The sequence below is a fragment of the Algoriphagus jejuensis genome (assembly GCF_039523455.1).
Classification (GTDB): Bacteria; Bacteroidota; Bacteroidia; order Cytophagales; family Cyclobacteriaceae; genus Algoriphagus; species Algoriphagus jejuensis.
On sequence record NZ_BAAAFI010000045.1, the window covers coordinates 1 to 57,671 of the forward strand.

Genomic DNA, 57,671 nt, shown 5'->3' on the forward strand with positions numbered 1-57,671 from the left:
CACAGCAAAACAAATAAGTTTAACCCCATTGTAATAGTTGTGAATTGCTTTCAAATCAGTACTTTCCTAGGGAAATCACAGCATCGCAGACGTGATCAGCATGGGGGCAGGCGTTGTGAATTGCTTTCAAATCAGTACTTTCCTAGGGAAATCACAGCAAGACGGCAAGTGAGATGCAACAGGCTAGAGTTGTGAATTGCTTTCAAATCAGTACTTTCCTAGGGAAATCACAGCTTTCGGTGAAACGTATAAATACCTTTGGTAGTTGTGAATTGCTTTCAAATCAGTACTTTCCTAGGGAAATCACAGCCAACAAGAAGAAGGGGTATTTTGCGAATTCGTTGTGAATTGCTTTCAAATCAGTACTTTCCTAGGGAAATCACAGCTAAATTTCCGAAATGCACAACGGTGGCGAAGTTGTGAATTGCTTTCAAATCAGTACTTTCCTAGGGAAATCACAGCCAGAATACACATCCTCCTCGTCGATCTCCGTTGTGAATTGCTTTCAAATCAGTACTTTCCTAGGGAAATCACAGCAGAAACACTTTTTGAACCCCAATTGTCTCTGTTGTGAATTGCTTTCAAATCAGTACTTTCCTAGGGAAATCACAGCAGGAATTTCGAACTTAATTACTTTCGATGGGTTGTGAATTGCTTTCAAATCAGTACTTTCCTAGGGAAATCACAGCTATGTGTTATTGTATGACGTGAATATAGGTGTTGTGAATTGCTTTCAAATCAGTACTTTCCTAGGGAAATCACAGCAGAAATTACCGTAGTGACGTTGTATGCATTGTTGTGAATTGCTTTCAAATCAGTACTTTCCTAGGGAAATCACAGCTTTTGCCTCAAAATATGACCTCAACTCATTGTTGTGAATTGCTTTCAAATCAGTACTTTCCTAGGGAAATCACAGCTCAGGAATTTTTGGCGATGGCCGGAACCGGGTTGTGAATTGCTTTCAAATCAGTACTTTCCTAGGGAAATCACAGCGACAGGTCAGGGAACGAGGAAGCTTTTAGGGTTGTGAATTGCTTTCAAATCAGTACTTTCCTAGGGAAATCACAGCATAGCATGAAGCGACCGAAGCGAGTACGTCGTTGTGAATTGCTTTCAAATCAGTACTTTCCTAGGGAAATCACAGCAAACAAAAACCGATTGACATCGACAATCCAGTTGTGAATTGCTTTCAAATCAGTACTTTCCTAGGGAAATCACAGCTTGTAAAGTTTCGGAGCATGGAATCTATAGTTGTGAATTGCTTTCAAATCAGTACTTTCCTAGGGAAATCACAGCGGATCATTCCCAGCAAATTATTGGACGCATGTTGTGAATTGCTTTCAAATCAGTACTTTCCTAGGGAAATCACAGCCATAAGACACAATCAGACAACGCAAAAATGGTTGTGAATTGCTTTCAAATCAGTACTTTCCTAGGGAAATCACAGCGTGGGGTGACAAAAAGAAAATAGCATATAGGTTGTGAATTGCTTTCAAATCAGTACTTTCCTAGGGAAATCACAGCCCACTAGTTTTCTAGACATATCTACATCTTGTTGTGAATTGCTTTCAAATCAGTACTTTCCTAGGGAAATCACAGCTCCACGGGGGCGGGGTAGCCCCCACTTAACGTTGTGAATTGCTTTCAAATCAGTACTTTCCTAGGGAAATCACAGCCCTCCAGCAGCAGCTCCAGAGTGCCAATAAGTTGTGAATTGCTTTCAAATCAGTACTTTCCTAGGGAAATCACAGCAATAGTCATACCAACAGCTTTGCACAGCCAGTTGTGAATTGCTTTCAAATCAGTACTTTCCTAGGGAAATCACAGCAAAAAAGGCAGGCCCTCGTACCGCCTGCCTGTTGTGAATTGCTTTCAAATCAGTACTTTCCTAGGGAAATCACAGCATACCAAGCCGTAACCGACTGGTATGTTGTTTTTTATGGCAAAAAACAGAATCAAAAAAGGCTGGTAGTTTGGCAAGGAAAAGAAAAGACCTGTCAGGTTTTCGAAACCTGACAGGTCTTTTTTCTACCTCAAAACAACTCCAATTGCTGGGAGGGCTGTTCCGGCTCCATGGGTTTGGTACCGTAGAAAATCTCCATCATCCCAAATTGCTTGTCGGTAATCGACATCATCCCCACCTTGCCCTTTGGAGGAAGGTTTTTCCTGACCCGTCTCAGGTGTACGTCCGCATTTTCCCGACTGGCGCAGAAGCGCATGTAGATCGAAAACTGGAACATGGCAAAGCCATCGTCCAAAAGCTTCTTTCGGAAAGAGGAGGCCATCTTCCGATCTTTTTTGGTCTCTGTGGGAAGGTCGAAAAAAACTAAGACCCACAATGTCCGGTATTGGTTAAGTCTTGAGAAATATCCATTATCCATACTCGGGATAGGAAATTTTCCTGCTGATGCCCGCAAAGCAATCAAAGAGCGAGCTCGTGGTCCGGCTGGCGGCTACCATCAAGGGACTTTTCTGCCCATCGATCACCACATCCAAGGCTGGGATACTCAAGAGTTCTTTCTTAAGGGAGGTAGTCAATTCGCTAAAATCATCCTCAGTCTCCACGATATGCGAGACGACCAAGTCCACGTAGGGACGATAGGGCTCCATGATGTCATCGGCCAGGCAGTAGGCATTGTACTTATTTCGATGCCAAATGCCCACATTGGGCAGCATTCCGGAGGACACCAGTGCCCTGGCGATTACCGCTCGAAGGATCGCATATCCGTAGTTGAGCAGATTGTTGGGCGGAAGGCCAGCCTGCTCTCTCGTAAAACCCGAAATCACGAACAGGTGTTGCCAATAGTAAGCGGCGGCTTGGCCTTCGTGGTTTTCTTTGTCCCCCGAACTTACACTCTTCGCCAAATGGCGAAGTTTTTGGGCCGGAATACCTTTCTCCTCCAAAAGGCCCGCCTGGTTGGCGATCTTGGCGGATACGGTCTGCTGCCAGAGATTTTTCTTCAGCGGTACACTGGCATCCAGTTGATGGCGGATGCGCTCGGTTTGTTCGCTATGCCCATGCATCGGAAGCAGCAACCCATCGGGCAGACGCTGGGCATTGCAGGAGACGATGGCGGTCTTTTGGGTGGTGAGCTTTGCAATCAATCCGTTGGTGATAGTGATCTGTTGGTTTTCTAGCACAATCATCCCAATGTCCTCAATCGGTACCGTTCGATCCGGCTGCCCGTCGGGAAAGCTGATGTGTAATTGCTCATTTTTGGTACTGAGGTAGGCTGGATTGCCGAAGAAAAGGGTTCTTTTGATCATGGAATGTTGGAAAACAAACCCTGACAGGTTTCAAAAACCTGTCAGGATTGACTTATTCGAAATCTTTATTCAAAATCAGCTCTCTCTTTACCGAGATCATATCCCGAACATGGGACATTCCATCGAAGAAATTTATGTAATAAGACCTATCTACCAGTGAAGCTTGCTCTGGGCGATTGTATGCCTTCCAGCTAGACCATTTCCAGTCTTCTATTGTATCTGTAAATCCGTGTTTGATGGGATTGAGGTGGATATAAAGAAAGGTTTCTTGCCACTGCTCTTCGCTTAGAATTGGCTTTCTTGAAAATGCCCTTTGAAACAGACTTCCTTTTCTTTCAAACCGCTTGTTGAAAGCTTTGGTGTAGGAATTAAAAAGGTCTGAGAATCCCTTGATCGCTGAATTTTTTGAGGGATGCCCGATCAGACCTGTCAGGTTTTGAAAACCTGACAGGTCTGTCGCCTTCACTCCCACCAGAAAATGGAAGTGATTTGGCATCAGGCAATAGGCGTAAGTATCCAACACATCACCCAAGTACTTCGCATACTGGCCAAGGAAATACCGATAGTTTTCCTCTTCCGGGAAGATGTTTTCCGAGCCGTTGGCGTGATTGTAGATATGGTAGGATTGGGAGGGTTCCACGATTAACTAGCCTATAATTGCCCCCAATCTGTCAATACTGAGTTTAACACAAAACTCTTTAATCATAACACCATCTATCGCTCGTTCCATCTTATTTAGAGGTGAGTACTCCAACTTATTCACAATAGGTACAGACACGTCATTCCTTACAAAAAAACATTGTGTTCCCGAGGAGCTCACCATCTTGTATAATCTGGAAGTCGACTCACCTCCAACTGGATCAACTCTAGAAACTGGAAATTCACCATCACCATCAACCACATACACAAGATCATTTGGCGAAAGGAAAAACAGCAAACCATCCCCTTTTTCATTTGTTCCGGGCACCGGACTTAAACCCTGCTTCTGCCTCTCTATCACAACATTCAAGGGAACTGTCTCATAAGACCTCTTCTTATTTTCATCCTGGTAAATTGCGAAATAAAGGTTAGTTCCTTTAGCCGCTTCGACAAATTTGCTCCCTTTATTACCTTTTTGGCCCACTACAAATTTATTGCCTTTCGGCTCGTATGTACGGACTTTCAAGATTGGTTGATGATGCTTCCCTCCGTTCAAGGCCTGTATATTCTTGTTCATTTCTTCAATTCCTTCCGGTGAAAATGCCAATAACTCCCCTGGAATCTCCTTTCCTTTTTCATCCACTCTGCCACTATAATTCTCCAAATGCCTCAGTAATATCTTCTGAATACCGGTATCAGTTATTGATTCAATTCTTTTTTCATCGAAGGCATCGTTTAGCGAGACTCTGGAAGCCACATTGTCTTCTTTCCAATAGTAAATTTCCACTTTGGAAATATCCTGGCCGTTAAACTTGTTATCAATCTCCTTGAAATGTCTTGAAATCTTCTTTCGATCTATTCCAATTGAAGTCAATCTCTGTAACTCCCTTCTCAACCCCTTATCAACTATATCTGGAATAAAATCCAATGCCTGATTTAATGAAACACTTTTCCTTCCTCTCAATTGAACAAGACCTGAAACCGTATCCTTGTGCATCGGTTTTCGAATAGCCCAGTTCACACCTGTTTGCACATGCAATTCCTTAACCGTCACCCCTTCTTTCTCTGTCCATTTCTCATACTTGTTACTCGCTTTATTTATCACCCTGAGGTTCTGTTTGAAGCTTACAATTATATTTTTCAATGCATCTTTTGCATCGGAAGTGAAGCTATTCCAAGGCTTAACAAAATCCCGCGGAACCTCTCGCTCAATTCTTTCACCCGTCTTTGGATCGATATAGGCCACTTTTTCATATTTTCTAAGCTTCCTATTCAGGTCATGTCGTTTGGCCGATTTAGCATGAAGGTTGTTCAAAAGGTTAACATGGTCTCTCGTAGCACAGGCAATGACCAGCGCATCCATTGCATGATGGCGATGGTCTATTCTCTTCTTCGAAAACCCTTTGGAAAACTCCAGAGGTACGGTAGGCAAAAACTTCTGGTGATTCTCATTCCAAGCGGTGAAATGAGTGGACTTAGTGAGTAGATTCATCCGCTCAAACCTAGGTAGTATAAGTTCGTTCCAAACATCATTCAACCCCCAGTCTTGCTTGAGCTCCGTCGTGATTTTCCCATTACCTGGGACAATATTCTTAGAGTTAACACCATCATCATTGGCATCCTCTCGGACGATATTTGACAACACCGACGTTATAAACTTGCTTATGTATCGGGTATCATTCATCTGTCGCTCAATCATCTTTTCCGGAATTTCCTCCAATAAGAGCTTATTTCGCTTTGAGCGGTTTTTGGCATAATTCTGCTTAACAAATTCTTCATAGGCAGCCACTTCAAAAACCTTCACTGACTTACCCATACCCAATTCGACTATCTGACCGTGGTGGCTCTTGATAAATTCAAGTCCGATTTGGTTACCCTTAAGCTTATTGACTGCAGTCTCACAAATGACCTTATTGCTAAAACTATCATCAAAATACCTGCTCTGCGGAATAATGTGCTCTATTTCGTATTCAGGACTGAATAGTCTATTAAGCGGAATAATCTTCCCTGTATAGGGAGAACAATATTTCTGCTCCAGCCAAAGCTTATATCTGCGGAGATCAGCACTTGACGGCTGTGGCGTTTTACTTATTTTCAATATATCATCCTCAATATCAATACCTGAGTTAAGCACCCCTTCCTCATAAACTTTCAGAATCTCCTGCTGCATTGGCGAATAAGGCCGTATGTTTTCGACATTAACGTCCTGTGCCATTTCTGCCAAAAGTGCCTTGATTCGCAGATTGGTATTTTCATTCTCAGTCATTCGATTAGTGATCTGCTTCCGCTCATCAGCGTTATTCTTCATCTCCCTACCAAGTTCGATGTGAATTTCACTGAAGAAGTCTCTAGCTCCCCCTCCATACTTTGACCAGATATCCTTGACCACTCTCAACGTCTCCGTGATCACCTGCTCTACTATAGGATTGCGAAGAGAGTGTTGCCTAAATTCTCGAAGATATTCTTCCATGTCATCCACAGAATTCCATTTGCCTATCTCAGCAGCCTCCGAGTGCCGTCCATACACAAGGTAGGATGAAATATGAAGCCTTAGCTTTTGGAATAGCTCGACGTCTCCGTCCAAAAACAGGCTGAGCTCTTGGTAAAGCTTCCTATTGATATCCTTATTCCATATCTCTCGATCCGAATTCGATATCTTTCTGTTTTGTTCTTCCAACTTCTGAAGTAGCTGCTCGATATTCTTTAAATAAGAAGGAGATGCCCGGACGACATCATTTTCATCCCAAAACTTACCTACCCTCATTAAGGGCAAAAGCTTCTTAATAGCCTTTTCTGAGAAAGCTCCATATTCGCTTTTGAATGGTGGAAATTTTCTAAACGCATCAACAAAAGAGCTTTCGTCCAGTTGTTTTTTAAAAGCAAAAGACTTCAAAGCCTTCTCATAATCTACTTTATCTGTCACGGAATAGATGATATGCCATAGCTGCTGCTCTACCGATCTGGTCAAAAAATCCTCCCGAATCCGCTCCACTTTATCCAGCCTCGTCCTGATCAAAGATCTAGTCTCATTACAGGGATATTTCTTGTCCTCCACATACTTCCAGCGATACTTCTCCACTTCGGCACTCAGCAATTTCCCTTTCCATCCTTTTTGCTTGAGTAGATATTCAAGCAAAACTTTCTGTTCTATCTCCCTTTTGTCGTTGAGGAATTCAAATAGTCCTTCCCAATCTTCCGAACTGTTCAGGAAATCACTGGTAATATTGACATCCTCATCCTTTCGGTAAATCGATAAATTGTAAATCCATTGCCAGATCCGAAATTCCTGATAGTAGGGATTCGACTTGGGAGTAGCTTTCAAAGGCTTAAACACCTGATTCCCATCGCTATCTTTTAGCGGATTCCCCTTCTCATCCTTCATCGGCCTTTTCTCCAACGAACAATTGCCAATGGATGACTTTTGGCTTTTCAAGGGCCGCTGATAAAAAATGATATCCTCCACGATCAGATGGACAAAATCCTTTCGTCCTAAAAGCATCTGATGCGCCTCGTTGTTACGATAGAGCTCCCGGACACAGTCCTCATAAAACTCCTGGCTCTGCAATTCCGAATGAAACTCCACTTGCTTTGCCAAAATCCGTCTGAGTTCATCTTTATAGAATTTCCGTTCTATCGTGCGAACCAGTTTTCCTTTAATTTTCTGCATGGGGTTTTGGAGCAACGAATCGTAGATATATGCACCGACGGTCTTATGCGACTGATCGATTTCTTGCTCAGTCCTCTTCTTTACCAATGTCCAATCATTCTCCCCAGGTGCTCTGAAGCTTCTTTTTACATTTCCTTCCTTGTCGGTTTTAAAGCTACCATCCTTTTCGAGACTGGTAGTAACGATGAAATCCCTAACCTTATCTTTCCAATCATACAAGGGAGTCTTGCTAGACCTTCTATACATCCATCCGTTTTCCAATATCAAGGAATACCAGACTTCTGGCTTTCCTTTTTGAGCCTCGTCTGCTAGTACATCCACTATCTTGAACGAGTGAAATTCTACCAGGTTATTCGGATTTTCATCCTCCTCTTCTCCACGCAACTGGTAATACCCCCTTTTTTGGTTGAAATTGAGAATGATCCAGGCCAATTCCTCTTTGGTGACTTTCTGGGTCAACGCCTTCTTCCTGAGAAAATAGATTGTCCAGTCATAGGGAATTAAGGCAGCATCACCTTTCTTGTTTATCAGCAGTTGGGGCTGAAATAGACGAAACTCCTCCAACATCTCCTGAAAGGATTCCTTGAACAGAAAACCATATTCATTTTTGCTTTTAGCAGCATTCCATACTGGCTGGTAGGCAAGCTTTGGCTCGGCATCGCCAACAAACTTCCCCAGACGCTTTTCGAAATCAATCCGCGAAGCATAGTGAGATGGCAGAAACCCCAACACATTCAACACCCTATGCAATCGCTCCCGTCTTAAGAGATGCCTTTCCTTGAGACGCCTGATGCTTCTCAATCGGGTCCGTTCAGCGGTTTGAGACACGGAGTTCCCCCTACCGAACTCTCCCAAGATATCCTGGGACATCGGTATAATCCGGCTCCCCATCCCGAGGATCTTGCCTTCTTTCTTTCCAAAATCCTGCTCAATCAGCGCCCACCCAATCGAGTTGGTTCCCAAGTCAAGTCCTAAAATCTTTTTCATATTATTTTGAAAGTTTTCCGTTTATCTCTACTTTGAGCCACTGATTTAAAAGCAATTCACAATAAGGATTATTCCGTTGTGTAAACATTCAAGGCGGCGCAAGTCGCCTTTTCTTTTTTCACCCTGCTAACCGATCCCCACTTCATAGAAAAAATGCTTCGTGGCGAACCATAGAAAGAGCCTTGCCATTGAGCAGATTAACTCTGTCGTTGTTTTCAGGAGCTGTTAAGTATCCGAAAAAACGTTCACTCTGCTCCTTTCCGCCAAGGCCGCTCCCCTTTTTGTTCGCCATATCCCTTCCTATTTCCAGCGCATTTTTTTTTGCATTTTCTTCGATCATTACCTAAGTCATGACCCAAAATATCCTTTTGCAATATATCATTCGGAAAACACTACGAAATACCCAGTACTGGGTATTTTTAGTCAAAGTCCGACAGGCATTGACAATCGTGTTTATGGCGTACTTAACAATTTGGCCTTAGCAATAAAAAAGCCCATCTGATGAAGGAAAGGCTCTGTTTTCATGTTGGTTTGGGGCCGAACTTATAAGAGTTTACATCCCAAACAGGCTCTCCTCCTTCTTTTTCCCCCGCAGGTTAAATGATACATGCGTCATCAGACGATTGCCGGCCCAAGCTCGGTCATTGGCGAGACTTTGGCTGATGGGCATTTGGTAATTGGAGCCAAAAGAAAACTGGCCCACATTCACCTCCACGCCCACCACATTGCTCAAAAGTTGGCCACCCGACTGGTAGACCTCGTACTTGCCATAGAGCAAGTCCTGCTGCTGGGTCTCGTAGAGAAGTCCCACGTTTGGATCGATGCGCACTTTCTGCTTGATGTTAAACTTATAGTAGGCCAACAGATTGCCGGTAAACTTATTCCCGTAACGGTAGTCATATTGATTCTCGGTATTGAGCTTGTAGCTCGCATTCACATTCACCCCAAAGTCCATCAGCCGGATATCATAAGCAGCATTGACCAGGAAGTCCGTGCTGCCCGAGCCCAGCTGGAAGTTGTTGGGTGAATCGGGCATCAGCTGCTCTCCATCTTCATATCTTCCCGTGGGAGCTTTCACCCCGGCGCCCAGCCAGAGGGAGTGGGCCAGCAGTTTTGAGCTACCTGTGGTGATGCGCGATTCAAACAGTTTGTAATTGAGGATCGCGACCACATCCCCTATCCCGTCTTTCTCGCCGCTCAGGCTTCCGTTTTCAAGCTCCCGACTGTTGAAATTATGGGGCAAAATCGCCATCACCCTCCATCGGGAGCCAAAGTTCCAAGCCCCCCAGGCTTCGATACTCTGGTAGCTTTCGTCCGAACTCAGGGGCGTACGTTCACCGGAAGGGCCCAAGTGGGTAGTCAGCAGCTTGGACTGGTACCGCAACCCGACAAACTTGTCGCTAAACTCCGGCAATATCCCCAAGTAATAGCTCCCCACACCACAGCCGCAGATATCACAGGCTAGGGAAGAAAATGGCAGCGCTGCAACCATCATCAGGATTATCAGTTTGTTTTTCATTTTTTAAATGGGCTGTTGATGGCCGGCTCCGCCAAAAGCGGATTGACAACGAAGTCGCGGTCATTCAGGGTTTGCAGAAATTCGATCAGTTGGCCTTTTTCCTCCTCGGTCATTTGGATGCCGATGGAGCCGTCTTCATTTCTGAAGGCTGAATCCAGGGTTTCCGAATTCACCATGCCAGTTCGGTAGTGCTCGATCACCCGGTTCAGGGTCAGAAATCTCCCATCGTGCATGTAGGGCGCGGTATATTCCCAGTTTCTTAGGCTTGGCACCTTGAATTTATACTTGTCTGCCGCATTGAGCGTGACATCGATGCGGCCTTGGTCATCGACGGGATTGGGAGCCAGACCATTGTTGCGAAAGCTCTGATCGGTGAGCAGGGGCTCAGCATGGCAGCTGGCGCAATGTTTCTCAAAAACCCGATAGCCCGCCAGCTGCCCGGGGGTGAAAACAGCCTCTTTTCTCCGCACTTTGTCATAGTCCGAATTGTCGCTCACCGCCAAGAGCATGTATTGGGAAAGGGCTTTGAAAAAGCGCGCATCCGTAATTTCCACCGTACCAAAGGCCTTTTTGAAAAGCCCCGGATACTCCGGATGCTCCCGCAGCTTCTTCAGCACATTGGGAATATTTTCATCCATCTCCACCGGGCTGGTGATCGCATTGATTGCCACCAGATCCAGGTCAAATACACCTCCATCCCAAAAGAAGCCCCCAGCCCAAGCCAGATTCATGATGGGCTGAGGATTGCGGATGCCCAACTGGTCGTCGATTCCGTGGCTCACGTCATGTCCATGATGGGTAAAAGCTGCCGTCTGGATATGGCAACTCCCACAGGCGATGGTGTTGTCTCGGGACAGGCGTGGCTCAAAAAAGAGACGCTTGCCCAGCTCAAAGCCATCTTTCGTCACTTCGTTTCTTGAGAAATTGTAAACCGGCTCCGGAAACCCTTCTGGCTGGACAAATCCCTGAAACTGCTCGGGATTTCTGTCTGCCGAATCGCAGCCCACGATCAGGACGCCAAGGACCCCAATCGAAAAAAGCAGCGCAAGACGGGTCATTCCCGCCCTGCCTGCTCGGAGCTTATAGTCCATCGGTTCCCTTGCTGAAATTTTCCGTATGGTCATGGCTAAACATTCCCGGGAAATTATTGGCGACATTGACGCTGAATCCGCTAAACATCACCGTTGGGTATTCGGGGATGCTGATGCTGTTCTCTCCGTCGAAGACCTTCATCACATCCACAAAGAGATGGACATTGCTCCTCAGGCCTTCACGCACTTGGGAGATTCCTCCCTGCTTCAGATCCATCGTGACTTCCTTGATATTGTTCAAGGTCGGCGCGCTGTAGCCGCCAAAACCGCCAATGTGATACCTAAACTGCTTATTCCCGGTCGGATCGCCCTGCTGGTCGTCGGAGATCAACGGACAAGTGCCCTCCATCTTGAAGAAGATATAGCCGCTATTCCAGCCCCAGTACATTCCACCTCCTGCATGTCCGTGCGAGGGGTCAAATGACAGCACGCCCGTCCTTTCCTCCACCGGCATGGTATTTCTCAGGCTATCTACGCCGAGGATAAATGAAACCTTGGTATAGTCTCCCTCCGGTACGGTCACCTTGGCAAAACGGCTGTCACGAGCACTTCCCTGGATCAGGAAGTAGCTGTCCTCCTGGGGCACAATGTACTCCGCACCTGTCTCGGTGTAGAGCTTGATGTTGCTGATAAAGTATTGCAAAGTGGTGATGGAAAACTCCTCGCCTTTCGCATTGACGTACTTGCGGGGAGCGAGCCCAAAAGTCTCCTCACCGACGATATTGTCAAACTCGAGGGAGAATTCGCCTGACTTGCTACTATCAGGACCGGAATCGTCCTGGATACATGCGGTAGTTGCCAGGGCAATGCCTGCAAAAAGAAGGAATTGGAAAAAAGCGCTTTGTATGGTTTGTGATAGATTTTTCATCGATTGTTTATTGTAAAATAAGACATGCTTCGCCCTGCTTCTGTTAGAAGACGGCAGGAACCTTAAACCCAAAAAGAAGGCGGCCTCTCGTGGGAAATCTGTTTTTTTTGTTTTTGGAAATAGGGTAATCCGCGTCTATGCCAGCAACAGGATTGGTCTATCCAAATCAAAGGGGATTCTGGCCTTGCCGAAACATCGGTCTTCCGCCCCCTATGAAGAAGCATATTCGATCACTGGCAAAATTGCTTATATACCTACTTGGAAATATCCTTTCCACCAGTAGCCTACATGCCTAAGGCATTATGCAGAGGCAAGACATGCCCTGGCCAAAAGGCGGGGCGAAAGACTGGGAAGAATGGGGAAAGGCTAGGTAAAAATCAGGCCGAGGGCGGCTTGTTGATTTCTTGAAAAAAGAAAGAGGTGAAAGGCTCAACATAAGCGGACTCCGCCTCGTGGAGCTGAGTCGCAGTAGCCAAAAATCCCTGCTCTAAACTGGGAGCGGCAATATATATCCCGAAATCGGTGCTGAACTTGTGCGTCGAGTTGGCGTCACGTTTCTCCTTGGCCTCCTTCATCTGCTCGGCCAGATAGCATTTGCCATCGCAATTCATCATCGGCTTGTCCTTGTTGACGCAAAAATTCTCGATGATGTAAGCCTTGTTCAACTCATAGCTCCCCCGAATCACCGAATACACCATGCTGTTGAGCATGAGTACGGAGCAGAGAAAGATATGGAACAGGGCTTTTAGCACGGCGCAAAGGTAGGCGAGGAAAAAGCTTCCGCAAAAGGATTTTCTGATTTAGCTAAGACCGAAAACGAAAGTCCTTCAAAGCTATAAAAGCAAATAGATTTGAAAAAAAAAGAGCATAATCAAACGTTATGCTCCTTCTATAACCCTGCCGAAATGCTACTAGGCTTCCCTTCTACACCCTCTTAAACACCACGGTAGAATTATGACCGCCAAATCCAAAGGCATTGCTCATCGCTGTGTTCACGGTTTTTCCCAGGGGCTGATTGACCACAATCTGGACTCCGGCCGGGATCGCAGGGTCGAGATTTTCGATATTGATCGAGGCAGGAATGACATTGTCTGTAATCGACTTGACCGCCAAGATCGCTTCCACTGCTCCGGCAGCACCGAGCAGGTGACCTGTCATGGATTTGGTAGAGCTCACCCAAAGATTCGGAGAACCTTGAAACACTTTGGCTACAGCATTCAACTCTGCGATATCGCCAACAGGAGTGGAGGTAGCGTGTAGATTCAGGTAGTCAAGATCGGCTGCATTGATTTGCGCTTCGGCCAAAGCGAGATGCATGGACTTGGCAGCACCGATCCCCTCCGGATGCGGTGTGGTCATGTGATACGCATCGGCGGTCATGGCGGCTCCGACGACTTCCGCATAGATCTTGGCGCCGCGCTTCTTGGCGTGCTCGTATTCCTCCAAAATCAGTGCTCCGGCGCCTTCTGCCATCACAAATCCATCACGATCTACGTCAAAGGGTCGACTGGCCGTCTTTGGATCGTCGTTGCGACCTGACATTGCTTTCATTGCCGCAAAGCCACCAAAAGACGCTGGCGTGATCGGCGCTTCCGAGCCGCCGGTGACGAAGACTTTGGCTTTGCCCAAACGGATATAATTGAACGCATCCATCAGCGCCGTATTGGAAGTCGCGCAAGCTGAAACCGGCGCATAGTTGATGCCCTGCAGTCCAAACTTCATGGAGATCAGGCCCGAGGCCATATTCAGAAGCAACTTGGGTATGAAAAACGGACTGAACCTCGGGTTGTAGTCGCCTTTCACGTAGTTCTCCACTTCACTTTCGAAGGTCTCCATCCCACCCTGACCGACTCCCCAGATCACACCAATATCAAAGGGATCAATGGTATTGAGTTCCAAACCGGAATCGGCGATCGCTTGCGATGCACTGTATAAGGCATACTGGGTAAAGAGATCGGTTCTCTTGATTTCGTTGCGATCCAAGAATTTCTCAGGCGCAAAACTCGCGACCTCGCTGGCAACCTGCGAGCGGAATCTGGAAGCGTCAAATTTGGTGACAATACCGGTGTTATTGACACCTTTCATGGCATTTTCCCAAAACAATTCCACGGAATCACCTAATGGATTGATGGTTCCCATACCGGTTACGACTACTCTTTTCATTCGATTTTTTGTTTCTGTTTCTATAGTACCAGATCTCTCCGGTGAAGTATCAACCACTAGATCACTGCCCAAAGTTCGCATTCAACTTGACATATCTTCCGATCATCTGGCAAAGATGGCGTATAGACCGATGCTTTAAAACACCTCCAGGTTGAAGAAAAAGGATCGGCAAGATTACCATTTTGTCCAAAATCCAATTTTCAAAACCATTGAAATGCATCACCGCTCTGGGATCGTCGCGCTTACCGATTCGCCATTCAAACAGCCTAATACCCCTTTAAACTCGACCCCAAATCCATATAAAACTACCATTACCGCGGCTTGAATTTGCTGTTACTAATTGCAAAAATAACTAACAGAGAGATAATCGGCCGACCTGCAATCATGCCGTCAAAGGAAAGCACCTTTGCCGCACGAAAGACCGCATGACTTCCAGAACAATACACCCGACCAACCTACTACATATCAATTAGTTAGGAAGCAATCATTTCAAACAATTAAAAACCAAGGCTTTATTCTCACTGCCCAAGGCTAGAGCCCTGAAGGACACTTTTCCTCTTTTCCCACACCAAAAAACCAATTAAACCACACAATTCTTATGGTAAAAATTATCCACAAATATTTTGTATCCATCTCGAGGATAGCCACACTGGCTCTCACCGTCCAGTGCTTCGGTCTGAGCGATGCCCAGGCTGGAACACTGAGGCTGCCTCCAGCAACCTCAGTGCCCGATCACTGGGCAGATGGGAACATCACAGGCACCGTGACCAATGCCGCAGGTGAGGCCATGCCCGGCGTGACCGTTTTGGTCGCTGGATCTACGACCGGTACAGTCACGGACCTTGACGGAAAGTATTCTCTGAACGTACCGGAGGGAGCAACTTTGGTATTTTCATTTATCGGCTATGATGCGCAAAACATCGCCCTCGGAGGCAGAAGTGTGATTGACGTAATCTTGACCGAAGGGATGTCTGCCTTGGACGAAGTCGTCGTAGTAGGATATGGCGTTCAGCGAAAGGCAAACCTGACCGGAGCAGTGGACCAAGTCGACTCGGAAGTCTTCGAAAACAGGCCTATTTCCAACGTCGCACAGGGATTGGTCGGGGCTGTCCCCAACTTGAACATCAAAATGTTGGACGGAAAGCCCACCCAGTCTCCAAGCTTCAACGTGCGGGGAACTACCTCCATCGGCCAGCAGGGTAGCGCCCTGGTACTGATCGACGGTGTGGAGGGCGATCCCCGGATGCTCAACCCCAATGACATCGCCAGCGTCACAGTCCTGAAGGATGCCGCTTCTGCATCGATCTATGGTGCCCGCGCAGCTTTTGGGGTAGTCTTGATCACCACCAAATCTGCCACTGAAGGCAAGACTTCCATTACCTATTCGGCGAATTTCTCCTCGAAATCCCCCACCTCCGTACCGGACAACATCACCGAATCTTACCCTTGGGCCAAAGGTTTCAACGATGCGTGGTCAGCTTGGAACGACAACGGAAACACACCCACTGCGATCAACAAAACCTTGCCTTTTTCCCAAGCTTATCTCGCTGAGATTAAAAGGCGCTGGGAAGACCCCTCTTTGCCACGAGTGGAGGTCAACCCCTCCACCGGTGAATACCAATACTACTACAGCACCGACTGGTATCAGGAATTGTACAAAGAGAGCTTTTTCGCCCAAGACCATAACCTGACCCTAACGGGTGGCGACAAGAAAACCTCCTACTATGTCAGTGGCCGCTACAACGGACAAGACGGACTGTTTCGGTACAACTCCGATACCTATGCCATGTATAACCTGCGGGCAAAAGGCTCGATCCAGCTTACTCCCTGGCTGCAGGTGGAAAACAACACCGACTACTCCCGAATGGCCTATCACCAGCCGCTTAACGTCGGCGAGGGTAGCGGGATCTGGAGAAACATGGCGGATGAAGGGCACCCCCTTGCACCTTTGCTAAACCCTGACGGCAGCCTGTCTTTCCCAGCGGCTTACACCGTGGGCGATTACTACATTGGCAAAAACGCGACCGACCAAGTGCAGCGATTCCTGAAAAACCGATTTGCTGCCAAGGCAGAGCTTTTCGAAAAGAAACTGACAATCAACGGAAACTTCACCTTCCAGACTACGGACAACAGCTACTTCCAAAAGCGTGTCCAAGTACCTTACAGCAGGTATGAGGGCGTGACCGGCTACACCGGAACCAACACCAACGACCTGCAGGATCGGAGAAACACGACCAATTACTATGCTACCAACCTGTACGCCAACTACCTGAAAACCTTTAACAACTCCCACAACCTGGGACTCTTGGGCGGATTCAACTATGAATCTTCTGTTTACGAAAACCTGACCACAAGACGCAACGGCATCGTGTTTCCTGATGCGGATGACCTCAACCTGGCTTTGGGCCAAAGTATCGTGACTAACGGAGGCTATCAAAAATGGGCTATTGCCGGAGGGTTTTTCAGAGTAAACTATGACTACCAAGGACGCTACCTGCTTGAAATCAACGGTCGCTACGACGGCTCTTCCAAATTCCCTACAGACCAGCAGTATGCCTTCTTCCCGTCGGCGTCTGTAGGATGGGCCGTTTCCGAAGAGTCTTTTTGGAAAGTCAGCCAGGGACTTTTGACCAGCCTAAAATTCCGTGCTTCCTACGGATCACTGGGAAATGGCAACATCAGCCCTTACTCTTTTACCGAAAACTTCTCGATCTCGCAGATGGGCCGCATCATCAACGGCCAGAGACCCCAAGCCACCAGCATGCCTGGTGTAGTGCCCGCGGGCCTGACCTGGGAGACCTCCACCACGGGCGACATAGGGCTGGATTTCGCCAGCTTGAACAACAGACTCCAGTTTACGGGTGACGTCTACCGCCGTTGGACTTCCGATATGTTTACCGTGGGACCTACGCTTCCTGCGATCTATGGCACGACCGTACCAAAAGGCAACTATGCCGACTTGGAAACCACGGGTTGGGAAGTATCCATCGCTTGGGCAGACGATTTTGCGCTTGCGACCAAGCCCTTCAACTACAACGTCCGGGTGATCATGTCCGACTACAAGGCCTTCGTCACCAAGTACAACAACGCGGACAAAAGGCTGACCGACTACTATGTAGGCCAACAAATCGGTGAAATCTGGGGCTATCAGGTGGAAGGTCTTTTCCGATCCGAGGAAGAGATCCTCAACTCACCTTCCCAAGCCAATATCCCCAACACCAATACCCGCAAGAATTACGTGGGAGACCTGAAGTTCAGAAACCTGGATGGTGACGACGTAATCTACCATGGCCTGAACCAAGTAGGAAACTCCGGCGACAAATCCATCATCGGCAACTCAGAGCCGCGCTATGCCTACGGGATCAACCTGAACGCAGACTGGAACGGCTTCTTCATCGGGGCATTCTTCCAGGGCGTCCTGAAGCAGGATTGGTATCCGTCCGCGGAGTCCCGATTCTGGGGACAGTACAACCGTCCTTACAACCAGTATCCAAGCTGGCACGAAGACAATATGTTTAGGGAAGAACTGGGCAACTTTGACGCTTACCTCCCTCGATTGGTTGGCTACATCTCCCAAGGAACCGGACGTGCCCTAAACATGCCTAACGACCGCTACCTGCAAAATGCCGCCTATATCCGACTGCGAAACATCCAGGTGGGCTACACCCTGCCTCAGCACCTGACCTCAAAAATCCACGCCAGCGACGTGAAAGTATATCTGTCTGCTGAAAATCTATGGACTTGGTCACCTCTATACAAATGGACTCGCGATACCGATGTCACCAGCATTTATGGTTCCGATCGAGATCTGAGCGGCGGCACCAGCGGGGACGGCTACAACTACCCGATGCTCAAGGCCATTTCCGCAGGGTTAACAGTTAATTTCTAATTCGAACACTCATGAAGATATTTCATTCTATCGCATCACTTCTGCTTCTTGCCGCAGTCACCTCCTGCAACCTGGACGAATTGCCGGTGGACACGGCCAGCAACGAGGCAATATTCGGCTCAGCCAGCGGGCTCGAGCTCTACAGCAATTCTTTCTATGACATCTTGCCCGGTACAGATGTGGGCATTTTCCAGGGCGATGACGTTTCTGACTTGGTAGCACGCAACGGGGTGGACAATTACCTGGCAGTGAATGCACTGAGTCCAATCACCAGCTCAGGATGGTCTTGGACCCAGCTGCGAAACATCAACTACTTTATTGAAAACGCAGAGCAAAGCACCGTGGCACAAAAAAACCACTACATCGGTATGGCCAGGTTCTTCAGAGCCTTGTTTTACTTCGAAAAGGTCAAGCGCTTTGGAGATGTGCCATGGGTTGACCAGACCATTGAGATCACAGACAGCCTCGCACTTTATGGACCAAGAGACGATCGTTTTGAAGTAATGGATAAGGTATTGGAGGACCTCAACTTTGCGATCGAGAATATCACGCTTACCTCTGACGCTTCCTCTACCCGAATCACAAAAAACGTAGCGCGAGCCTATAAGACCAGAATTGCGCTCTATGAGGCTTCTTTCAGAAAGTACCACACCGACCACGGAATGCAAGGCTCCGCCAACGCTTGGTACGAAGAAGTAGTGAAGACAGCCGATGAGATTACAGGTTTTAACCTTCACCGAAACGCCAATGCAGAGCGGTCCTATCGCGAGCTGTTTATCACGAAGACACCCTTCGCCGATGAAACCATTCTTGCCGTCGCCTTGGATGCAAGCCTTCAGGTATTCAGCTCCGCCAACAGAAGGTTCATCAGCCCGACCTATGGCAACCGACCAAGCTTGACCCGTAATTTTGTCAACACGTACCTCAAACTGGACGGCACGCCGTTTACTGATGATCCGGCGTACAAGACCACACCTTTTGTGGAGGAAGTGAAAAACAGGGATCTCCGATTGAAGCAGACAGTTCGTCTCGGTGACTACAACCGTACGGAAAACGGCGTTGCGGTCGTGGCTCCGCCAAATTTCAATCAGACTTTCACCGGATACCAGCCGATCAAATGGTGCTACGACGAGCGCTTCCCGTACGATGACGAGAGCAGAAACGACAATGCCCACATCATCATGAGATATGCCGAGGTACTGCTAAACAAAGCAGAAGCTCTGGCTGAGCTGGGAACCATGAACGCGAACCAGTGGGCCCTCACCATCGGGGTGCTTCGCCAGCGTGCGGGCATCACCGGCCCTACTTTGACCAACTTGCCGACCGTGGCCGATCCCTATTTGGTCGCCTATTACAAAGGCAAATTCACCAACCCGGTTTTGCTCGAAGTATTGCGTGAGCGTGCGGTGGAGATGGTCTTCGAAGGACTTCGTCCGGACGACCTGAGAAGATGGCATATCGGCGAACTGTTCGCGCAGGCTCCGATGAACGGGATGTACGTGCCGGGATTGGGAGAATACGATCTCAACGGAGACGGAGTGATGGACGTGTATTTCTACCAAGGCAGCAAGCCCAGCGCTTCCAATCCGGCGATCGCATTTGTCGACGTCAGTACCTCTACAGCGGCCGGTAGACTCCAGCTATCCAACGGGACATCCGGAGAAGTCATCTTCAATCCGGGAGTACGCGAATGGCTGGAAAAAAAGTACCTCTATCCAATCCCAGAAACCGACCGGATCATCAATCCAAACCTGGGACAAAACCCAGGCTGGTAACAAAAAACGCTTGATAAATTGAGATACCTTTCGGAAGTTTTCCAGCTGGAAAGCTTCCGAATTGTTTAAAATCAAAACAAAAATGAAAAACTACCTGATCGCAATTTTTGCCTGGACACTCTCGATGTCTGCCTTTGCACAGCAAAACCCAGAGATCAAAGTATCCAGCTACAATCTCCGGATGGACACACCCAAAGACAGTCTTAATGCTTGGCCGCTTCGCAAGGACAAGGTGAAAGCGCTGATCCAGTATCATGACTTTGACATCATCGGCACCCAGGAGGGTTTTATCCATCAAATCCAAGGCTTATTGGAAATGCCGGGCTTTGCCTACGTAGGCGCCGGCCGTGACGATGGCAAAACCGCCGGGGAACACTCCGCCATCGTGTACAAGACGGACTTGTTTAAGCTGCTCGACTCGGGCAACTTTTGGCTGAGAGAGAATCCCGACGAGCCGGGTTTGGGGTGGGATGCCACTTGCTGCAACCGAATCGCCTCTTGGGCGCTTTTTGAGGACAAAAGAACCGGAAAGGAATTCTATTTTTTCAACGCCCATTTTGACCATCAAGGCGTGGTGGCCAGAAGAGAATCAGGAAAACTGATGGTGAAAAAGATCCAGGAAATCGCAAAGGACAAACCCGTGATCTGCACCGGCGACTTCAACTCTACTCCCGACACCGAGCAGATTGTGAGTCTGTCAGCCTTGTTGGGTGATGCCTACACCGTCACCAAAATGCCTCCCTACGGTCCCGTGGGCACCAGTAACGGATTCAAGTTTGACGCGCCGATGAAAAACCGCATCGATTACATCTTCGTCAGCAAAGACTTCAACGTATCGAAGTATGCGGTCTTAACCGACGCATTGGATCAGCGCTATCCCTCCGATCACCTCCCAGTGGTGGCTACTGTACATTTTGTAAAGTAAGCTGTAGCCAAAAAAATACGAAACAAGGCTGTCTCGGAGTGGGACAGCCTTTTTTTATATGCAATTGAACAAAAAAACTTACTCGTACCAGACCTGAAAATGGGTTCCCAGCTACTACGCCAAGCTTCCAAATACAAAAAGCCAGCTCGATTGAACTGGCTTTTGTAGAGAGGAAGGGATTCGAACCCTCGATACCCTTTTGGAGTATACACACTTTCCAGGCGTGCTCCTTCAACCACTCGGACACCTCTCTAGGTTGATTTCCTGACCCACTTTCTGAATCGGAGTGCAAAGAAAATTATTATTCCCCCCGATTCCAAACCCTCCCGCGTATTTTCCCGAAAAATCAAGCAGTAATCTCTCCCATCAGGGATTGGGTCAGCTTGAGGCAGATTTCATCTCGGGTGTAGTTCTGTCCCAATAAGAACATCAGCTTGGTCACTGCCGCTTCGGTCGTCATATCCGCTCCACTCACCACGCCTACAGCCAGCAATTCCTTGCTGGTCTCGTACCTCCCCTGAATCACCCGGCCCCCGTTGCATTGAGACACGTTCAAGATAATCAGCCCTTTTTTGATGGCGCGTTCCAGGGATTTCATAAACCACCCCTCGGAGGGACTGTTACCAGAGCCATACGTCTCCAGCACCACTCCCCGCAGCCCTTCAATGGCGAAGCACGCGTCCATAATCTTATCCGTGATACCGGGAAACAGCTTTAAAATCATCACCCGGTTGTCCAGTTGATTCATCTTGACGAGTTTTTTGCTTGGTTCGTAAGGTCGGATCGCATTCATATTGTAGTCGATCACGATCCCCGCCTCCGCCAGATTCGGATAATTTTCCGATTCGAAGGCATCAAAGTGAATGCTTTGAACCTTCTTGGAACGGTTGCCACGCAGCAGCATGTGGTTGAAAAAGATACACACTTCAGGTACTATCGGCCGGCCGTCCATCTTTGCGGTAGCGATCTCCAGCGCTGTCATCAGGTTTTCCCGAGCGTCCGAGCGCATCGCCGAAATAGGCAACTGGGCCCCCGTAAAGATCACTGGTTTGTTCAAACCATGAAGCATATAGCTCAGCATGGAGGCGGAATACGCCATGGTATCCGTCCCATGCAGTACGACGAAGCCATCGTAGCTATCGTAGTTTTCATGGATGATATAGGACATGTCGATCCAGTGGCGCATAGTGACATTGGAGGAGTCAATCGGCTCCGGAAAAGAGATCACTGTAATGGCTACGTCCATATTGGATAAGATCGGGATCTTTTCCAGAATCTGACCAAAGTTGAAAGGAACCAACGCTCCGGATTCGTCATAGGCCATCCCCAGTGTTCCTCCGGTGTAGATGATTAAAACTGACGCTGTTTTTGCGGTTTTCCGCCCCGTATTTAGTCGGACTATTTTATAATTCATACCGTGATTTCCTTGAATAGATTCAGTGCGTTGGCCTTCGTGGCCCGCGCAACCTCTTCTGCCGATAGCTGGAGCAAGTCCCCTACCCGCTGAGCAATATAAGGCAAGTAGGCTGGAGTATTTCTTTTGCCTCGATGAGGTACCGGCGCTAAATAAGGCGCATCAGTCTCCAACACCAAATGCTCCAAACCAATCGAGGGCAGAACACTGTCTAACCCTCCATTTTTGAAAGTAACTACTCCGCCTATACCGAGGAGAAAACCCAACTGGATGATTTTCTGCGCTTGTTCGAGCGTACCGGTGAAGCAGTGAAAAATTCCGAAAAGCGATCCTTCTTGCGCTGAATCGATAATTTTGATGGTCTCATCGATGGATTCCCGGCAGTGCAGCACTACAGGAAGACTGTACTTCTTGGCCCAGTCGAGCTGGATATTCAGCGCCTCTTTTTGATTTTCAAAGGAGGTTTTGTCCCAATACAAATCCGTCCCGATCTCCCCGACCGCGGCGAAAGACCGCTTGCTCAACCATTCCTCCATCACATAGAGTTGCTGATGGAAATCCGCCTTGACGTCGCAGGGATGCAGTCCCATCATCGGGACGCACAGGTCTCCGTAGCGAGATTCGCAGTCCAGCATCCGGTCGATGGTTTCCACATCGACATTTGGCATATAGATCCGCTCGATGCCCGCTGTTCGAATCTCCTCGATCACCTGATCTCGGTCTGCATCAAACTTGGTGGAATAGATATGCGCGTGGGTATCGATCAGGTTCATGGGTAGCTGCGGGACTTCCATTGTACTTTGGAGGGCCAAAAATAATAAAGAATCGTCAGGCTGAACCCTACTATCTGGTAAAAATCAAAGAATAGCAGGGAAAACAGTCCAATTTTTTGCCTTGCCTTTCCTGCGAAAATCCGGAGAAAACCGCTTTGAAATAAAACTTTCAACCCCCAAACCAACAGACCAAGCTGCCAGTGGAATATCGTCAAGGCGATCACAAATGGAAAAAACAAAAACTGCAAACCCAGCAATATCTTCCAGGGAATCGAAAGCGTCACCGCACCTGTCACCCAGCGTTTACGTTGATCGAGCAAAGATTTTAAATCTTTCTCTGCCTTGGTTTTAACCAAAAATCCTTCCGTCACCTGATGGCAAAGTCGATAGCCTGCGCTCCTTACTGATCGGGATATTTCGAGATCTTCAGTCACCGACTGCCTGAGCGACTCAAATCCACCACATGCCAAATAAGCTACGCTACTAATGACCATATTATTTCCCAGCCCCGTCGTCGGGAGATTTAGATCGGTCACCACCTTCACTATCCCCAGCGTGTTCCACCATTCCAACTCCTGCATTTTTGCAAAAAAACCAACACCTTTCACCTGGGTTATCCCGATCACCATTCCAATCTCGCCTTCGAAACTGCCCACCCCGTCTTTGATCCAACTCGTCGGCACCTCGCAATCCGCATCTGTAAAAAAGAAAAACTCGCCTGACGCCTCTTTGGCAATGATCGCCAGGGCATTGGCTTTGCCGTTGGTCTGATAGCGCCCCACCTGATGCGAGCCAATGGAGATCAAGCGTCGATTGGGAAAATCACTTGCCCAGTCAGCGACCAGACTTGCCGTTTGATCGCTGCTCTGATCGTCGGCAATCAGGATCTCCAGCAGGTCAGCCGGATAGTCCAGTTGGCCGATACTCTTTAACAAACGCGGCAGTGATTCCTCTTCATTTCGTGCGGCGACCAAGATGGATACTTTGGGGAGAAAAGTTGGAGAATTGGAAACCTGCTTCCAGTTGACTTTCATCAAAGTCAGTAAAAGGAGGTACTGAACGATCAGCAAGCCAGCTAAAACGACCAACCAAACCACCGTCATAGCAGCCTGGTTTCAAAGCCGTTTTGCCTCAAAAATTCAAGATAGCTCGGGAGCACCTTGGGTACCACTTCCCGCGTTTTTTGCTGATCATGGAAAAGGACGATGCTGCCCGACCGTGTATTTTCCTGCGTTTTGTGCAAAATCCGGGATGCTTTCAGCGAAGGATCATAGTCGCCGGAAAGCACATCCCACATGACAATCTTTTTGCTTTCCAAGAGCACTTTCGCTTGCGAACCTTTCAGCAAACCGTATGGGGGACGAAACAGCTCAGTTTTGAGCCCAAGTCCCTCTTCCAACACCCGATCAAACTCACGGACATTTTCGAGGTAATCCGTATCGGCTGTTTTCCAGCCATTGCGGTGATTGAAAGTATGATTGCCAATGGCGTTCCCTGCGTCTAGGACTTCCTTGGCAAGCGACCTGTGTTTTCGGACGTTGTCTCCCACCATGAAAAACGTGGCTTTCTGCCCTCTTTTTGCCAACTCATTCATGACATAGTCCGTCACTCCGGGTACCGGCCCATCGTCGAAGGTGAGGTAAACGCACTTTCCCGAAGGGTCTCCTTTCCAAATTCTCTTAGGAAAAAGCAACTGAACGGCCCGAGGTACAGTGTGCCAAATCATCGTCTAGCTAAATCTAAGGCTGAGTAGAGTCAGGTCATCTCGTAAAGGAACATCCTGCGTGAACGCCTGCATCTGCGTAAAAAAATCCTGATGAAAATCCTCCGGATGCACGCGTAGGTGCGACTCCACAAACCTGTCAAAACGATCCTCCCCAAACTCTTCCTCCTCCGGATTCATTGCCTCGGTCAATCCATCTGTGTAGAGATGAATGGTGAATTTTTCGAGACTTCGCCGCTCTCCAATTTCCAAAAACGGCAGCTCATCGAAAGCTCCCAGGATGGTGGTACCGGCTTCTAGCAGCTCGGTTTTTCCCGACTTTTCCAAACAAAGCACGGGCGGGTTATGACCTGCATTAACAAAGCGAAGACGTTTGGTCTTGAAATTATATTCTCCGAGGAAGAAGGTGATGAATCGCTCCCCCTTGGTGTTTTCGATCAGGGTGTAGTTAAGCTGATGGATAATCACGCTGAAGCCGGCATCGCTTCGCAGCAAAGTCCGGAGTGCGGCCTGGAAGTTGGACATCAGTAGCGCAGCAGAAATCCCCTTGCCCGACACGTCGGCGATACAGAAATAAACAACATCATCCGACTTTCGAATCAGGTCGTAATAGTCACCACCCACCATGCTGTGAGGATAGTACGTCACCTTGGCCTTGAGCTCCTCGGTGTCAGGCAGCGACGCCGGAAACAACATTTGTTGCACCTGTGACGCGATAGCAACCTCCCGATTAAGTACTTCTTGCTGGAGTTGTTTCCGGGCAAAGCGTTTGTTTTCCAATGCTACGACCAAGATATTGGTTAGTGCCTGGGTGAAATCCAAGTCCAGTTCGGTCGCAGCTGACTTCCTTTTCAAAAATAGGATCGCCAGCATCTTGTCCTTGTGATAGACCGGCAGATAGGTCTCCAACTCGTCAAAGCTATATTCATCGCCCAACTGAATCTGAAGCTGACCAAACTCCTTTTGATCGACCACCTGATCGGTGTTCAGCGTCACCGGCACTTTTCCCTTCACTCCGTGCGAGATCTTTCTTTCAAACACCTCATCTTTCGACACATAGAGAATCAAGGATTTGATGTCCAGATGCACCAAGCAGGTGAACTTAAAAATATTGACCAGGACCGTCTCAGACTGATTTTCATTGATCGCCTGAGTAATCTCCAGGAGAGCTTTAAGCTCGAGTCCTTTTCGTTCGTATTTGTAGGTTTCGTCAATCAAGGATTACAGGGCGTTGTGGGCCATCAGCCCTTTTTTGGTAGCGAGAAAATAAAGGTCTTTTCCCTCCTCTAGCACATTCACCGGATCAAATCGCTCCTCATCGGCGGCGTCAAGGCATTTGACCAAACCGGCCAAATAAAGCGAATTCAGCGTCTCCAGAAGCAATTGATCCTCCCAGCCCAGCGTCTCACTGAGGTAGGAATAGGGTTGGACAAAGTACAGCTCGTCGAGGAGGTCAAATTCTGCGTCACTCATCATATTACATTCAAAGCCTAAAATAAGCATTCTTCAATTGCTGCGTCCCTTCCATAGGAAATTTCCACGCAGCGCCCCGACAGCTACCGTCAAGACATATAAGGTGTGTGCCAGGCTGGTCAGGACAAAATCGAAACCAGACCGGTGAAACCCTAAGGCACGCAAAACGCGGCCGAGGGCAATTCCTTCGGCGGATATTTTCCCCAACCAAACCGCAAGAAACATCAACACGCCAAGCTGCCCAAGTCCCATAAGCATCACGCTTCCGCCCCAAATCACCTGAGCCAAAACAGGTAACACAGCGGACCACGCGTGCATCCGGTCTCGGTGGACTCGCCACTTCCCGGCCCATCTCACCCGCTGGTTGATCATCTCGGAAACCTTCGCCTGGGGCTTCGTGAGCACCAGACTTTCGGCAAAAGGCAAATAAACGCAGCTTTCTGCACCGAACTTCCGAAGGATTTTTTTTAGCAAAAACTCGTCGTCACCGGATAGATAGTGAAAATTTTGATCGTAGCCATTGACTTTCTGAAAGGCAGATTTGCGATAGGCGAGATTGGCTCCACTGCACATCAACGGCTTTTTGACAGCGAAGAAATACTGCGTCATCAACAGGATGCTCGCCCACTCTATCTGCTGAAAGCGCTGAAAAAAAGTACTTTGTTCTGCAGAAATCACCGGCCCACAGACCAGCTGTACCCGAGGGTCTGCAAAAGGAGCAAGCATTTTTTTGAGCCAATGTTCCGAAAAGCCGCAATCTGCATCCGAGCAAAGGATCAGTTCAGTGCGGGCTTGCTCCACGCCCAATTGCAGTGCTGTTTTTTTTCCCGAACCCAGACTTTTCAGGACTTTCATTCGTGAATCCAGTCGGGCTTTTTCTTCCAAAAGTCCAAACGTCCGATCCTCACTTTGATCATCGATCAGGAGAATATCGAGTGCAGGATAGTCCAGCTTTCGAATTTCAATAAAAAGCGCTTCAATATTTTCCGCCTCATTTCTGAGCGGGATCAGCAAGGTAACCGGAAAAAGGTTTTGTTCGGAATCGGTCTTTTGATGCAGCCTTGGCCATTTTCTCCCAATCCAGCTCAGCAACACGAAGTAACACCCTGTCCAAAGGAGGTAAAAACTGATCATCTTTTCGGCTAACTTGCGAGGGTGAGTAAAGAAGAGAAAAAAGAGCCAAAGGAAAAAATCATCCTCGGAATCGACCCTGGCACCACGGTAATGGGCTACGGACTGATCCTGACCGAAGGAAAAAAATACAAAATCCTCCAGTATGGAGTGATTCACCTGAAGAAGTACGAAACTCACGAGCTGAAGCTGAAGAAAATATTTGAGCGGATTTCTGGAATATTAGATGAGTTTGCTCCGGATTCGGTCGCCCTGGAAGCGCCTTTCTACGGAGTCAACGTCCAATCGATGCTCAAGCTCGGGCGTGCGCAAGGGGTGGCCATGGCGGCGGCACTTTCCAAAGAGATACCGATTACCGAATACTCTCCCAAAAAAGTCAAGCAATCCGTCACCGGCAATGGAAATGCCTCCAAGGAGCAGGTAGCGGCCATGTTGCAGACGCTGTTGGGCATTGCCGAATTGCCGAAATTACTCGATGCGACGGATGCGCTTGCAGTAGCGCTGTGTCATCACTTCCACGAAGGAAGGGTGCAGACTCGCGGGCGCACCGAGGGATGGAAGTCTTTTCTTGAAGAAAACCCCGATCGCATCAAAAAATAAACCCCGGACATTGCTGCCGGGGCCTATTGTTCCAAGGTACCGGCCACCACGAGCCGTCAAACTTCTTTCAATTCCCTCCAAAGGTATACCCCACAGATAACTTGAAAACCTGATTTTTCACGTCGGTGTTGTAATAATTCAGTGACGTAAACCCGACATCATAGCTTGCTTGTGCGTTAAATCCCAGCGGCAGCTTTACTTGCGCGCCAAACACCCCCGCCACTTCATATCCCTTGGTAGCGTCTGTGCTGCTGCTGCTTTGACCACCGTTTTCATACTTACTCGAAGCGAGTAGAGATGCCTGCGGGCCAGCAAAAACATTCAACACAGGGAGCAAATTCAACCGAACGAGAACAGGGATATCAATGTACCCTAAACTTTCCTTCACCTCGTTACCGGTCACAACTTCGGTACTGTTATAGCCTTTTTGTGCATACTGAATTCCCGGTTCGACTGAAATAAAGCCTTCTCCCAACGTGTAATAGGCTCCAAGATGAAGTCCGGATTTTGCCTCAAAATTGGTATTGGAGAAGTTGGAGGAACTAAATCCGGCCCTAATTCCAAATTGTGCCTGTGCAGTAGCGACAAATCCTACCAGAAAGAATACCAACAAAACTTTTCTCATGATTCAAATAGTTATAATTTCCAGTAAAACTAACGCAGGAATGTCTAATTCTTATTTCTATCCTACTTTTTAAAAAGCCCAAAATGGAAAAAATTTTTGGAATGTTTGACCAATTCCCTGATCTAATGACAGAAGACAAGATCGCCTTTACCGATAAACTTGAGCTGATCACATTGGAAAAAGGGAAGCTATTTGAACAAGAGGGAAAGGTCTGCAGCTACCTATATTTTGTCAGAAGTGGATCTGCCAGGAGTTTTTACGTCAAAGACAACAAAGATATCACCGTTTCTTTCACCTTAGAAGGAGAATTCACCACCGCGATGCACTCGTTTATTTCCCGTAAACCCTCCTATGAAAACATCGAGGTTATGGAAAAGTCGGTGATTGCCAGGATCAGCCACGAATCTCTCCTCAACTTGTTCGAAAACCATCATGGCTTGGAGCGCACTTATAGATTGATTTTGGAGCAATACTACATCATGCTCGAAGAGCAACTGATCTTTGTCAAATTCAAATCCGCAATGGATCGATACTTAGATCTGATGGAAAATCGCCCGAAAATCATACATAAGGCTTCGGTCGGACAGATTGCCTCCTACTTAGACATGAGCATCGAGACGCTTAGCAGAATCCGCAGCAAGATCTGATTATTTGATCTTTCTCAACAGACAATTCTTTCGGCAAGCGCTACTTTTGGGAACAAATGTTCATCCAAAACCCAGCACTCCATGCATAGACTAATGCGTTTACTTGCGATTCCAATCCTGATGGCTGGAATTTTCTCCTGTGGCACAACCAGCAACGAGCAATCTTTTGATTCATCCAAGCTCGCCCGGATGAGCCAGGAAGAGGTAGAAAAAGTAATCGAAGCATTCATTATGGCTGAGGATTCCAGCACGATCCTAATCCCCGAGGGATTCTACGACCTGAGCACCCAGCTGATCCTCGACAACAAAAAGGCAGTCACCATCAAAGGAGCCGGAATGGACAAGACGGTGCTTTCCTTCAGAAATCTAAAGTCCGGTGGTGAAGGCGTGAAAATCGTCGGAAACAACATCAGAATCGAAGACCTGAGCATCGAAGATGCACCGGGCGATGGACTCAAAGCCCAGCATTCTGACGGGATCGTATTCCGTAGAATCAATGTCACCTGGACCAATGGCGACAAATCCAAAAATGGCACCTACGCAATCTACCCGGTACAGTGCAAAAATGTGATGATCGACGAATGCATCGCCTCTCACTCGAAAGATGCAGGGATCTATGTCGGCCAATCTGAGAATATCATCGTGAAGAATTCCTTGGCTTTCGGAAATGTAGCGGGTATCGAGATCGAAAACTCGGACAATGCGGAGGTTTTCGGCAACACGGCCAGAGACAATTCGGGGGGAATCTTGGTATTCAATCTACCTGGCCTTCCAAGATCCGACGGTAAAGGCACCAAGATTTACGACAACGAAGTCATTAACAACAATCACGAAAATTTTGCAACCGGAAATGGAGACGGCCCCAACGGAAACACGATCACGATGATTCCTCCGGGCTCAGGCATCGTGCTCTTGGCCGCAAAAGAGGTGGAGATTTTTGACAACCGCATCCACAACAACAAGACTTCCGGTGTCGCCATCGCCAGCTACCAGATCACAGGATTTCCGACAGACGCTCCGAACTGGTCGCCCTACACCACGGACATCTACGTACACGACAATTCCTATGAAAGAAAAACCCTGTCCATGCCTGACCTGACCCGGGAGCTCGGCCAACTTATCAGCGTACACAATGCCTACGGCCCAGCCAAAACGCAGGACATCATCTATGACGGAATCTGGGATACCGACCTAAGCAAAACAATCGATTCAAACCCGATGCGAATTTGCATTCAGGAAAAAGGCATCGAAGACCTGCATTTCACCCGATTCTACCTCATGGATGGCCAAGATCACATTGAGGCCTTCAAGGATTACCAGATTTTCCAAAACTGCAAAGTGGACGTCGCTACCGATATCTCGGGAGTTGCGGCTTTGTGAGCAAATTCTTAGCGAAAAATTGATAGAGAAGATGGAAAAAATCACTTGGAAGATAGGGATCAGTTCAGTCCTGCTAGCTGCAGCAGTGTTGGTTTCCTGCGGGAAAAATGAAGAAACGGCAAGCTCACCAACTGGAGTTTTGGTCGACGAAACTGCAACTGGAGTTTTCCCTTACAAAAGACTGTCTACCTATGGGTTTTTCGAAGGAGAGTTGAAGGCTCTGAATCCGCGCGGATCAGTCGTCTTGTACAAACCGGCCTCCTCGCTGTTTACCGACTACGCCCTGAAAAGTCGATTTATATTCATTCCGACTGGTCAAAAAGCACATCTCAACGGAACCAAGATCGACTTTCCCATCGGGAGCATCCTGATCAAAAACTTCTACTATCCCACAGATTTCAGAAAACCGGAGGGAGAAAGAAGAATCATCGAAACCCGTCTGCTAATCCATGAAGAGAAGGGTTGGCAGGCCTACCCCTACCTTTGGGACGCCGCGCAGACTGAGGCGGTGCTGAAGGTCGTCGGCGCTGAAACCGAGGTCAAATTCATCGATTACTCTGGCAAAGACCAAGTCATCAATTATATCGTTCCCAACAAAAACCAGTGCAAAACCTGCCACAATCAGTCGGAAACCTTAGCGCCCATCGGTGTCAAAACCCAGCATCTCAACAGTGAGCTGAACTACGGATCGGTAATCGAAAACCAACTCGAACACTGGACTAATCTTTCGATCTTAGACGGCTTCGAAGGCGCTGAGCGCCATCCTAGCATGATCGACTACGAGGATCAGTCCCAGTCGATCACAGATCGGGCGATGGCCTACTTGGATATCAACTGCGCACATTGCCACAGTGCCGAGGGGCCAGCGAGTACGTCGGGGCTTTTCCTCACCTACGATCAGACTGACCCACTTAAGATGGGTATAAACAAAACTCCAGTCGCTGCAGGCAAGGGAGCCGGCTCACACACCTTTGATATCGCTCCGGGCAAACCGGATGAATCTATCGTAACCTATCGAATGAACTCAACTGAAGTCGGTGTTGCGATGCCAGAATTAGGCCGAACAACCGTTCACAAAGAGGGTGTAGAATTGATCCGGCAGTGGATCCAGGGTATGAAATAAAAGAAAGGGCTGCTCCCACAGCCCTTTCACCCAACACTCGATTAAAAAGTATAGCCTAATGAAATCTTGAAGCCGCGGTTGTAAATGTCGGCATCACTGTCCTTGAAGACCGGTGTCATTCCCAGGTCATACGACCCTTGAACATTAAATCCTTGCGGCAGATTATAGCCCAAGCCAAATACCAATCCAGCGTCGGTTTCCTTCACCGCGTCAGAATCAAAGGAAAAAGTAGAGTCTCCAATGTCTCCTTCAAACTTAGATTTGGTAAGGAATGAAATCTGCGGCCCTGCAAAAAAATTGAAACCTTCTCCGACTTTCAATCGCAGCAAGATAGGCACATCAACATAGTCGAGTACTGCGCGACTATTGAGCCCGTCGTCATTTTGGGTTCCCTTGATCGAATAGAAGACACCCGGCTCGATCGCAATCGCCCCTTCTCCCAATAAACTTGCGTAGATACCCGCGTGAAAACCCGCACGGTTGGTATAGTCGGCTTCGGAGACGTCTGATCCGCCGAAGTTAAAGAAGTTGGCACCGCCTCTGATGCCGACTCCGCTCTGGGCATTTGCAGCAGCAGCGGTCAAAAACGCCAAAGAAAACAACAACAAATATTTTTTCATGGTTCTAGTTGGTTGATTCGCTTTGATCTAGCCCATTTCAATGCCAAATCTGCGGATCAACCGTTGAAACCCAGAATTCTAAACGATTGCTTTTTCTATATATGCAGAGTTGAGCAGGCCTAGCGCCCCCATGTATTTTAGGCTAAAAGACAGCGTTTCACCCACTTTATGGCCCTTTTGGTTGGTGCCGAGGTTCACGATAAGCATGTCCGAACTTGCCCCCAAAATCACAATTTCCGGATCTTTAGGAAACAAGTAGTTTGGAGAAACATCCAACAATCCTACGTCAACAATTGCCCGAAATGAGGTTTTACCGTAGAGAGATTCATCAATTTCCGCAATTTCTCCGCTTGGGTTTGCTGCGAGAATACCGGTGGGAAGCAACGGCTTTTCCTGTAGTTCGATGATCTCGGCATGCAGTTCAAGTACGTCACCGTGCATACCCTCGATGATTTCCTCTTTGACCAAATCCACTCCGAAATAGAGCGTCTCCCCCACTCTGAAATGATTGATCCCCTGGGGAAGCTGGTGAGAAAGCATCAACGGAATCGTCACCGAAGTGCCTGCCGACAGCCATGGGATCTCCCGGCCGAACTTCAACTCGATGATCTGCTTATACAGCGACAGTTGGATCAGCTTGTCAGTACTAGGCATCACGCCATTAAGGCAATTAAGATTGGTACCCAAGCCAATGACTTCGATTCGGGGAAGTTGAAACACTTCCTGATAAAAGTCGATCAGCTGCTCACCCATCACACCTTCGCGCAGGTCGCCGGTCTCCACCATGATGATGATCTTGTGGTTTTTCTCCTGATTGACCGCTTCTGCACTGATCATTCGGATGGTTTCGAGCTCTGAGTTGAGGCTCACATCTGCGAATTCCACCATCTTGCCCACGTTCTTCTTGGACACCGGTTTGATGTACACGGTCTGAACGTCACGCTTGAGACGCTTGATCATGGCGAGATTGGATATCCGGCTATCATGTATCTCGTTGATCCCAAGATTGATCAATTCCTGAAGAAATAACTTGTTGCCACATAGCAATTTGGACACGACTCCCCAGCTTACGTTGCGGTCTTCGAAAAGCTCTTTCATCCGGATGTAATTCGTGCGGAGTTTTTCGCGGTCTAAGGTCAGTACTGCCATCTTATTTTTGAGTTAATCGCATTTCAAGGTACTTATTGGTAAAGCCCAATCGCTCGTAAAGTTTCTTGGCGGGATTGTCTGGCTCCACATGCAATGCGATAGCACCATTCGCCATCTTTATAGCCATATCGAGGATTTTTTTCCCGATTCCCATGCCACGCATTTTTTCATCCACAGCGATATAGACCAGTATATTTTCAGGAATGTAACCCGACATACCCGTCTTGTTCATCACTAAAGCTCCAAGGATCTGTCCTTCCTCTTTGGCCAAGATGACAAAGCCTCCCGCATGCATACCAGCATCCAAGGTGTAATCGAGACATTTTAGAATATCCTCCTTCGGATCACCAAATTTCCCTAAGTGCACCAGTAGAAAATCGGCGATTTCATTCTTTTGGAGAAAGGTGGCATTATCGATGGCTGACAGTGATTCTAATTGGATCATAGTTTATTTTTTTCATTGGTTCGAAATGTATTCAACGCCCAAAAGACGAAAACGGAAACAAAAATTCCGTAGAAATTTGGGTCTAGATTTAGCGGCAGGTCTACTGCAAAAAATGAAAGTCCGGCAGTGACGCTTCCTCCGGATATCATCGCCCCAATGGCCGCGCGGGAATTTCTTTGGCCAAAAAACAATCCGGCGATTACCGGAACCAAGAGCCCTGACACCATAAATCCATAGGAATACAGCATCAGGGTCAGCACCTCAGTCATCTGCCAAGCCAACAAGACTGCCAGAATACCGATGCCCAAGGTAACACCCTGAATCAGCCGCAGCTCCTGTGCATGGGATTTGATAGTGAAAAATTTTCTCAAAAGATCCGTGACCAAATTACCAGACGCTGCCATCAAGCAGGAATCTGCGGTGGACAACACTGCCGAAAAATAAGCTGACATCATCAGGCCTAAAATCCCCGCCGGAAGTATCTGCCGAAGCAAAACCGGAAGCCCAAGCTCAGGATCCATCGCGGCAGTGAAACCTTCCAGTGCCCCTTGCTCGACTGCGACTCTTGAAAGTAAACCCAGAAAAACCCCCATAAAAGCCATGATCGGCCACTCAAATAGTCCGGCGATAAACCAGGCCCGTTGGGCAGATTTCTGATCCCGAGCCGCAAAAATCCGCTGATAGAGCGTCATTCCTACAAACCAGATCGGCACAATAGTGATGCCCCAGTTGACCGCGTCCTGCCAAGTCAGCTGCGAGAAAGACAAAAAACTGGCGGGCAAGGTCTCGGTAATGCCTGCCCAGCCGCCAACATAAGAATATGCTGCTGGAATGCCGATCCCCATCAAGCCGAGCATCAGGATAATCCACTGGATTGTGTCGGTATAGATCACCGCCTTCAGCCCTCCCATCACAGTGTACACCACGGCAACGGTCCCCATGATCAACAAAGCGACGGGTAGTTCCAAAGCAGGAAACGTCCCTGAGGCGAGCTTGGCACCCGCCAAAAGTTGTGAGGAAGTAAATCCAAGGTAGCCTAAAAAACAGATAACCGCAGCTACGATGGCGGCCTTAGAGTCAAAGAGGTGTCCGATGATCTGGGGGAAAGTATAGAACTTAGAAAATGCCGGGTCAGACTTCACTCTGGGAATCAAAAAAACTGCCGCGAGCCAGGCTCCGATCAGGCCAGTAAAAAGCATCCAGGAACCCGAAAGTCCCATCGCAAATCCGAGCCCCCCAAGGCCAATTGAGAAACCACCGCCCACGTCGGTAGCAACTACTGAGAGGCCTATGTGCCAACTACCTATCGACCGTCCTCCAACATAATAATCCTCCTGGCTGGTGTTTTTTTTCATGAAATAATATCCCACTCCCAACATGGCTACCATGTAGGCAACGAAGATCACCAGATCCAAGAAATACATTGTGCTCTTCACTGTTAAACAAAACCGTACTAAAATATAATTTTTCAAAGGTACTAAAATCGAAGCGAAAGGGCAATTCTATTTCGTTTTATCAATTATAACGCAACATAAGTGCAGTAAATTCTAGGTTATATCCTATTTCTTGAATTAAGAAAAGTTGAAATCATGGACGCTATCGAGGCAAAAAAGACGGCTATCTCCCGTTAAACAAAAAAAAGAGTCCTGAATCCGAGATCTTTAATCCGGTAGGAAAAGAAGAGATTTTCATAGCGCCTACTTGATTCTCAAACCGCCAAAAATACGCGGAGTCCATCTTCTGGAGAAGCAGGACAACCTACCCTACTATTCTATAGGTTTGCATTCCTAAACTCGCTTTATCCCTTCAAAGACTTTGTGGCCAAAAAGCCCATTACGAAAAAAGCCAGACCTGAGGTCTGGCTTTGATTCCATTTATGTCTTTAATCAAACGTTTTCGCTGGTCATTGAGGCTGAGAAATACTCTCTGTTCATTCTGGCTATATTGGTGATCGAGATACCTTTTGGACACTCGGCTTCGCAGGCTCCTGTGTTCGTACAAGCGCCGAATCCCTCGGCATCCATCTGAGCGACCATTTTTTCAACCCTTGTTTTACGCTCGACTTGACCCTGTGGAAGCAAGGCCAGTTGAGAAACTTTCGCAGAAGTAAAGAGCATCGCGGAAGCATTTTTACAAGCAGCTACGCAAGCACCACAGCCGATGCACTGGGCCGCGTCCATAGCTAGTTCCGCGATAGTCTTTGAAACCGGAATCTCATTGGCATCGGGAACACCACCAGTATTGATGTTGACATAGCCTCCCGCCTGGATGATGCGATCAAAAGCGTAGCGATCTACGACCAAATCTTTGACCACGGGAAACGCTTTGGCTCTCCAAGGCTCTATGGTAATGGATTGCCCATCTTCGAAAGATCTCATGTGCAGCTGGCAGGTCGTAGTTTGCAGCGGGCCGTGAGGCTTACCATTGATCACCAAGGAGCAAGTACCGCAGATTCCTTCGCGACAATCGTGGTCAAAGTGGACGGGATCCTCACCTTTCTCGCTCAATTCTTCATTCAACACATCCAGCATCTCGAGGAAAGACATGTCTTTGGAAACGTCACTAACGGGATAAGTAGCGAAGCCGCCTTTGTCCGATGCGTTTTTCTGTCTCCAGATTTTTAAAGTCAGTTTCATATTTAGCTATGAATTTTTGTCCAAAGATTATTTGTAAGAACGCTGGGTCAGCTTCACGTTTTCGAATACCAAGGGCTCTTGGTTGAGCTCTTCTTCCTGACCTTCGCCCATATACTTCCAGGCAGCAACGTAGGCATAGTTTTCATCGTCACGAAGCGCCTCCCCTTCTGGGGTTTGAAATTCCTCGCGGAAGTGTCCTCCGCAAGATTCGTTTCTGTTGAGGGCATCGTCGACCATAAGTTCACCGAGCTCCAGGAAGTCGGCGACACGATGCGCTTTTTCTAGAGAAAGGTTCAGTTCCTCGTTGGTTCCGAGCACCTTCACATCCGACCAGAACTCCTTTTTCAGCTCCTTGATTTCGGCTTTGGCCTTCTTCAAGCCTTCTGCAGTCCTCGCCATTCCGCAATAGTTCCACATGATCTTGCCCAGCTTTTTGTGAAAATGATCGATAGTCTGCTTACCATTGATCTTCAACAACTTGCTGATTCGGCTTTTTACTTCATCCGCTACCTTGGCAAATTCAGGATGGTTGACATCTACTGGCTTTGGAGGCGTTTGCGCCAAATAATCACCGATAGTATATGGAATCACAAAGTATCCGTCAGCCAGTCCCTGCATCAGGGCAGAAGCTCCCAGCCTATTGGCTCCGTGGTCGGAGAAATTGGCTTCACCCAGGCAATAGAGACCGGGGATCGTCGTCATCAGGTTGTAGTCGACCCAGAGTCCACCCATGGTATAGTGCACCGCCGGATAGATCATCATCGGAGTTTCGTAAGGATTCTCTCCCGTGATCTGCTTGTACATATCAAAGAGGTTACCATATTTGGACTCAATGACCGATTTGCCATCCCGCTTGATCGCATCCCGGAAGTCAAGGAAAACGGCCTCACCGGTTTCGTTGACACCCCGACCGTCATCGCATGCCTCTTTAGCATTTCTGGAAGCCACATCACGGGGCACCAGGTTTCCGAAAGAGGGATATTTTCTCTCTAAGAAGTAATCTCTATCCACTTCTTTCAGGTCGCTGACTTTGATCTGACCTTTTCTCAGCTTTTCCGCATTTTCTTTCGAAGCAGGCACCCAAACACGTCCATCATTTCTCAACGATTCTGACATCAAAGTCAGCTTGGACTGATGATCTCCGGAAACCGGGATACAGGTAGGGTGAATCTGGGTAAAACAAGGATTGGCGAAGTAAGCGCCACGCTTGTGCGCTCTCCAGGCAGCGGTCACGTTGCAACCCATTGCGTTGGTAGATAGAAAAAACACGTTACCGTAGCCACCCGTGCAGAGTAAGACTGCGTGTGCGGCGTGAGTTTCGACCGCACCGGTGATCAGATTTCGGGTGACGATACCTCGGGCTTGGCCGTCGATCATCACTACGTCCATCATCTCGGTGCGCGGATAGAGCTTTACTTTGCCCGTCGCTACTTGACGGCTGAGGGCAGAGTAGGCGCCCAAAAGCAATTGCTGTCCAGTTTGGCCCCGGGCGTAAAACGTACGTGAAACCTGTGCACCGCCAAAAGAGCGGTTGGCCAGCAATCCCCCATACTCCCGGGCAAAAGGAACACCTTGCGCCACACACTGATCAATGATTTTTACCGACACCTCAGCCAGGCGATACACATTGCCTTCGCGAGATCTGTAATCTCCGCCTTTTATCGTGTCGTAGAAAAGTCTGTAAATAGAGTCGCCGTCGTTCTGATAGTTTTTGGCAGCGTTTATCCCACCCTGCGCAGCAATGGAGTGCGCTCTGCGGGGGCTATCGTGAAAAGTGAATGCTTTGACATTGTAACCCAACTCAGCCAAAGAAGCAGCGGCAGCAGCTCCAGCCAAACCGGTTCCTACTACAATGACATCATATTTTCGCTTGTTGGCCGGGTTCACCAGCTTACTGTTAAACTTGTGCTTAGTCCATTTTTCTGCCAAAGGACCTGCAGGCATTTTGGAATCTAGTATCATCGGGACTGTAAATTAGCTGTTGAAATAGATGTAAACTGGCATTGCCGCAAAAAGTACCGGAACTACGATACAGAAAACCAAACCCACAGTTTTAATTGCCGGGGAGTATTTTTTGTGATTGATGCCCAAGGACTGGAACGCCGAAGCGAAGCCGTGAGAAAGGTGAAAAGCAAGAAAGGCCATCGCGATCACATACAAGGCGACCATCCATGTTTGTTGGAAAGCGACTTGAACCACCGCATACAGATCCTTGTACTCTTCTCCCTCATAGGTCACTGTAGGAATAGCTCCCCAATGCATCTGATACCAGAAGCTATACATGTGTCCGACCAAAAACAACAAAATGATCGTACCCAAGATCCCCATATTACGAGAAGCCATTGAGCTGTTGGTAGAAGACCCCGACACCGCATATCCAATTGGTCTTGCGGATTTGTTAAGCCTACTCAATCCGATGGAATAAATGACGTGGCCGATCACCGAGAGGTAAGTCAAGTAAGAAAGCAACTTAACAATGGGATTGGTGGTCATGAATTTGGCATAGATATTAAATGCCTCACCGCCGTCGTTATAAAACAACTGCATGTTACCGGCTAAATGGCCGATCAAAAACAGAATAAGAAAAAGGCCGGTGAGAGCCATTATCAACTTTCTGCCGAGAGTGCTTTTCAAGGTTTTGGTAACCCAGCTCATAAAATTTGCGATTAATTTAGAACGAAAGTCTTTGTTTGTTAGGTGTCCAAATTTACACGGGGAACCGATAGCAAACAATGCAATCGAATGCGTTTTCTTTATTTTAATCGTTTCTAAATAGTTTTTTTCAAACTCGATAATTAATTTGTTAATCAGAATTACAAACAAGCCGGAGGTTTTTATTGTTTGAATTTTCGGTGAATTTCTAGTTTCTTCCAGTTATTTCGTAGTCGGTAAGTCAGACGAACAGTTTTTGGAATTAACTTTTGCGATTCCAACACGTTTTCAGGAATAAATCACCAAAGTCAACCACGCATGAAGCTCAAACTTTCTCTTGGAATCTTTTTCATCTATCTGGTAGCGGGTATTTCCACAGCATGGGCCACACACATCCGAGCAGGAGAAATTATTGCAGAACGCATAAGCGTCCAATCGCTCACCTATCGAATCACCGTCGTCGGATATACTGATACTCGATCCAGTGTGGTATTCGGTCCTGGCTTGATCAACTTTGGTGACGGCAGAGAAGTACCGCTTAACACGGAGAGCGATTTCTCCACAGTCGAAGACCTAGGGGACATGATCGAAAAAAACACCTTCGTCATCACCCATACCTTTCAAGGGCCTGGCCAATACAGGATACGCTTTCAGGAATTCAACCGTAATGACCTTACCCTCAACATGGACAATTCGGTGGACACTCCTTTTTATGTAGAAACTGAGATCAATATTGATCCTTTCATCGGAGTTAACAACTCGCCGGTTCTGACGATTCCCCCAGTAGACAACGGAGCGATCAACGTCCGGTATATACACAATCCAGGCGCCTACGATCCTGATGGAGACAGCCTTTCTTATGCGATGGATGTACCAAAGCAGGCTTTCCAACGCCCTGTAAACAACTACAGAAGCCCTGCAAGTCCGGAATTCAGCTTCAGTCAAGAAGATGGCACTACGCCCGCTTTTCTTCGTATTGATCCACAATTTGGGGACTTGATATGGGATGCCCCCGGAACTGCCGGGCAGTTTAACGTAGCTTTTCGGATCATCGAGTGGCGTAAAATCAACGGGAAATTTGAGCAAATCGGCTTCGTCGTTCGCGACATGCAAATCATCATAGAGAACTCAAACAATCGTAGACCTGAGCTGATTTTACCGGACGACATCTGCGTGGAGGCAGGAACATTGATCCAAGAAATCATTCAAGGCACGGATCCCGATGGAGATCCTGTAAAAATTGAGGTCTTTGGTGAACCGGTTGAGATCACCACCTCTCCGGCAACTTACGATCCGGAAAGCGAGTTCCAACCCCAGCCAGGCATCGTCAACTTCTCATGGCAGACAGTATGCGGCCATGTTCGTGCCAGGGAATATGAAGTTCGTGTGCGTATCACCGACCAACCTCGATCTGGGCCGAAATTGGTAGACATCAAAACTTGGAAAATCAAAGTGGTGGGACCTCCACCTGTCTGGGATGAGCTGGAGCAGCAATCCGGAAGAAGTGTCGAACTAACCTGGGATCCTTATGTATGCGGCAATTCAGCCAATGAAATGCAGGTTTGGAGACGAATCAACTCGGATCCCTACCAGCCCGACAGTTGTGAAACCGGCATTCGCGCCGGATATGAGCTGGTAGGTACAACCAACATGCAAACCTTCTCCTTTACCGACCTCAACAGTGGTGATGGTCTCGCACCTGGCAACACGTATTGCTATCGACTGGTGGCAGCTTTTCCTGAACCCAGGAGTGGTGAGAGTGTCGTGTCCGAAGAAATATGTATTACCATCGATGTCGATGTACCGATCATTACCAATGTAAGTGTCGAAGAAACCAACCCTAGCACTGGACAAATCTTCGTTAAGTGGACTCCCCCTTACGATATCGACAAAGTTCAGTTTCCAGGCCCATATACCTATGAATTGCTCAGAAGTGAAGGGTTCAATGGAAATACCAACCGAATTTCCTTGGGAATCACCTCGGACACACTTTTCACAGACACCGGGCTGAACACCGAGAATCTCGTGTACAACTACCGCGTGGTCTTGCTGGACAACAATACCAAAATAGATACTTCCTCGGTTGCTTCATCTGTTTGGGTGCAACCCACAATAATCAATGAAGCAATTGAACTAAACTGGACTTTCAATGTCCCTTGGAACAATTCAGTCGGGCAGTACAGGCATGAGGTCTATAGAAATCGAACCGATGCCAACGCCCAAGATGAAGATACTTTTGTAAAAATCGCAGATGTGGACGTGACCACAAACGGCTTCAAGTATCTCGACGATGGCAGCTTCAACGGCATGCCGCTGGTGAAGGAACTAGAGTACTGCTATTACGTCATTACCAAAGGATCCTATAATGTCGCCGGACTGGTTTATCCTCTGGAAAACAAATCTCAAATCACCTGTGCGAAGCCGGATGACAACCGCCTTCCTTGCCCACCCGTCTTGACTTTCGAAGGTCCGGAGTGCTCAGCCTATGTTGCAGAGCAAGCCTGTACCAACACCACATTTGAACACGAGCTGAGCTGGGTTCCCGACTTCAGCGGCGACTGCGACGATGAACTGAGTGGATACAGGTTATACTTCACACCTGACGGGGAAGAAGGCTTATTCAACTTAGTACGCGAACTCAATTCTCTGGAGCTGGAGACTACGCTTACTAACCTCCCGAATTATCGTGGATGCTATTACATCACCGCAGTGGATCGCTCTGGAAATGAAAGCGAGCCAAGCAATGTGGTCTGCGTTGACAACTGTCCGGTTTACAACCTGCCAAACGCCTTTACTCCCAACGGAGATGGCAACAACGACACCTTCATCGCCTTTGACAACCCATTCTCAGCCTGTCCGCGCTTCGTCAGTGCCGTGGAAATCTTCATCGTAAACCGTTGGGGAACGGAAGTATTCAGATACAACAGTCTCGAGTCCAACGAAAATGACATCTTCATCCGTTGGGATGGTAAAGACAAAAACGGTAATGAACTGCCAGCCGGCACTTATTTCTATTCCGGCTCAGTCACTTTCGATGTCCTGGATCCTGCTCAAAAAGAACGCGACCTCAAGGGAACCATTCAGCTCCTGCGATGATTGGGGACAAGTCTGTCATCCTCTTTGACGGAGTCTGTAACCTTTGCAATTCATCGATTGACTTTGTATTAAAGCGAGATAAAAAAAACCGGTTTCTCGTAGGGGCACTACAGTCCGAGAAAGGAACGAAGCTTCTTTCCAGATTTGACTCAAACCCGGAATACCTGGATTCTTTGGTTCTGATCGAGAAGGATCAAATTTACTTTCGCAGTACAGCAGCGCTGAGAATCGCCAAAAAACTCACCGGACTTTGGCCGCTTCTGTATGGAATCATCATCGTCCCCGCTATTCTAAGGGACGCCGTATACGACTGGATTGGCAAAAATCGGTATCGCTGGTTTGGAAAGAAAAACACCTGCAGACTTCCTTCTCCTGCGGAAAAGGCTAAGTTTTTATAAGATGCCCTGCGACATTTCAAAATTTCGAGTTCAGGGATCTGACTTTTCTCCACCAAAGCCGATCAAGTAGAAAAGCCTATATTTATCCCTTCAAAAAAAACACAACGAATGAAAGCTTTTGTTTTTCCGGGCCAAGGAGCCCAATTCCCTGGGATGGGAAAATCGCTGTACGAAGAAAACCCAACAGCTAAAGCATTTTTCGAGCAAGCCAATGACATCTTGGGATTCCGGATCACAGACATCATGTTTGGAGGAACCGAGGAGGAGCTCAAGCAAACCAAAGTAACCCAGCCGGCGATCTTCCTCCACTCCGTGATATTGGCGAAGACAGCGCCTGAATTCATCCCTGACATGGTCGCCGGACACTCTTTGGGAGAATTTTCCGCGTTGGTTGCCAACGGCTCACTAGCTTTCGAAGATGGCTTAAAATTGGTTTATCAGCGTGCCTTAGCTATGCAAGAGGCTTGCGAAATCAACCCTTCCACCATGGCTGCGATTCTTGGGTTGGCGGATGAAAAAGTAGAAGAAATCTGCGCCTCAATTACCGAAGAAATCGTCGTTCCGGCCAACTACAACTGTCCCGGCCAATTGGTGATTTCCGGCACAATGAAAGGCATCGAGATCGCTTGCGAAAAGATGAAAGCTGCCGGTGCCAAACGCGCATTGCCATTGCCAGTCGGCGGCGCGTTTCACTCTCCGCTAATGGAACCTGCGAGAGAAAAACTTCAGAAAGCGATCGAAGAAACCGAGTTCCGTGCGCCCGGATGTAAGATCTATCAAAACGTCAGCACAGAGGGCATCATGGATGTAATCGAAATAAAAAATAATTTGATTGCTCAATTGACCGCACCTGTCAAATGGACGCAGTCTATTCAGCACATGGTCCGAGACGGCGCTACACAGTTTGTCGAGTGCGGCCCTGGAAAAGTTCTTCAGGGGCTGGTCAAAAAAATCCACTCCGAGGCAGAAGTTTCAGGACTCTAAGATTCAAATCCCGCTCATAAGGCGGGATTTTTTAATTCCTACTCTCCAAGGGTTTCAAATCCCTTGGAGAGTGTTTATCTCAATACATTTGTCCTGCTTCTCCAGAGGCGCGGAGTTATTGCAGAATTCACCTTTTGAAAACCTTCACCTCGCTCAAATCCTCTCCTTCAGCCAACATTTCCAGAGAGTTCTTCCCCGTAACCGGATTCACTTTTTGCGGCAAAATAGCTGCGAGCGGCACCAGCACAAATTCCCGTTGCGCGATGTAAGGGTGAGGAATCTGCAAAAGCGAAGTGTTGATTTTTCTCTCTCCGAAATACAGGATATCAATATCCATCGTTCGATCCCCCCAATGTTCGTCCCGCTTCCGCCCTAATTGAGATTCAATCCCCTGAATTATTCCCAGCACTTCTTCTGGCTGTTTCTCGGTCAAAACCACCACAACTTGATTCAAAAAATTGCCTTTGGCCACGCCACCCCAAGCAGAGGTCTCGTAGACTTCTGAAACCCTTACCAATTGAAAGTGGATTTTGATCGCTTCTATTGCCTTAGAAAGTAACATTTCCCGATCACCTTTGTTTCCTCCTAAACTTAATACCACCTCAGTTTGCATCGCTTATCACTTTTCGATTGTAAAGGTCAGGTAAAAAGGGCAAATTTCGGGTTCTAAACCAAATCTTATGAAATTCTTAGGCAACGTATTGGCCGTAATTGTTGGCTTGTTCATATTTACGATTCTCAGTTCTCTTCTCTTTTTTGGAATCATCGGAATGATCGCTGCATCCTCCGAAAAGGAGGTGTCAGTTAGAGAAAACAGTATCCTTCACCTCGATCTCAACGGTAGGATATTGGTCGAGCGGACAGCGGAAGACGACCTCGATCTGGGAGCTTTTGGCAATCCTTTTGGATCGGACATGAATGCCGGTTTGATTAATTTGAAAAAGGCCATTCTGGAAGCCAAAACCAACGAAAACATCAAAGGCATCTACCTCAATACCGGATTGATCATGGCTGGGCAAGCCAATCTGCTGGAGCTTCGAGAGGCATTGGTGGACTTCAAAGAATCCGGAAAATTCATCCTGACCTACGACGAAGCCTATTCCGAAGGTGGATATTTTCTCGCTTCTGTCGCTGACGAAATCTACCTCAACCCGATGGGAGCCATCGATTTCAACGGCTTTTCCTCAGAAGGAATTTTCTTTAAGGGACTCTTCGAAAAAGTCGGCATCAAGCCGGAAGTATTCCGAGTCGGCGAATTCAAAAGCGCGGTGGAGCCTTTCATTCTGGAAAAAATGAGTCCTGAAAATCGACTTCAAACACAATATTTCCTCAATGACATCAACAATCTCGCGGTTTCGAAAATTGCCGAATCCCGAGGAATTCCTTTGGATAGCCTGAAGAAAATCAATTCAGAAATGCTCGTAAGAAAAGCAAAAGACGCCGTGACGTACCAACTTGCCACTGCCTTGGCTTATGAAGATGAAGTCCGCGCCAAGCTTCGCGAAAAGCTGGGAATCGGCGAAGACGATGAGATCCACACCATCAACGCTACTGATCTTGGATCTATGGCAAAATCAAAAAATATCACGTCCAGCAACAGGATTGCGGTCATTGTCGCTGAAGGAGAGATCGTGGGTGGCGACGTGGACGGAGCCTTAAGCTCTGAAAAATTCGCCAAGGAAATTCGCAAGGCAAGGAAAGATGACAACATTAAAGCGATCGTCCTGAGAGTGAATTCCCCGGGAGGCTCTATCGTCGCTTCCGACGTGATCTGGAGAGAGATGACCGAAGCGAAGAAGGCCAAGCCGCTGATCGTCTCTATGGGAGAAGTGGCGGCATCCGGCGGTTACTACATCTCAGCGCCAGCCGACACTATTGTCGCTCAGCCCAACACGATCACAGGTTCCATAGGGATTTTCGGCTTGTGGTTTAACGTTCAGGACTTGCTCAATGAGAAGCTGGGCATAACCACTGACGGCGTCTCGACCGGAGAACTTTCTGACTTTATGAATCCGACCCGACCGCTGACCGACGTCGAAAGAACCATCATCCAAACCAGCATTGAAGAAGGCTACGAAACCTTTATTTCCCGGGTGGCCGAAGGACGCGGTATGCACCCCGACTCAGTCAAAAAAGTGGCTTCAGGCCGGGTCTGGACCGGGACTCAAGCCAAGGAAAGAGGCCTAGTCGATGTGCTAGGCGGCTTGAATACCGCGATCGACATCGCAGCCGCTAAGATTGACGCAGGAGACGACTATCGGGTCATTTACTATCCAAAGCAGGAAACCTGGATCGAAAACCTAATGGGAAGTTTTGGAGACAAGGTGCAGTTGAGAATCCTTCAGGCCCGGTTGGGGGATAATTTTTACCTGATCGAAAAAATCAAAAAACTCCAAAACTATCACGGCATACAAGTCCGGTTGCCGCAGGATATTGTGATCAAATAAAAGCACAGCACCCTCCAAGAGTTTTGAATCTCTTGGAGGGTTTGTTGTTCTACTGCTTCTGTAAAAGATACTTCCAAGCCTCGACTACATTCCCTTTTTCAAGCTCTTCTTTGGCTCTGAGATGCAGGTGATCCAGCCAAGATTCCGAGTCATTTTTGAAGCGAAGCCGCATTTCGGCAAGTTCGGAAGAGTGGGAAAGCTCTTCGACTTCCGCTACCGAAGGCAAGTTCATCACGTTACCGAGCCTGCCCAGATTATTCCCGGTCAATATTGGACTGTTTCGGATTTCATCCGGAATCTGATCCACTCCGATTCCGAGATTGGCAAGGGGTTTTGGAATCTGAAAAAGTGAATCCGGGGTAATCTTGGCATACCATGCACCCCCTAGTCGGGCCACTGGACTGAGTTTATGCGGGTCGATGACTCCATTTTCATCCAGGATCGATTCACTGATATGCATGGTCACGACCTCGCAAATCACCAAATTCCCAGCGCCCCCGTCGGTCCCAAGGGCTTTCACTTCATTGACTTTGCATTCGAGTGCCACTGCCGCTTCCTTCACCCGAGGAGGTGTGACCAAGTCTGACTTGACTGGAGTCAAACCCGCTTTTTCAAACTCATTGACGCCTTTTGGATATTCGGTGCTGGCCAGCGATAGCTGTTCGACCCGATCAAAACCCACAATATGAATCACCACTTCGGGCACTTCCAACACGTTTTGCAAGGTGTGTTTGGTGGAATTGTCCCGAACTCTTCTGGAGGGAGAAAAAATCAAAATCGGCGGATTGGAACTGAACATATTGAAGAAACTGAAGGGACTCAGGTTGACATTTCCGGCTTTGTCCACAGTACTGGCAAACGCAATAGGCCGGGGCGCCACTGCTCCCTGAAGCAGATTCTGAACTTCAACCGTACTCAGGTCTTTGGGATAAAAGGTTTTCATTTGATCAAATTAGAATGCAATTTTAAGGACATAAGCATTTTTACCAGAAAAAATTTCTACCATGTTTCGAAAGAGATTCCCAACCCTGTTTTTAGCAATCGCGCTTTTTTTTTGTTTTTCGGAAAATCTGCTCGCGCAACATCATCTTATCGCCAGCTACAACGTCCGCTATGATAATCCCGGTGATGAAGGCAACCTTTGGAAAGATCGATTGCCTCGGATCACCGGTCTGATCCAATTTCATCAAATCGGACTCTTCGGAACTCAAGAAGGCCTCAGCCATCAAGTTAAGCAAATGAGCGAGGGCTTGGGCTATAAATACCTCGGGGTCGGACGAGATGACGGAGACGAAAAAGGTGAATTTACCGCGATTCTTTTCGATCCAAAACTTTATAAACTGGAAGATTCCGGCACCTTTTGGCTTTCTCCGACTCCCGAGACCCCGAGCAAAGGATGGGATGCGGCGCTAAATCGGATCTGCACCTGGGGAAGATTCAAGGATCAAAAAGGCAAAAAATTCTACGTCTTCAATGTGCACTACGACCATGTCGGACAGCAGGCCCGAGAGGAAAGCAGCAAACTTGTAATGGAGAAAGTCAAAGAAATCAACACGCAAAACCTACCCGCTATCCTGATGGGAGACTTCAATGTCAAGCCAGACAATGCGGCCTATACCACCATCACGGCCAATCCTAGTTGGAAAGATGCGCGACTGATTTCAAAAATCCCGGCCTACGGTCCCAAAGGAACATTTTCGGCTTTCGACTGGGATAGGATGCCGGACGGGATCATCGATCACATCTTTGTACAGGGCAAGATCAACGTGATTCGCCACGGGATCTTGACGGATAACTATGGCAAAAAGTATCCGTCCGATCACTTTCCAGTGTTGGTTGAATTGGAGTTTTAACTCACTTCAACATTCGAAATTCAGCATTCGGTGTTCTTCATTCGAATGCTGGATTATTTTGTCTTAATGGCCAAAGCCGGATTGCAAATCCGACTATCAAAATTCAGGATTGCAAATCCTGAATAGCGGAATAGCAAAACAGAAAAGGCCAGCTTCTCAGCAGGCCTTTTCTGTTTTCTCAAGTTCAGATTACTCCGCCAAAGCCGCCACTCCGGGAAGTACTTTGCCTTCCATGTGCTCCAACAAGGCTCCCCCACCGGTGGACACGTAGGATACTTGATCCGTGTATCCAAACTTATTGACAGCAGCGGCAGAGTCACCTCCACCGATGAGCGAGTAAGCACCATTTTTGGTAGCTTCGGCTACATATTCCGCCACGGCCTTGGTTCCTTTATCAAAGGACTCCATCTCAAATACGCCCATCGGGCCATTCCAAAGGATGGTCTTAGATTCAGCAATAACTTTCCCAAAAAGCTCACGCGTTTTTGGCCCAATGTCCAAGCCCATCCAGTTGTCAGGAATCTCACCGCTGGTAGCCAAACCTTGATTTGCAGTATTGGAAAAATCGTCCGCAATAACGGTGTCCAGGGGAAGGATCAAATTCACGCCTTTTGCCTTGGCTTTCTCCATCAGCTCCAACACGAAATCCATCTTGTCGGCTTCTAGCAAGGAGGTTCCGATTGATCCGCCCTGTGCTTTGGCAAAAGTGTAGGACATGCCACCACCGATGATCAGATTGTCTACTTTCTCAAGTAGCTTCTCGATGATCAAGATCTTGTCGGCGATTTTTGCGCCACCCATGATCGCCGTGTATGGACGCTCAGGATTTCCCAAAACCTTATCAGCATTAGTCAACTCGGACTCCATCAGGTAGCCAGCTACTTTATCCGTAAAAAACTGTGCAATCACCGCCGTGGAAGCATGGGCCCTATGCGCAGTACCGAAAGCATCATTGACATAGACATCTCCCAGCTTGGACAACTTCTCAGCAAAGTCTTTATCTCCTTTTTCTTCCTCTTTGTAAAATCGAAGGTTTTCCAGCAAAAGAACTTCACCCGGCTTCAAGGCCGCAGCTTTGCTTTCTGCTTCTGCTCCGATGCAGTCCGAAGCAAACTGAACCGGAGTTCCCAAGGCCGCTTCGACAGCGCTCACAATATGTTTAAGAGAATATTTGTCCTCAGGACCACCTTTTGGACGACCTAGATGCGACATCAAGATGGCCGCTCCTCCGTCCTGAAGAATCTTTTTAATGGTCGGAACTGCCGCTTGGATCCGCGTGTCATCTGAAACTGAAAAATCCTCATTTAGAGGAACGTTGAAATCAACTCGCACTAGGGCTTTCTTGCCTGAGAACTTTAGACTATCTACATTTTTCACATTGGAACTCATAGGATTGGTTTAATGGATTTTGAATGGCTTTCTAAAAGAGCCTCAAGGTAATTAAGATTCGGGCAAAAGGGAAAGCATACTGTTGTAAAGTTCGATTATGACAAGGGTCAGAAGTTGATATGCCGTGACTTCCCCTTGGATTTCAAACTTCATTCTGAAAAAGAATCTTTGAATAAGGGGGTAAGGGGCATTTTACAAGAAAATTGACTCTTTAGACAAGACTGCCATGTCTCGACTTTGAACAAGGGCTGAAACCACAAACCTTCGAGGTTTTTAAAAACCTCAAAGGTTTAGCTACTACTTCGCCGCTGCTCTTCTCAGCCGATCGTTAATCGCCCGACCGAGTCCAGATTCAGGCATCAACTCTGCCAAAATCACATCAGCAGAACTTTCATCCAGCTGCCGCATCGCCGCAAAAAGATTCTTGGCAGCCTCATGAAGGTTTCCACCAGGGCTAAGTGCAAGTTGATTTTTCGGTTTGACTTCCAGAAAAAAATCAGAAAAGCTCAAGACGGAAAACGCCGTCTTTTTCTCCAAATTCTCGGAGATCATCTCTTTTAGATTACCCAAAATAAAGGGTTTTTTTGGTGCATAGTGACTGTCCAATTGCCCAGGAGCGCTAGGATTACTGGAGCTGTGGTCTTTGATTTTGACGACCCCAATGATCTTTTCGATCTCGGCTATCTCTAACCCACCCAAGCGATAGATTACGACTTCCTCCTCCTCCATTCCGACGATCGTACTCTCTAAGCCCACTGCGCAAGCTCCGCCGTCGAGAATGTAGGGAATCTTTCCTCCCAACTGAGCCTCCACATGTGATGGCTGGGTCGGGCTAATGTATCCAAATGGGTTGGCACTCGGTGCGGCGAGTGGAAACTCCAAACTCTCCAGCAAAGCCAAGGTCAAGTCATGTTTAGGCACTCGCACCGCCACCCGATCCAATCCAGAGGTCACCAAGTCTGGTACGATGGATTTTCTAGGCAAAAGCAAGGTCAATGGACCTGGCCAAAAGGTTTCCGCTAGAAGTTTCAACTCTTGCGGAAAATCCCTGACAAAATCCCCAACACGTTCCAGCGACGACGTGTGCAGGATCAAGGGATCAAAACTGGGACGGTTTTTCGTCTCAAAAATCAGCGCAACCGCTTCGGCATCCAAGGCATTCCCGGCAAGGCCATAGACCGTCTCGGTGGGAATCCCCACGAGCCGGCCTTCTTCCAATATGGATTTTGCCAAGTCGATATCGATGCCGATCTGCGCCATGTTATTCTTCGCAGAAATCGTTGATCCAGGTTTCGGCATCGGCATAGCCCAAGGAAAGCGCCATCTTCAGATCCGCACAACCTTCGCTTTTCTGCCCCAAAGCGCTCATGCGAGTCACGCCAAGCAGGTAATAGGCCTCGGCATTTTTTGGGTCCAGATTCACCGTATTGGTCAGGGACTCCATGCCGTGGATCGGGTCGTTCATGCCCAATTCTGCTTTCGCTTTGCGAAAGTGTGCTTCAGCCTGATCGGGTGTCACTTGCAATACCGCCTGAAAATCCAACAGCGCATCTTCATATTCTTCCATATTCAAAAGCGCCGTACCTCTGTTGAAAAAGATATCGGACTGTGCCGGATCCAAAGCGCTGGCCATGTTGAAGTCTGCGAGTGCTTGCTTGTAATTTTCCAATTCCATCTTGGCATTGCCGCGATTGAACCAAGGCTTGTAGCTCGCCGAGTCAGCAGTGATCGCAGCATCAAACACCGGAATAGATTCTTTGATTTTCCCCTGCTGAAAAAGCGCAACCCCTTTGGCATTCAGCGCCTGAGAGTTTTGAGGGTTTATTGCCAAAAGCTGATCAAAAAAACCGACCGCTTCCTGCCAAGCCTGAGCATCCATTTTTTCGATTCCTGCTTTCAGCAGTTCTTCTTCATTCGGCTTACAGGCAAAAAGGCTCGCCGCAAGCAAGCCCAAGATCCAAAATTTCTTCACGGAGACTGGGGTAAATTTTCGGCAAAGATAGGGAATTTGCAGCTTAGACCGATGCCAACTTCAATCTGTATTCCTCCGGCACAGGCACCGGGCGCATGGTCTGCATGTCCACAGCCACCATCACACAGCGGCATTTGGCGAAAACATGCTCTCCTCCATCCTTGTCTTTTCCAATCAAATATTGTTCAAGATCAAAAGAAGAATTGCCAAGGCGGCTGCACTTCACCAACGCTTCCACCTCATCTTGAAGATGAATCGGACGGATGTAGTCGATCTCGATTCTACCGACGACTGTGCCGATGGTCATCACATTCCAATCGCAGACTTCATAGAGAAAAACGGCACGGGCATGCTCAAAATAGCTGAAGTAAACTCCGTTATTAACATGTAAGTAGCCATCGATATCCGAAAAGCGGATCTGGACAGCAGTCGAAAAAGGAAACGACTTTTTTAATTTTTCGGGGTTCAAATCAGTTTTCAAAGTAGAATTTCTGATTTACTGGTTTTTTCAAGCATTCGGAGAATCGACGGATTGTAACCGATCATATCCACCACAGAATCAAAGGCGATCCAAGCCAGGGAAATGCTCTCGTCACTCATCTGCAAAGGCTCATTGATGTCGGCTTCCAGCAAGTACCGGACATCAAAATGAAAATGCTGGGGAACATGTGGACGCTCCGGAATGATGTGCTTGTCAATGTCAAAAATCGTCGAGTCTACCAGCTGAAGTGAGGTAAGTCCACTTTCCTCCCGAGCCTCCTGAAGAGCCACTTCTATCAGATTTTCATTGCCATCTGCGTGACCTCCCAGCTGTAGCCATCTCCCGAGTTTACGGTGAAGGGTGAGCAATGTGTGCGTACGCGCTTGATTGACCACCCACGCGGAAGCGGTGTAGTGCCCATCCACTCGTTCGCGCTTGTAGGCAAGCGAGTCGTGAGTCAGCTCTGCAAAATCAGCGATGAAAGCCGACTCCTCCTCATAGGGAGTGCGGTAGATGTCGAGTTGGTTTCTAAGCGTAATTCTATCCATTTGACTATTTTTCAAATATCCCATCCATCAACTGATCGAATGGTTTGGCTTCTTGATACAGACGATCGGAATATACCGTCGCCAACAATTTGATAAAACTGGGCTTATTGTCTACACTCACTTTCTCCAACGCTACATTGCCGTAAAGCTGAGAAATCAGTGTTCCTTCCGTCGGGAGTTGCATCGGAGGCTTGAAATAAAACTTTTCGGTCATCTTCACTTGATCATCGATTTCTTCGAATTTTCGATCCAAGCTGACCTGCTCATATCCCAAAGCTAAAATCCTTTGGCTAAAAGCCAAGAAAAGACGGGAAAATGATTTCAGATCAAAAGGCTCTTCATAGCTCACCGCAAATCCGTTGGCATAAGGTGAATCCAATATATGAACTTGCGGGTGCGCATCAATAGCGGTTCGCTTGAAATGATAGTTTTTATAAACCAAATCAAAAAGCGTTTCCGACTCAGCACAATCCATCCATTTCGTAAGATCCAACTGCTCACTTTCCCGGATCACAAAATTCTCCCTGACCTTCATCGGAGCCTTTTCCGCAGGTTTGAAGATGTTTTTCAACAGATCGTCGAAGAAATTACTCATGGGTTGTCAGCAAAAGGGTGTCATCAAATGACTTGCTTACCTGGCCCTGATCGATCAGTTGGCGGAGCAGGCGCAGGTTGGAATCAGACCTTGGCTTCCCGAGTTTGGAAAATAAGTCCTCTTCTGTCAACCCCTCAGATCCCTCTAAAGTTTCAATGATCCGCATCTTCAGTCGCTCTTCCCGGGTTTCAGGAGCTTGATTTTTCTTCTTTTCGATGCACACATCACAGATCCCACACTCCGAATCTGTTTTTTCTCCGAAATACTCCTGGATAAACTGGGTGCGGCAAATAGCGCTCTGAGTGGTATATTCCACCATACTTTTGGCATTTTGTACCGTGAGCTCCTTACGGGCTGCAATCCGAGCATGGTTAAATGGTAGCTTGCCAGCGTCGTAGCGATGCGTGAGGAATGTCAGTTGTGGCTTATCCTTTCGCTGATCGTAATCCATCACCTCGAGCTTTTGCAAATCGAGCAGCGCCTTGACCAGGTCGGGCTCTCTCATCGAAAGCGATTTGGCGAGCTTTCCCTCTTGGATCTTGATGAACTCTGAGAAAATATTGCCACCGTAGGTTCGCAACAGCATCTTGACCACGGGATCGAGCTTTGCGTAAGCAATCTGAACCTCATATAACCTGCTGGGGTCAACCTGAAAATGAACGCGGGAAGGCGCAAAAAAGCTTTCGTTCACCTGTACAAATCCCTCCTCACCCAGCACTTTGATTGCGTAAAACGTCTCCAAAACCGTCAGCTCATACGTATTGCAAAAGACCGACAGGTCAAAGTCAAAACTGCTGAGCATATTGCTGCCAACCGCGAGTTGGTAATAATTGGCGAGACACTGGTAGACGCGCTTCAGGAAATCAATCGGCGGATACACCAGCTCCGATCGACTGGTCAGCTGCTCAAAATCCTGTGCATTGGCCAATAGAACGGCAAAAGCCTTTCGGCCGTCTCTCCCTGCCCTACCCGCTTCCTGATAGTAGTTCTCGATGTTTTCGGGTAGATCCGAATGAATCACTACCCGTACGTCGGGCTTGTCGATCCCCATCCCAAAGGCATTGGTGCTGACCATCACCCGGATTCTGTCAGCTTTCCAGGCTTCCTGTCGGTCGGCCCGATCCGAATTGGAAAGCCCGGCATGATAGGCCGCTGCGGAGATCCCGAGCTGCGAAAGTGCCTTGGCAATCTGCTGTGTCCCCTGCCGATTTCTCACATACCAGATCCCAGTGCCGGAAATTCTGCTCAGGATTTCGATCCCCTTTTCGAGTTTATTTTCGACCAGGCGTACACTATAGCTGAGATTCTTTCGGGCAAAACTCTGGTGAAATTCCAGATGGGACTTCATTTCTAGCTTTTCGACGATATCGGCGCAAACCTGCGAAGTCGCCGAGGCCGTCAGTGCGAGCACGTTTACTTTGGGATGAAAAGCCCGGATGGCGGCGATCTCGAGATAAGGCGGGCGAAAATCGTAGCCCCACTGAGAGATACAGTGAGCTTCATCCACGGCGATCAGATTGATTTTCATCTGGCGAAAACGCTCGATAAAAAGTTCCTGCTTCAGCCGCTCAGGCGACACGTAGAGAAACTTAAAATCTCCGTAGATGCAATTGTCCAGCGTGGTGTCGATTTCGCGATAGCTCATCCCAGAGTAAATCGCAGCGGCCTTGATTCCTTTGGCTTTGAGGTTGTCCACCTGATCTTTCATCAGTGCGATCAGCGGAGAAACCACGAGGCAAATCCCATCCTTGGCCAGCGCCGGGATTTGGTAGCAGAGACTTTTTCCTCCGCCTGTCGGCAAAAGCGCAAGCGTGTCCCGTCCCTCCATCACCGCATCGATGACCTGCTTCTGCACCGGACGAAAGTCCTCCAGCCCAAAAACCTGTCGGAGAATATGAAGTAGCTGAGTTTCCAATTACCAGTCAGGCTTGGTCCTGGACAAAAATGCGGCGATGCCTTTGACACAATCGGCCTGACTTCGGGCTTTTGCGTTGGCTTCGGCAGCCCGATCCAAAGCCTCGTGACGGGCTTTGTCTCCCAGGCTTCTCAGCAGCCGCTTCGTCTCCTGCATTGCAAAAGTAGAATTACCCAACACCAGGTTTTGCGCAAATTCAAATGTCTTTTTCTCCAGATCCTCAGTCGCTACTTCCGCCGTGATGATTCCCAGCTCGGCGGCCTTCACCGCGGTGATCAACTCTCCGGACAGCAGCAATTCCGCCGTCAGCGCCTGGCCAATCTGCTCTGAGAGGAATACCGAAACCAAGGCTGGCACAAAACCAATCTTCACCTCGGTGTAACCAAACTTGGCCCCATTGGCTGCAAAGGCAAAATCACAGACCGTCACCAGTCCACAACCTCCGGCGAGGGCATGCCCCTGAACTTGGGCAATGACCACTTTCGGAAACTCGTAGATCTTGGAAAATAGCGTTTTGAGGCGGTGGCTGTCGGCCAGGTTTTCTTCGAAAGAATAATTTTGCATTTCCTGTAAATAGGCGAGATCGGCTCCCGCGCAAAAAGCCCTACCCTCGGCTCTGAGGATAACAACCTTCACGTCCGGATTCTGCTCAAACTCGGCAAATGCCTCACCCAACTCTTCCACCATGGCTGGACTGATCGCGTTGCGCTTCTCAGGTCGATTGAGCGAGATAAATCCAACTCGGCTGTCGATGTGGGTGAGAACAGAAGTCTCCATAATGGGTTTGGGCTATGAAGGGATAAATTACAGGGAGAAAAGCCTACTGCCAAGTGACCGATCAGAAAACTATCCGAAAAGCACCGGATTTTGCAATCAAAGAATCCGCAGAGATCGCTTGCCATGAATTTGGGGATGTAAATCGCTCGACCAAGATGGGCTTGCCTTCGCCCCAATAAACTCTCTTGGAGTCGGAATCAAACTCAAAATCCAAAACAGGAAACCATCGCAAGCTGCCGTCGGTCAACGCCAAAGCCGACTCGGGGATGCGAGGTCGGCGTGCTGCAATTCGGTTTGGATCGATAGAAAAAGAGATTTGGTCCGGAGGAAGGCTCTCATTCCAAGTCGAATATTCTGTTCCAACCTTAAAGTCGATCAGTGTCCCCTTTTCCCCAGAAAAAATCAAAATCTCGGATGCAGGATCACGGATCTCATGAACCAGTCGATCCAAAAACCAAAATGAAATCAACAAAACTGAAAGATAGACCAACTTTTTCCGGTTACCCCATTCCCAGTTTGCCCAGACGATCAGTAGCCCCCAGACCACAAGCATCGCCGAAAAGGTGATCGTCAGCCGCTCAAAATTTCCTCCTGGAAATAGCTGAATCGTGCGCGTGACCCAGTTTTGGCACCAGATCAAACCACTGACCAACCAGCCCAATGCCTCTCCGACCCAGGGCACCCAACTCAGCGCGAGAAGCAAAACCCCGGTGTTCATCACGATAAATGAAAGGGGGATAATCACGAGATTGGCGATCAGAAAATAGCTGGGAAAGATATGGAAATATAGCATCGACAGCGGAAAAGTCGCCAACTGTGCCGCCAAGCTCACGGCTGTGATTTGCCAAAAGTATTCCAAGACCCTGTTGGGTGGCAGCCACCACCGCACGATCATTGGCTGCAGGAGCAAAATCCCACCAACCGCAAGGTAAGACAACTGAAACCCGACTTCATAGATCACCGCGGGATCTATGCATACGATGACCAAAGCGGAAAATGCCAGAATGTTCCAAGAGCTCGGTTTTCGATCCCGCATCTGTCCCGCGGTAAACAGGGAAAACATCGTTGCCGCTCGGACAACAGAGGGGGAAAATCCCGTCAGAATCGCATAAATCCAGATGAGCAGAATGACGAGAAAAAGATAAATTTTACTATGCTTGGTATTCAAGCGAATTCCTTTCAAGGGGAAAAGCAAAATAGCGTAGATGATTCCCACATGTAATCCCGATACAGCCAAGATATGCATGGTTCCCGTCTCCGCGTAGGCATTTCGAATTTCACGATCCAGATTTTCTTTTTGCCCTAAAAGCAAAGCTGCCGCGATCTGTCTGGATTCGGGATTTGGCACCTTTTCGTCGATGATCGCAGCCAACTTTTTCCTGAAATTAAGAAGCCAAAACCTGGGAGCGTTGACATCGGAAGAATCAATCAACGCAAACTTTTCTCCCATAAACTGACGGAAGTAAATGTCCTTTCTAGCCAGAAATCTGCGGTAGTCAAACTCGTCCAGAAAGGTGGGCGGCGATATGGGTTCGGGCGATTTTTCCACCAAAATCACCTGACCGGGAAAGAGTGGCGCTGTACTTTTGTGATAGATCAGGATGTTTCCCTTGGATGGGTGCCAACCCAGGCTGTCTTTTATTTGGATGACTTCTAAGAGATTCTCCTGAGAATTTGGCTTTGCGACATCGAACTTCTGGACTCGCGCCAGATAGGAATCACAAAACTCCAAGTTGGGATCTACAGCATCTGAGTCACGGTTTTTTTGAATTTCAGAAAGCAAAATTCCCAAAAGAAACAACATCGCATACGCCAAAGTGACCGGTATTAGCTGGCTGACATCCTTTTTCCAATAAATAAAAGAGACGTACGAAATCCAGCTTAGTCCGGTCAAAACGGCCAGCGCAAGAACTGGAATCTGCAATCCATTTTGCGACAGCAGCACTCCCAAGAGCAAAAAAGGCAAATACCTCAAAAATGGAAAATCAGCGAATCTCATTGCTCAAAAAATTAAAACCTTAAGTTAGAAAAATCA

48 protein-coding genes, 1 tRNA gene and 1 CRISPR repeat array are annotated in these 57,671 nt (G+C 47.9%); of the genes, 12 read left to right on the forward strand and 37 right to left on the reverse strand.

Going from position 1 to position 57,671, the window contains the following annotated elements:
* Positions 1 to 36: 36 nt before the first annotated feature.
* A CRISPR array of direct repeats spans positions 37 to 1,904; the repeat unit is 46 nt; unit sequence GTTGTGAATTGCTTTCAAATCAGTACTTTCCTAGGGAAATCACAGC.
* Between the two features lie 129 nt (positions 1,905 to 2,033).
* The 10 genes from cas2 to fabF form a co-directional block, all read right to left on the reverse strand.
* The gene (cas2, locus tag ABD031_RS17845; RefSeq protein WP_343853923.1) at positions 2,034 to 2,381 is read right to left on the reverse strand and encodes a CRISPR-associated endonuclease Cas2; all 348 of its coding nucleotides are present in this window, start codon (positions 2,379 to 2,381) and stop codon (positions 2,034 to 2,036) included.
* Entirely contained in the window at positions 2,374 to 3,267 is an 894-nt protein-coding gene (gene cas1 / locus ABD031_RS17850) for a type II CRISPR-associated endonuclease Cas1 (RefSeq protein ID WP_343853926.1), read from the reverse strand. The genes cas2 and cas1 overlap by 8 nt, the downstream gene beginning before the upstream one ends.
* Before the next feature lie 52 nt (positions 3,268 to 3,319).
* Positions 3,320 to 3,907: a transposase gene (locus tag ABD031_RS17855; RefSeq protein ID WP_343853928.1), complete on the reverse strand. Its 588-nt coding sequence runs from the start codon at positions 3,905 to 3,907 to the stop codon at positions 3,320 to 3,322.
* Between the two features lie 6 nt (positions 3,908 to 3,913).
* Positions 3,914 to 8,560: a type II CRISPR RNA-guided endonuclease Cas9 gene (cas9, locus tag ABD031_RS17860; RefSeq protein ID WP_343853931.1), complete on the reverse strand. Its 4,647-nt coding sequence runs from the start codon at positions 8,558 to 8,560 to the stop codon at positions 3,914 to 3,916.
* Positions 8,561 to 8,702: 142 nt separating this feature from the next.
* The gene (locus ABD031_RS17865) at positions 8,703 to 8,900 is read right to left on the reverse strand and encodes a hypothetical protein (protein ID WP_343853934.1); all 198 of its coding nucleotides are present in this window, start codon (positions 8,898 to 8,900) and stop codon (positions 8,703 to 8,705) included.
* A gap of 213 nt (positions 8,901 to 9,113) precedes the next feature.
* Positions 9,114 to 10,079, reverse strand: coding sequence for a transporter family protein (locus ABD031_RS17870; RefSeq protein WP_343853937.1), 966 nt, complete (start codon positions 10,077 to 10,079; stop codon positions 9,114 to 9,116).
* Entirely contained in the window at positions 10,076 to 11,203 is a 1,128-nt protein-coding gene (locus ABD031_RS17875) for a cytochrome-c peroxidase (RefSeq protein ID WP_343853939.1), read from the reverse strand. The genes ABD031_RS17870 and ABD031_RS17875 overlap by 4 nt, the downstream gene beginning before the upstream one ends.
* Positions 11,160 to 12,038 carry an MbnP family protein gene (locus tag ABD031_RS17880; protein WP_343853941.1) on the reverse strand — a complete coding sequence of 293 codons (879 nt, stop codon included), beginning with the start codon at positions 12,036 to 12,038 and terminating at the stop codon, positions 11,160 to 11,162. Before ABD031_RS17880 ends, ABD031_RS17875 begins: the two co-directional genes overlap by 44 nt.
* A gap of 377 nt (positions 12,039 to 12,415) precedes the next feature.
* Entirely contained in the window at positions 12,416 to 12,790 is a 375-nt protein-coding gene (locus ABD031_RS17885; protein WP_343853942.1) for a hypothetical protein, read from the reverse strand.
* A gap of 172 nt (positions 12,791 to 12,962) precedes the next feature.
* Positions 12,963 to 14,201 carry a beta-ketoacyl-ACP synthase II gene (gene fabF, locus ABD031_RS17890; protein WP_343853945.1) on the reverse strand — a complete coding sequence of 413 codons (1,239 nt, stop codon included), beginning with the start codon at positions 14,199 to 14,201 and terminating at the stop codon, positions 12,963 to 12,965.
* A 598-nt stretch (positions 14,202 to 14,799) separates the two neighbouring features.
* Between fabF and ABD031_RS17895 the strand changes: the two genes are divergently transcribed.
* The 3 genes from ABD031_RS17895 (at position 14,800) to ABD031_RS17905 (ending at position 20,790) form a co-directional block, all read left to right on the forward strand.
* Entirely contained in the window at positions 14,800 to 18,090 is a 3,291-nt protein-coding gene (locus ABD031_RS17895; RefSeq protein ID WP_343853947.1) for a SusC/RagA family TonB-linked outer membrane protein, read from the forward strand.
* A gap of 11 nt (positions 18,091 to 18,101) precedes the next feature.
* A complete protein-coding gene (locus ABD031_RS17900; RefSeq protein WP_343853949.1) occupies positions 18,102 to 19,865 on the forward strand; it encodes a RagB/SusD family nutrient uptake outer membrane protein in 1,764 nt (587 codons plus the stop codon).
* Positions 19,866 to 19,947: 82 nt separating this feature from the next.
* Positions 19,948 to 20,790 carry an endonuclease/exonuclease/phosphatase family protein gene (locus tag ABD031_RS17905; RefSeq protein ID WP_343853951.1) on the forward strand — a complete coding sequence of 281 codons (843 nt, stop codon included), beginning with the start codon at positions 19,948 to 19,950 and terminating at the stop codon, positions 20,788 to 20,790.
* Positions 20,791 to 20,955: 165 nt separating this feature from the next.
* Here ABD031_RS17905 and ABD031_RS17910 read toward each other — a convergent pair.
* The 8 genes from ABD031_RS17910 to ABD031_RS17945 form a co-directional block, all read right to left on the reverse strand.
* Positions 20,956 to 21,043, reverse strand: a tRNA-Ser gene (locus tag ABD031_RS17910).
* Positions 21,044 to 21,136: 93 nt separating this feature from the next.
* Positions 21,137 to 22,204: an asparaginase gene (locus ABD031_RS17915; protein ID WP_343853953.1), complete on the reverse strand. Its 1,068-nt coding sequence runs from the start codon at positions 22,202 to 22,204 to the stop codon at positions 21,137 to 21,139.
* Positions 22,201 to 22,977 (reverse strand): TatD family hydrolase, encoded by a 777-nt coding sequence (locus tag ABD031_RS17920; RefSeq protein WP_343853954.1) that lies wholly within the window; start codon positions 22,975 to 22,977, stop codon positions 22,201 to 22,203. The genes ABD031_RS17915 and ABD031_RS17920 overlap by 4 nt, the downstream gene beginning before the upstream one ends.
* Positions 22,974 to 24,080 (reverse strand): glycosyltransferase, encoded by a 1,107-nt coding sequence (locus ABD031_RS17925; RefSeq protein WP_343853956.1) that lies wholly within the window; start codon positions 24,078 to 24,080, stop codon positions 22,974 to 22,976. Before ABD031_RS17925 ends, ABD031_RS17920 begins: the two co-directional genes overlap by 4 nt.
* Entirely contained in the window at positions 24,077 to 24,703 is a 627-nt protein-coding gene (locus tag ABD031_RS17930) for a polysaccharide deacetylase family protein (protein ID WP_343853958.1), read from the reverse strand. Before ABD031_RS17930 ends, ABD031_RS17925 begins: the two co-directional genes overlap by 4 nt.
* A gap of 3 nt (positions 24,704 to 24,706) precedes the next feature.
* Complete coding sequence (locus tag ABD031_RS17935; protein WP_343853960.1) at positions 24,707 to 25,918, reverse strand: PP2C family protein-serine/threonine phosphatase; 1,212 nt, start codon at positions 25,916 to 25,918, stop codon at positions 24,707 to 24,709.
* A gap of 3 nt (positions 25,919 to 25,921) precedes the next feature.
* Positions 25,922 to 26,173, reverse strand: coding sequence for a hypothetical protein (locus ABD031_RS17940; RefSeq protein ID WP_343853961.1), 252 nt, complete (start codon positions 26,171 to 26,173; stop codon positions 25,922 to 25,924).
* A gap of 33 nt (positions 26,174 to 26,206) precedes the next feature.
* A complete protein-coding gene (locus ABD031_RS17945) occupies positions 26,207 to 27,307 on the reverse strand; it encodes a glycosyltransferase (protein ID WP_343853963.1) in 1,101 nt (366 codons plus the stop codon).
* A gap of 21 nt (positions 27,308 to 27,328) precedes the next feature.
* Between ABD031_RS17945 and ruvC the strand changes: the two genes are divergently transcribed.
* The gene (gene ruvC / locus ABD031_RS17950) at positions 27,329 to 27,904 is read left to right on the forward strand and encodes a crossover junction endodeoxyribonuclease RuvC (protein ID WP_343853965.1); all 576 of its coding nucleotides are present in this window, start codon (positions 27,329 to 27,331) and stop codon (positions 27,902 to 27,904) included.
* A gap of 67 nt (positions 27,905 to 27,971) precedes the next feature.
* Here ruvC and ABD031_RS17955 read toward each other — a convergent pair whose 3' ends face one another.
* A complete protein-coding gene (locus ABD031_RS17955; protein WP_343853966.1) occupies positions 27,972 to 28,529 on the reverse strand; it encodes a porin family protein in 558 nt (185 codons plus the stop codon).
* 83 nt (positions 28,530 to 28,612) lie between these two features.
* On the opposite strand from ABD031_RS17955, the gene ABD031_RS17960 reads away from it, so the two are divergent.
* The 3 genes from ABD031_RS17960 (at position 28,613) to ABD031_RS17970 (ending at position 31,679) form a co-directional block, all read left to right on the forward strand.
* Positions 28,613 to 29,176: a Crp/Fnr family transcriptional regulator gene (locus tag ABD031_RS17960; RefSeq protein WP_343853968.1), complete on the forward strand. Its 564-nt coding sequence runs from the start codon at positions 28,613 to 28,615 to the stop codon at positions 29,174 to 29,176.
* Positions 29,177 to 29,257: 81 nt separating this feature from the next.
* On the forward strand, positions 29,258 to 30,556 hold the full coding sequence (locus ABD031_RS17965) for a parallel beta-helix domain-containing protein (protein WP_343853969.1): 1,299 nt from the start codon (positions 29,258 to 29,260) through the stop codon (positions 30,554 to 30,556).
* A gap of 31 nt (positions 30,557 to 30,587) precedes the next feature.
* Positions 30,588 to 31,679: an SO2930 family diheme c-type cytochrome gene (locus ABD031_RS17970; RefSeq protein ID WP_343853970.1), complete on the forward strand. Its 1,092-nt coding sequence runs from the start codon at positions 30,588 to 30,590 to the stop codon at positions 31,677 to 31,679.
* A gap of 41 nt (positions 31,680 to 31,720) precedes the next feature.
* Here ABD031_RS17970 and ABD031_RS17975 read toward each other — a convergent pair whose 3' ends face one another.
* The 7 genes from ABD031_RS17975 to ABD031_RS18005 all read right to left on the reverse strand — a co-directional run bounded on the left by ABD031_RS17975 (position 31,721) and on the right by ABD031_RS18005 (position 39,184).
* On the reverse strand, positions 31,721 to 32,299 hold the full coding sequence (locus ABD031_RS17975) for a porin family protein (RefSeq protein ID WP_343853971.1): 579 nt from the start codon (positions 32,297 to 32,299) through the stop codon (positions 31,721 to 31,723).
* Positions 32,300 to 32,377: 78 nt separating this feature from the next.
* Positions 32,378 to 33,448 carry an alanine racemase gene (locus tag ABD031_RS17980; protein WP_343853973.1) on the reverse strand — a complete coding sequence of 357 codons (1,071 nt, stop codon included), beginning with the start codon at positions 33,446 to 33,448 and terminating at the stop codon, positions 32,378 to 32,380.
* 1 nt (position 33,449) lies between these two features.
* Positions 33,450 to 33,893: a GNAT family N-acetyltransferase gene (locus tag ABD031_RS17985; protein ID WP_343853974.1), complete on the reverse strand. Its 444-nt coding sequence runs from the start codon at positions 33,891 to 33,893 to the stop codon at positions 33,450 to 33,452.
* Complete coding sequence (locus ABD031_RS17990; protein WP_343854110.1) at positions 33,890 to 35,317, reverse strand: sodium:solute symporter family protein; 1,428 nt, start codon at positions 35,315 to 35,317, stop codon at positions 33,890 to 33,892. The genes ABD031_RS17985 and ABD031_RS17990 overlap by 4 nt, the downstream gene beginning before the upstream one ends.
* A gap of 462 nt (positions 35,318 to 35,779) precedes the next feature.
* On the reverse strand, positions 35,780 to 36,529 hold the full coding sequence (locus ABD031_RS17995; RefSeq protein WP_343853975.1) for a succinate dehydrogenase/fumarate reductase iron-sulfur subunit: 750 nt from the start codon (positions 36,527 to 36,529) through the stop codon (positions 35,780 to 35,782).
* 27 nt (positions 36,530 to 36,556) lie between these two features.
* Positions 36,557 to 38,491, reverse strand: a complete 1,935-nt coding sequence (locus tag ABD031_RS18000) for a fumarate reductase/succinate dehydrogenase flavoprotein subunit (protein WP_343853977.1) — start codon at positions 38,489 to 38,491, stop codon at positions 36,557 to 36,559.
* A 12-nt stretch (positions 38,492 to 38,503) separates the two neighbouring features.
* On the reverse strand, positions 38,504 to 39,184 hold the full coding sequence (locus ABD031_RS18005; protein WP_343853978.1) for a succinate dehydrogenase cytochrome b subunit: 681 nt from the start codon (positions 39,182 to 39,184) through the stop codon (positions 38,504 to 38,506).
* A gap of 315 nt (positions 39,185 to 39,499) precedes the next feature.
* Here ABD031_RS18005 and ABD031_RS18010 point away from each other — a divergent pair, with 315 nt between their 5' ends.
* The 3 genes from ABD031_RS18010 to fabD all read left to right on the forward strand — a co-directional run bounded on the left by ABD031_RS18010 (position 39,500) and on the right by fabD (position 43,659).
* A complete protein-coding gene (locus ABD031_RS18010) occupies positions 39,500 to 42,277 on the forward strand; it encodes a T9SS type B sorting domain-containing protein (protein ID WP_343853979.1) in 2,778 nt (925 codons plus the stop codon).
* Entirely contained in the window at positions 42,274 to 42,675 is a 402-nt protein-coding gene (locus ABD031_RS18015) for a thiol-disulfide oxidoreductase DCC family protein (protein ID WP_343853980.1), read from the forward strand. Before ABD031_RS18010 ends, ABD031_RS18015 begins: the two co-directional genes overlap by 4 nt.
* A 108-nt stretch (positions 42,676 to 42,783) precedes the next feature.
* Positions 42,784 to 43,659: an ACP S-malonyltransferase gene (gene fabD / locus ABD031_RS18020; RefSeq protein WP_343853982.1), complete on the forward strand. Its 876-nt coding sequence runs from the start codon at positions 42,784 to 42,786 to the stop codon at positions 43,657 to 43,659.
* 127 nt (positions 43,660 to 43,786) lie between these two features.
* Here fabD and folK read toward each other — a convergent pair whose 3' ends face one another.
* Complete coding sequence (folK, locus tag ABD031_RS18025) at positions 43,787 to 44,272, reverse strand: 2-amino-4-hydroxy-6-hydroxymethyldihydropteridine diphosphokinase (RefSeq protein WP_343853983.1); 486 nt, start codon at positions 44,270 to 44,272, stop codon at positions 43,787 to 43,789.
* A 67-nt stretch (positions 44,273 to 44,339) separates the two neighbouring features.
* On the opposite strand from folK, the gene sppA reads away from it, so the two are divergent.
* Positions 44,340 to 46,106, forward strand: a complete 1,767-nt coding sequence (gene sppA / locus ABD031_RS18030; RefSeq protein ID WP_343853984.1) for a signal peptide peptidase SppA — start codon at positions 44,340 to 44,342, stop codon at positions 46,104 to 46,106.
* Between the two features lie 49 nt (positions 46,107 to 46,155).
* On the opposite strand, the gene ABD031_RS18035 is transcribed toward sppA, so the two are convergent.
* Positions 46,156 to 47,049 carry a flavin reductase family protein gene (locus tag ABD031_RS18035; protein ID WP_343853986.1) on the reverse strand — a complete coding sequence of 298 codons (894 nt, stop codon included), beginning with the start codon at positions 47,047 to 47,049 and terminating at the stop codon, positions 46,156 to 46,158.
* 61 nt (positions 47,050 to 47,110) lie between these two features.
* Between ABD031_RS18035 and ABD031_RS18040 the strand changes: the two genes are divergently transcribed.
* Positions 47,111 to 47,959, forward strand: coding sequence for an endonuclease/exonuclease/phosphatase family protein (locus ABD031_RS18040; RefSeq protein ID WP_343853988.1), 849 nt, complete (start codon positions 47,111 to 47,113; stop codon positions 47,957 to 47,959).
* Between the two features lie 189 nt (positions 47,960 to 48,148).
* Here ABD031_RS18040 and ABD031_RS18045 read toward each other — a convergent pair whose 3' ends face one another.
* The 9 genes from ABD031_RS18045 to ABD031_RS18085 all read right to left on the reverse strand — a co-directional run bounded on the left by ABD031_RS18045 (position 48,149) and on the right by ABD031_RS18085 (position 57,635).
* Positions 48,149 to 49,348, reverse strand: coding sequence for a phosphoglycerate kinase (locus ABD031_RS18045; RefSeq protein ID WP_343853989.1), 1,200 nt, complete (start codon positions 49,346 to 49,348; stop codon positions 48,149 to 48,151).
* A 297-nt stretch (positions 49,349 to 49,645) separates the two neighbouring features.
* Positions 49,646 to 50,608 (reverse strand): L-threonylcarbamoyladenylate synthase, encoded by a 963-nt coding sequence (locus tag ABD031_RS18050; protein WP_343853991.1) that lies wholly within the window; start codon positions 50,606 to 50,608, stop codon positions 49,646 to 49,648.
* 1 nt (position 50,609) lies between these two features.
* The gene (locus ABD031_RS18055; RefSeq protein WP_343853992.1) at positions 50,610 to 51,320 is read right to left on the reverse strand and encodes a tetratricopeptide repeat protein; all 711 of its coding nucleotides are present in this window, start codon (positions 51,318 to 51,320) and stop codon (positions 50,610 to 50,612) included.
* 43 nt (positions 51,321 to 51,363) lie between these two features.
* Entirely contained in the window at positions 51,364 to 51,801 is a 438-nt protein-coding gene (locus ABD031_RS18060; protein WP_343853993.1) for an acyl-CoA thioesterase, read from the reverse strand.
* Positions 51,798 to 52,349, reverse strand: coding sequence for an NUDIX hydrolase (locus tag ABD031_RS18065; protein WP_343853995.1), 552 nt, complete (start codon positions 52,347 to 52,349; stop codon positions 51,798 to 51,800). Before ABD031_RS18065 ends, ABD031_RS18060 begins: the two co-directional genes overlap by 4 nt.
* A gap of 4 nt (positions 52,350 to 52,353) precedes the next feature.
* Positions 52,354 to 52,944 (reverse strand): hypothetical protein, encoded by a 591-nt coding sequence (locus tag ABD031_RS18070; protein WP_343853996.1) that lies wholly within the window; start codon positions 52,942 to 52,944, stop codon positions 52,354 to 52,356.
* Positions 52,937 to 54,859 carry a RecQ family ATP-dependent DNA helicase gene (locus ABD031_RS18075; RefSeq protein WP_343853998.1) on the reverse strand — a complete coding sequence of 641 codons (1,923 nt, stop codon included), beginning with the start codon at positions 54,857 to 54,859 and terminating at the stop codon, positions 52,937 to 52,939. Before ABD031_RS18075 ends, ABD031_RS18070 begins: the two co-directional genes overlap by 8 nt.
* A complete protein-coding gene (locus tag ABD031_RS18080) occupies positions 54,860 to 55,636 on the reverse strand; it encodes an enoyl-CoA hydratase/isomerase family protein (protein ID WP_343854000.1) in 777 nt (258 codons plus the stop codon).
* A gap of 61 nt (positions 55,637 to 55,697) precedes the next feature.
* Positions 55,698 to 57,635, reverse strand: a complete 1,938-nt coding sequence (locus ABD031_RS18085) for a ComEC/Rec2 family competence protein (RefSeq protein WP_343854001.1) — start codon at positions 57,633 to 57,635, stop codon at positions 55,698 to 55,700.
* Between the last annotated feature and the right edge of the window lie 36 nt (positions 57,636 to 57,671).

What these genes read in the sequence shown, in the direction of transcription:
- ABD031_RS18045 (WP_343853989.1), bottom strand. Translation starts at nt 49,348, where the DNA reads ATGAGTTCCAATGTGAAAAATGTAGATAGTCTAAAGTTCTCAGGCAAG.
- ABD031_RS17945 (WP_343853963.1), bottom strand. Translation starts at nt 27,307, where the DNA reads ATGATCAGTTTTTACCTCCTTTGGACAGGGTGTTACTTCGTGTTGCTG.
- ABD031_RS17940 (WP_343853961.1), bottom strand. Translation starts at nt 26,173, where the DNA reads ATGAGTGACGCAGAATTTGACCTCCTCGACGAGCTGTACTTTGTCCAA.
- cas2 (WP_343853923.1), bottom strand. Translation starts at nt 2,381, where the DNA reads ATGGATAATGGATATTTCTCAAGACTTAACCAATACCGGACATTGTGG.
- ABD031_RS17955 (WP_343853966.1), bottom strand. Translation starts at nt 28,529, where the DNA reads ATGAGAAAAGTTTTGTTGGTATTCTTTCTGGTAGGATTTGTCGCTACT.
- ABD031_RS17870 (WP_343853937.1), bottom strand. Translation starts at nt 10,079, where the DNA reads ATGAAAAACAAACTGATAATCCTGATGATGGTTGCAGCGCTGCCATTT.
- cas1 (WP_343853926.1), bottom strand. Translation starts at nt 3,267, where the DNA reads ATGATCAAAAGAACCCTTTTCTTCGGCAATCCAGCCTACCTCAGTACC.
- folK (WP_343853983.1), bottom strand. Translation starts at nt 44,272, where the DNA reads ATGCAAACTGAGGTGGTATTAAGTTTAGGAGGAAACAAAGGTGATCGG.
- ABD031_RS17865 (WP_343853934.1), bottom strand. Translation starts at nt 8,900, where the DNA reads ATGATCGAAGAAAATGCAAAAAAAAATGCGCTGGAAATAGGAAGGGAT.
- ABD031_RS18005 (WP_343853978.1), bottom strand. Translation starts at nt 39,184, where the DNA reads ATGAGCTGGGTTACCAAAACCTTGAAAAGCACTCTCGGCAGAAAGTTG.
- ABD031_RS18080 (WP_343854000.1), bottom strand. Translation starts at nt 55,636, where the DNA reads ATGGAGACTTCTGTTCTCACCCACATCGACAGCCGAGTTGGATTTATC.
- ABD031_RS17915 (WP_343853953.1), bottom strand. Translation starts at nt 22,204, where the DNA reads ATGAATTATAAAATAGTCCGACTAAATACGGGGCGGAAAACCGCAAAA.
- fabD (WP_343853982.1), top strand. Translation starts at nt 42,784, where the DNA reads ATGAAAGCTTTTGTTTTTCCGGGCCAAGGAGCCCAATTCCCTGGGATG.
- ABD031_RS18065 (WP_343853995.1), bottom strand. Translation starts at nt 52,349, where the DNA reads ATGGATAGAATTACGCTTAGAAACCAACTCGACATCTACCGCACTCCC.
- ABD031_RS17980 (WP_343853973.1), bottom strand. Translation starts at nt 33,448, where the DNA reads ATGGCAGTACTGACCTTAGACCGCGAAAAACTCCGCACGAATTACATC.
- ABD031_RS17880 (WP_343853941.1), bottom strand. Translation starts at nt 12,038, where the DNA reads ATGAAAAATCTATCACAAACCATACAAAGCGCTTTTTTCCAATTCCTT.
- ABD031_RS17900 (WP_343853949.1), top strand. Translation starts at nt 18,102, where the DNA reads ATGAAGATATTTCATTCTATCGCATCACTTCTGCTTCTTGCCGCAGTC.
- ABD031_RS17995 (WP_343853975.1), bottom strand. Translation starts at nt 36,529, where the DNA reads ATGAAACTGACTTTAAAAATCTGGAGACAGAAAAACGCATCGGACAAA.
- ABD031_RS18010 (WP_343853979.1), top strand. Translation starts at nt 39,500, where the DNA reads ATGAAGCTCAAACTTTCTCTTGGAATCTTTTTCATCTATCTGGTAGCG.
- cas9 (WP_343853931.1), bottom strand. Translation starts at nt 8,560, where the DNA reads ATGAAAAAGATTTTAGGACTTGACTTGGGAACCAACTCGATTGGGTGG.
- ABD031_RS17975 (WP_343853971.1), bottom strand. Translation starts at nt 32,299, where the DNA reads ATGAAAAAATATTTGTTGTTGTTTTCTTTGGCGTTTTTGACCGCTGCT.
- ABD031_RS17960 (WP_343853968.1), top strand. Translation starts at nt 28,613, where the DNA reads ATGGAAAAAATTTTTGGAATGTTTGACCAATTCCCTGATCTAATGACA.
- ABD031_RS18035 (WP_343853986.1), bottom strand. Translation starts at nt 47,049, where the DNA reads ATGAAAACCTTTTATCCCAAAGACCTGAGTACGGTTGAAGTTCAGAAT.
- ABD031_RS17990 (WP_343854110.1), bottom strand. Translation starts at nt 35,317, where the DNA reads ATGTATTTCTTGGATCTGGTGATCTTCGTTGCCTACATGGTAGCCATG.
- ABD031_RS17875 (WP_343853939.1), bottom strand. Translation starts at nt 11,203, where the DNA reads ATGACCATACGGAAAATTTCAGCAAGGGAACCGATGGACTATAAGCTC.
- ABD031_RS17905 (WP_343853951.1), top strand. Translation starts at nt 19,948, where the DNA reads ATGAAAAACTACCTGATCGCAATTTTTGCCTGGACACTCTCGATGTCT.
- ABD031_RS17895 (WP_343853947.1), top strand. Translation starts at nt 14,800, where the DNA reads ATGGTAAAAATTATCCACAAATATTTTGTATCCATCTCGAGGATAGCC.
- ABD031_RS17970 (WP_343853970.1), top strand. Translation starts at nt 30,588, where the DNA reads ATGGAAAAAATCACTTGGAAGATAGGGATCAGTTCAGTCCTGCTAGCT.
- ABD031_RS18000 (WP_343853977.1), bottom strand. Translation starts at nt 38,491, where the DNA reads ATGATACTAGATTCCAAAATGCCTGCAGGTCCTTTGGCAGAAAAATGG.
- ABD031_RS18040 (WP_343853988.1), top strand. Translation starts at nt 47,111, where the DNA reads ATGTTTCGAAAGAGATTCCCAACCCTGTTTTTAGCAATCGCGCTTTTT.
- ABD031_RS18015 (WP_343853980.1), top strand. Translation starts at nt 42,274, where the DNA reads ATGATTGGGGACAAGTCTGTCATCCTCTTTGACGGAGTCTGTAACCTT.
- ABD031_RS18050 (WP_343853991.1), bottom strand. Translation starts at nt 50,608, where the DNA reads ATGGCGCAGATCGGCATCGATATCGACTTGGCAAAATCCATATTGGAA.
- ABD031_RS18085 (WP_343854001.1), bottom strand. Translation starts at nt 57,635, where the DNA reads ATGAGATTCGCTGATTTTCCATTTTTGAGGTATTTGCCTTTTTTGCTC.
- ABD031_RS17925 (WP_343853956.1), bottom strand. Translation starts at nt 24,080, where the DNA reads ATGACGGTGGTTTGGTTGGTCGTTTTAGCTGGCTTGCTGATCGTTCAG.
- ABD031_RS17985 (WP_343853974.1), bottom strand. Translation starts at nt 33,893, where the DNA reads ATGATCCAATTAGAATCACTGTCAGCCATCGATAATGCCACCTTTCTC.
- sppA (WP_343853984.1), top strand. Translation starts at nt 44,340, where the DNA reads ATGAAATTCTTAGGCAACGTATTGGCCGTAATTGTTGGCTTGTTCATA.
- ABD031_RS17920 (WP_343853954.1), bottom strand. Translation starts at nt 22,977, where the DNA reads ATGAACCTGATCGATACCCACGCGCATATCTATTCCACCAAGTTTGAT.
- ABD031_RS17965 (WP_343853969.1), top strand. Translation starts at nt 29,258, where the DNA reads ATGCATAGACTAATGCGTTTACTTGCGATTCCAATCCTGATGGCTGGA.
- fabF (WP_343853945.1), bottom strand. Translation starts at nt 14,201, where the DNA reads ATGAAAAGAGTAGTCGTAACCGGTATGGGAACCATCAATCCATTAGGT.
- ABD031_RS17930 (WP_343853958.1), bottom strand. Translation starts at nt 24,703, where the DNA reads ATGATTTGGCACACTGTACCTCGGGCCGTTCAGTTGCTTTTTCCTAAG.
- ABD031_RS18070 (WP_343853996.1), bottom strand. Translation starts at nt 52,944, where the DNA reads ATGAGTAATTTCTTCGACGATCTGTTGAAAAACATCTTCAAACCTGCG.